This window comes from Streptosporangium subroseum (assembly GCF_900188345.1).
Taxonomy (GTDB): Bacteria; Actinomycetota; Actinomycetes; order Streptosporangiales; family Streptosporangiaceae; genus Streptosporangium; species Streptosporangium subroseum.
In genome coordinates, this window is the sequence record NZ_FZOD01000055.1 from 1 (window position 1) to 57,671 (window position 57,671).

The window sequence follows — 57,671 nt, forward strand, 5'->3', positions numbered from 1 at the left end:
CTCAAGGAGCGCAAGCACCGCATCGAGGACGCCGTTCGCAACGCGAAGGCGGCCGTCGAGGAGGGCATCGTCCCCGGCGGTGGCGTGGCCCTGCTGCAGGCCGGCGCCAAGGCGTTCGACAAGCTCGAGCTCTTCGGCGACGAGGCCACCGGTGCCGCGATCGTGCGCAAGGCGCTCGAGGAGCCGCTGAAGCAGATCGCGATCAACGCCGGTCTCGAAGGCGGCGTCGTGGTGGAGAAGGTGCGCAACCTCACCCCCGGTGAGGGTCTGAACGCCGCCACCGGCGAGTACGTCAACATGTTCGAGTCGGGCATCATCGACCCGGCCAAGGTGACGCGTTCCGCTCTGCAGAACGCGGCGTCCATCGCGGCGCTGTTCCTCACCACCGAGGCCGTCATCGCCGAGAAGCCCGAGAAGGCTGGAGCTGCCCCCGCAATGCCGGGTGGCGGCGACATGGACTTCTAAGTCCAGACGCTTTCACAAAAAGAGGCGACCCCGAAGTGCCGGGGCCGCCTCTTTTTGCGTTCGCCGAACCTCGTGCGATTGGGCGTCGCTCTCTTTCCCATGCTCCGTGATCTGTAGAAGCCCCTAACTCAGCGGCTTGACCCATCGAGCCCATTGGGGTTGAGGGGCGTAGCCGGCTGACCCCCAGGCGTGGTGGGCCAGGACATTCTCGTGGAGCACCATGGCGTCGGCGCGGAACGCTCCCAATTTCGCGAAGCGCTCCTCCGCCGCGCGGATAAGGACACTCCCGATCCCTGGCGCCGGCGGGCGGGATCCACGGCCAGCCGGTAGAGATGGGCGCGCCAGCCGTCCCAGCCGGCGATCAGGGTGCCGGCCATCTCCCCGTCGATCTCGGCGATGAGGACGGCCTCGGGGTCGCGCTCGATGAGCGCGACCACCTTGGCCGGGTCGTCGTGACGGTCGGTTCCCTCGGCGGCCTTGAGCCAGAAGGCCAGTAACGCGCCGACATCTCCCAGCCGTCCGTTCCGGACGCTGATTCCCGTGGGCTTTTCCATGGGACCGGAAATTAGCAGAGCTGCGCGGGAAGCTCTCTGGCGTGGAGGACGGTCAGAGAGGTGACCGCCCGGGTCAGGACCACGTAGAGGCGGGCCAGACCACGCGGCTCGGCGTCCACGATGTCCGCCGGTTCGACCACGATGACGTGGTCGTACTCCAGTCCCTTGGCCAGGCTCGCCGGGATGACCAGGAGGCGATGGTCATCGACCGTGTCCGGGCTGAGCACCCGGTGGTCCAGGTCGGTCAGGACCTTGGACACGGCGGCGACCGAGGCGTCCGGGACGATGACGCCGATCGAGCCCTCACGGGACAGCGCCTCCCGTACGGCCTGCGCCAGGGACGCGGCGAGGTCGGGCGCGGGCCGTACCGACAGGGAGCCCGAGCCCGGCCGCAGCGACTGGGGAGCGGCCAGGTCCGGGGCGATGGAGGGCAGCAGCCTGGCGGCGAAGTCGAGCACCTCGCGGGGAACGCGGAAGCCGAGGGTGAGCTCGGTGACGGCACCGTCCTCGAAGCCCAGGTGGGTGAGGACCTCCGTCCAGGAGCGGGCGGACCAGGGCGTGGTGCCCTGGGCGAGGTCGCCGAGGACGGTGGCCGATCCGGTACGGCACCGCCGGCCGAGGGCACGCAGCTGCATCGCGGACAGGTCCTGGGCCTCGTCCACGACCAGATGGCCCAGGACGGCGGTCCGCTCGATCAGGTCGCCCAGCTCGTCCATCAGCGCGGCGTCGGCCGCCGACCACTTCGCCGAGCGGAAGGACTTGGCCGGCTTGGCCCACAGGAGCAGGGACTGCTCCGCGGCGGTGAGGTCGTCCTTCGCCGCGGCGGCGAGGAATTCGGGGTCGCTGAGCAACCGGTGAAGCACCTGCTGCGGGGTCAGCTTGGGCCAGACCTGGTCCACGAGCTGTTTGACCGGCTTGGACCTGGCCACCGCGTCCTGCACCCGGTCGTCGGGGGACTCGCCGCGCTGCTCCATCCGGACGAGCACCAGATGGGCCAGTCGCTGGGCGAGCGTGGCCCGGCCCGGTCCGTAACGCGTGGTGCCGCGCAGCGCGGCGACGATCTCGCTGGCCTCGTGGTCGGCCACCCGGTAGCGGTTGATCCCCTTGGTGAACAGCACGCCCTCGGTGGGCTTGAGGACGTGCATCCACAGGGCGCGCCTGAGCACCGGGGCGATCCTGGCGTCACCCTTGATCGTGGCGACCGCGGGGTCCTCGGGAGCGAGGTGGTCGCCCAGGATTCCGGCGACCGTGGTCTGGTCGACCTTGACCTCGCCCAGCGCGGGAAGCACCGAGGAGATATAGGAGAGGAAGGCCCGGTTCGGGCCGACGATCATCACGCCGGATCGGGCGAGCTTCTCACGGTGGGTGAACAGCAGGTAGGCGGCCCGGTGCAGGCCGACCGCGGTCTTCCCGGTGCCGGGCGCACCCTGGACGCACACGGTCTGGCCCAGCCCGGAACGGACGATCTCGTCCTGGTCGGGCTGGATGGTCGCGACGATGTCGCGCATCGGGCCGGAGCGCGGGCGCTCGATCTCCTCGGTGAGGAGCCTGCTCTGCTGGAGGTCGCCGCCCTGGTCGAGCCGCTCGTCCTCGTAGGCGGTCAGGTCGCCGCCGTGATAGCCGAACCGGCGGCGGCGGGCGACGTCCATCGGGTCCGCGGGGCTGGCCTGGTAGAACGCCCGGGAGACCGGAGCCCGCCAGTCGATCACCAGGGGTCGGCTGCGGTCGTCGTGGACGTGCCTGCGCCCGACGTAGATGGTGCCGGGCAGGTCGTCGTCCACGGCACGGTCGAGACGGCCGAAGAACAGGGGCGTGCCGGAGTGGTCGGCGAGCGCCTCCACCCGCTGGTCCAGCAGCGCCTGCAGGATCTGCTGGGAGACCCAGTCGCCGGCGGCGTCGGAGGAAAGGGACCGGGCGTGCTCTCGCATCGCGCGCAGCGCGGCCCTGGAGGTGGCTAGGTGTGCGCGTTCGGTGTCGAGGGTCTCGGACGGATCGCCGGTTATGTCGGGGGCCAATTGATGTGCGGGCACGCGGAAGCGCCTCCCATTCGATAAACGGAGGTGGTGGTCATCGGGCAGCGAATCGACCAGCTTACCGGGGACCTTCGTGACGCTCAAAAGGATTTAACGATGGACTGACGTCCGGCCGAGGCGGGTATCTCAATGGCCATGCGGATCTCCCCGATGATACCGACCGTGGCCAATCTCCTCCTGGCCGCGCTCTGGGGGTTTTCCGTGTTCGCGGGCTGGGGGCTGGAGGCCTTCTGCTCCGAGGACGGCTGCGCGGACAGGATGGACGAGGTGGCCAGAGTGTCGTCCCTGTTCGCGACGGTCGCGGCCTGTTGCACGGCGGGTGCCTGGATCGCCCCGTGCGCCCGCGCGACGAGGGTCGTTTCACCGCCCTCATGGTCGCGGCGGTGGCCGCCTGGGTGATCGCGGAGGGCATTCTCTTCATCGGCGGCCTGATCGTTCGGTAATCGCCGTAACACCCTCAGTCATTCTGCTGTGAAATGACGAAAAAGCCGGGCAAAACTGGTGACTCCGACAGATCATGGGGGTATGTCGCCAGTGGCCTTCTAGGCCTAGCGAGGGGGTGGTTTCTTTGTCGAAAGCCTGCGGTATTTCGTGGACCTGACACAAATTGACGACGTGTTCGCCATGTGAGGTTATTCCCCGGCGAGCACGTCGTCCGCGTCGATGATCTGGTACGCGTACCCCTGCTCGGCCAGGAACCGCTGGCGATGCGCGGCGAAATCCTGGTCCACCGTGTCGCGGCTGACCACCGAGTAGAAGCGGGCCCCGCCACCGTCCGCCTTGGGCCGCAGCACGCGGCCGAGCCGCTGGGCCTCCTCCTGCCGTGACCCGAAGGTCCCCGACACCTGGATGGCCACCGCCGCCTCCGGCAGGTCGATGGAGAAGTTCGCCACCTTGGAGACGACCAGGACCTGGATCTCCTTGTCGCGGAACGCCTGGAAGAGCCGCTCGCGCTCCTTGATCTTCGTCTCGCCCTTGATCACCGGCGCGTTCAGGTGCTCGCCGAGCTCGTCGAGCTGGTCGATGTACTGCCCGATGACCAGCACCTGCTCGTCCGGATGCCGCCGTACCAGGGCCTCGGTCACCCGGGACTTGGACGGCGTGGTCGCGCAGAACCGGTAGCGCTCCTCGGCCTCGGCCATCGCGTAGGCGAGCCGTTCCTCGTCGGTCAGCGTCACCCGGACCTCGACGCAGTCGGCCGGGGCGATCCAGCCCTGGTTCTCCATCTCCTTCCACGGAGCGTCGTAGCGCTTGGGACCGATCAGGGAGAACACGTCGCCCTCCCGGCCGTCCTCGCGCACGAGCGTCGCGGTCAGCCCCACCCGCCGCCGGGCCTGCAGGTCGGCGGTCATCCGGAAGATCGGCGCGGGCAGCAGGTGCACCTCGTCGTAGATGACCAGGCCCCAGTCACGGGCGTCGAACAGCTCCAGATGCCGGTAGGCACCCTGCCTGCGGGTCGTCATCACCTGGTAGGTGGCGATGGTGACGGGCCGGATCTCCTTCTTGGTACCGCTGTACTCGCCGATCTCGTCCTCGGTCAGCGAGGTCCGCTTGAGCAGCTCCTGCCTCCACTGGTGCGCCGAGACCGTGTTGGTCACCAGGATCAGGGTCGTCGACTGGGCCTGTGCCATCGCCGCCGCGCCCACGATCGTCTTGCCCGCGCCACAGGGCAGCACGACCACCCCGGAGCCGCCGTGCCAGAACGCCTCGGCGGCCTCTCGCTGATAGGTGCGCAGCTGCCAGCCGTCCTCGGTGAGAGCGATCGGGTGGGCCTCGCCGTCGACGTATCCGGCCAGGTCCTCGGCGGGCCAGCCCAGCTTGAGGAGGTACTGCTTGATATTGCCGCGTTCGCTCGGATGCACGGCCACGCCGTCGGCGCCCAGCCGCTCGCCCAGCAGCGGCTGGATCTTCTTGGAGCGCAGGACCTCCTCCAGCACGGCCCGGTCGGTGCTGGTCAGGGCGAGCCCGTGGACGGGGTGCTTCTCCAGGCGGAGCCTGCCGTACCGCGCCATGGTCTCGGCGATGTCCACCAGCAGGGCGTGTGGCACGGGGTAGCGGCTGTAGGCGATCAGCGCGTCGACGACCTGCTCGGCGTCGTGCCCGGCGGCCCGTGCGTTCCACAGCGCCAGCGGGGTGATGCGGTAGGTGTGCACGTGCTCGGGCGCGCGTTCCAGCTCGGCGAACGGCGCGATCGCCTTGCGGCACTCTCCGGCCATCTCGTGGTCGACTTCAAGCAACAGGGTTTTGTCGGATTGGACGATCAGTGGTCCGTCAGTCACAGACTGCTCCTTGGTTATGGCCGGCGAACTCATGGTCGCACTCGTACGGGGACTCGCCGGTCTGCCGCGCGTCCTTCGCCCTCCGGCTCCCTTATGCAACAGAGCCGGGCGCCCCAACAGTCCCGAGCGGATGATTCCGGACCGATAACCTCGAATTACGGCAGTCTCGAACCGTGGCAGTCGAGTCTCAGTGGAGTCTCGGGGAAGCCTCAGTAGGACCTCAGTAGGAGTCGAAGGCTCCGTTGAGGCCGGCGATGATGAAGGTGGCGACACCCAGGACGATCAGCACGATGTTGATGCCGATGCTGATCCAGGTCCATCTGAGCAGTTTCCTGGCGCCCCTGACGTCGCGGTCGACCTTCCCGAGCGCCAGGCCGGACAGGATGGCTCCGGCGATGCCGCCGAGGCTCACGTAGCAACTCAGGGCGAACACGAGGCTGATGACCAGCGCGACGATCGCGTGGGTTCTGGTGCCGTCGCTGCCCGGCTGCGGCCCGGGACCGTACCCCTGGGCGTACGGCGGCGGATACTGCCCGTAGGGCGGCTGCTGACCGTAACCCTGGCCCTGGCCATAGGACTGACCCTGGGGCTGTCCGTATCCCTGGCCTGGGCCGTAGTCCTGGCCAGGAGTCTGACCGTAGCCCTGGCCTGAGCCGTAGTCCTGGCCCTGGGGCTGTCCGTAGCCCTGGCCCGGGTTCTGGGCGTGGGTCTGGTCCTGGCCGTAGCCCGGCTGATGGCCGGGCCGGCCGTATTCGGGCTGGGGCTCCTGCTGAGGCGGCTCGTAACCGTAAGGCTCGCCGTAGCCGGGAGTCTGGCCGGGGCCTGTGCTGTACGGGCTCTTCCAGTCATCCGGGTTCGTGCTGGGACCTTCGGGGTGACCGCTGCTCACTGTGGATCGTCTCGCTTCTATCGAACTCCGAACATCAACGCGATCACGATATGGGCATGCGCCGTATGTCGCCGAACAATGCTCTCGTCGTGTTCGCGATCGTCCTCCCTCAGTCCGAGGCTATCCGGTGAGACGGGCGCGCAGTGCCTTGCGATCGAGCTTCAACACGCTGGTGACCGGAATGGAGTCGGTGAAATAGATCTCGCGAGGGTATTTCACCCGGCCGACCCGGGCACGGGTCCAGTCGATGAGATCCTCGGCCGTGGCCCTGCCATCCGGACGGAGCTGGACGAAGGCCACGACCTCCTCGCCGTGGATCGGGTCGGGACGGCCGATCACGCCCGACATCAGCACGTCCCGGTGCTCGTTCAGCACGTCCTCGACGTCTCGGGGGAAGACGTTGAACCCGCTCCGGATGATCAGATCTTTTTTACGGTCCACGATGTGCAGGTAGCCGTCGTCGTCCACGCAGCCGATGTCGCCGGTGCGGAGCTCGCCGTCCACCAGCGCGGTGCCGCCGGGAGCGGCTTCGGGGGCGCCCCAGTAGCCCCTCATGAGCGCGTCGCCCCGGACGCAGACCTCGCCCACCTCGCCGATCTCCATCTCCTCGCCCTCGTCGTCGCGGACGGTGATCGTGTAACCGGGCAGGGGCAGCCCGACGCTGCCCACCTTCCTGCGGCCAGGCGGGTTGAAGGTGGTGACCGCGCTGGTCTCGGTCAGGCCGTACCCCTCGAGGATCTGCACGCCGGGCACCCGCCGCTCGAACTCCCTGAGCACCTCCCGGCCCAGCGGCGCCGCCCCGCAGGTCAGGTAGGCCAGGTCGGGAAGTTGGACGCTCTCGAGCGGCTCGGCCAGCAGCCTCTGCAACATGGCGGGGACCACCGCGCCGTACTGGACCCTGTGCTCGGCGGCCAGGCGCAGGAACAGCCCGGCGTCGAACCAGCGCATCAGCACGACCTGCGGAGGCTCGACGGCGTGCATGCCCGCGATCGTGATGATCAGGCCGTAGGCGTGCGAGAGCGGCACCGGCATGATCGCCCGGGTGACGCCCGGCCGGTGGGACATCTCCTGCGCGGCCTTCGAGACGTGCCAGAGCCCGCCGTGGGTCAGCATGACGCCCTTGGCCCGGCCGGTCGTGCCGCCGGTGTACATCAGCGCCGCGAGGTCGGTCGGGTCGCGCCTCACCGCGCCGGTCTCCGCGGCCTCCTCCAGCTGGGCGAACGGCGTCGTACCCGGCGGGGCGTCGCCGACCACGATCACCGGGACCTCCTCGGCGGCGGCTTGCACGGTGCCCAGCAGTTCGGGCGAGGTCACCACCGCGACGGCCCCGCTGTCGACGAGGATGTGCCGCAGCTCCTCCACCCCGACCAGGAACACCACCGGTGTCACCACGGCTCCGGCCGCCCAGAGCGCCTGGTAGGTGATCGACACCTCCGGGCAGGTGGCCATCATGACCACCACCCGGTCGCCGGGCACGATCTCCCGGGCGCCGAACCCACCGGTGACCCGCCGGGCCCGTTCGGCGAGTGCGGCTGCGCGGTGCCAGGTCCCCTCGTAGTACAACGCCTCGAAGTCGCCGAACCTGCTCCAGGACTCCTCAGCGAGCCGGCCCAGTGTTTGGTCAGCACTCATGACCTTCAAACTGGGCCGTACGGGCTGGGCAGTCAAGGCCTCTTCGGGGTCGGGCGAGGTTCAGACGATGTCGGCGATGCCGGTGATGCGGTGCAGGGCGAAGCGGTGCACCGCCGCCCGCGTCTCGTCGTAGGCGGTGAGGTAGCCGCCCTCCATCCGGGCGGGTTCGAGGATCCGGCTGGTGGCGTTGCCCTGGGAGTCGAGGTAGCCGATCCAGACCTGGGAGCCCTGCCGGATGGCGTCGCGCAGGGCGGAGATCGTGGCGGTCGTGGGGGAGCGCGGGACCTGGCCGTCGGGAACGTCCAGGGGAACGCGACGGGCCTGGTGAGCGGCGTCCCCGGCGCGCACGGCACGGATGGCGGCCGCCACCACGTCGGCCTCCAGGCCGTTGAACGTGGCCGAGGAGCGGACGAGGGGCGGGCCCTCGGTCCTGCGGACGTCGATCTGGGTGATGATCACATCGCCGTCCAGGGACTCCGCGGCCGGCGCGTAGCCCATCGCGCGTAACGAGTCGATCAGGGCCGGCCTGGAGGACTTGGAGGCGATCACGGTGGGGGCGAGCCGCCGCAGCCGCAGCGGCATCGAGCGCTTGTCGGCCATCACCTCGTCCAGCAGCGAGGAGTCGTCGCACCGGACGTAGGCGCTCGCCGTACCGATGCGCATGCGGCCGTGGCGGCGGGCCACGTCGGTGACCAGGTAGCTGAGCGGTTGCGGGACGGGCGTGGTCGAATGGCGCTCCAGCAGGGCCAGTATCTCGTCGGCGCCCTGCCCGGCGTCCAGCGCCCGCCGGATCGACCGCTCGTCGAACCGGTAGACCGTCGCGCCGCCGGTGGACTCCACCTCGGCGGACAGTGCCAGCCATCGCCTCAGCTCGCTGGTGAGCGGCCCCGGCGCGACGGCGGTCAGATCGGCCTGGAGGAACACGTGGTCGAGGGGCTCGGGCAGCAGCGGAGCCAGCAACTCGCCGGGGGATCCGACGCGGCTCCCACCCGGAAGCCCGGGGAGCCCGGGAAGCAGGGCGCGGCCGTGCCCCACGAGCATGCCGAGGCCGGTGACCCCGATCTGCTCGGCCTCGCGCACCGTGAACTCCACCAGTTGGTCGCGATGGGCGCCGCGGCGGCGGGGCTGCTCCCAGGCCAGACGCTCGCGCACCGAGTCGAGGGTGGGAGCCATGCCGGGCTCCGCGGCGGCGAGCATGCCGAGGGTGGTGGCCCGGACCTCGGCGGCGGCGGAGCGGCGCAGGTCGGGGTGGAGGGCATTGAGCAGCCGGTCGCGCTCGTCGCGCTCGCCGATCACTCCCGGCACGCGGTCCATGGTGAGCCAGGTCATGGCCAGCATCACCCAGCGGTCTTCGGTGCCCTTCATCCGCCAGGCGTCATAAACGGGGGTGGGCAGCCAGTCGCCGTCCACCGCCCCGCTCGCCGCCACCAGCCCGGCCGCGTGCGCCACCTCGATGATCAGCCCCGCCACCCATTCGGGCAGGTCGAGCAGGGCCGCGATCCTCTTGAGGTCGCGCACGGCCAGGCCGCCGCTGCGGAGCACGCCGGGCGGGTCGGCGCTCCAGCGCTCGCACAGCTCCTCCACCGCGCGGGTGAACGTGAACGCCTGCCCGGCGGCCGTGCGGTCGGCGAGTTTCCGGTCGCGCCTGGCGCCGTCCATCGCGGGAGGGACGGGGGAGAGGTCCTGGTGAATCCGGCCGTCGCGAAGGAAAAGGCCGACCTCGCGGGGCAGTACGACGGTCTCCTCACCGGTGGCGCCCAGCAGCGCGCGGGAGAGAAGCTGCTCGATCGGCGACTGGGCGGTGGTGGCCCGCACCTCGCGGCGCGCGTTGGGCACCCGGCCGCTGGCCGGGCCCCAGGCCAGCTCGTTGAGCGCGGACCGTGCCTGTGGCGAGACGTCCTCGATCAGCCGGCCGACGATTTTCTGGTCGCCCAGCAGGTCGGCGAGGGCCTCTTTCGTGTCGCTCCTGGTGTCGCTCTTGGCGTCGCCGCCCTCACCTGCGATGTCCTCGATCAGCTCGGCCAGCCGCTCCGCGTGGTAGTGCCGGAACACCTCCACGGCCGGGGGGCCGAGGCCCGCGGGCCCGTCAAGGACCTCCCGCACTCCGGGTGCCGGGGCCAGGGCGTTGTCCGGCCCGTAGACCAGGGCCAGAGTCCGCAGCCGCTCGACCGTCTCCTTGAGCGTGCTCCGGAAGACCGGATCGGCCGCGCCCGGCAGCGCTCGGGCCATCTGGGCCCGCAGCGATCCGTAGGAGATCGGCGAGGGGAGCACGGTCAGCGTCTCCACGACCGAGAGCGTGAACCGGTCGAGCCGGTCGAGCACCCGGCCGACCGCGGACGGGCTGCTCGCCCGCCCCGCCAGGCCTTCGAGGTGCGCGGGGACGGGGGTGACGAGCTCGGGGCGCACGGCGGCGAGAGCCCGCAACTGTTCGTCGCTCCGGCTGCGCAGCCACTCGGTGAACTCCGTGCTCATTTCGTCAATGGTAAGAGGCCTTACCGACAAAGCGTGGCACGGGTAAAGTTTGTGATCATGTGAGCGGCCGTGAATGGGGGAAATAGGCCACGGGCGAGGGCATCGGCGAGAGAGGATGGCAGCGTGATCGAGCGTGTCGACCAGCTTGTCCTGGAGTACGTCAGCAGGGCGGCTGATGCCGCCCACGGCGTGCTGCCCCCGAAGCAGCGGATCGATTTTGTCGGAAGGCTGCGTAAGCGGATCGACGCCGAGCGAATGGGGATGGACAGCCCGGCGGCCGTCGAGAAGATTCTGGCCCAGTTCGGCGATCCCGTGGTGCTGGTGCGGCGCGAGGTGCACCGTCTGAACAGTGAGACGAGCCTGGGGGGCCTGGCGGAGACGCTGGAGGAGGCCGAGCGCCCCACCGGTGTCATCGTCCCGGCCCCGGCGTCGGGCCTTCACGATTCCTCCGAGCCGCTCTCCGGCCGTTCGGTCCCCGGGGATTCCGCGGCGCCGGATTCCGCGATGGCAGGCTCCGCGTTCTCGGAGCCGGTTCCGCCCGGGGAAGACGACCTCGGGTCGCCGGGTTCGGGGCGATCGGATATGACGATTTTCGGGGCCTCGACGCCGGACCGGTCGGGAGAAGCCGGTTTCGAATGGGCGGACTCCCGGGAACCGGGTGCCCCCAGGCGCTCGCATCCTTACGGGGACGTGCCGGGTGGCTCTGTCCCCCCGCCTCGCGACTCCGGGACCGGCGCCTCGGAATCCTCGGCCGCGCAAGAGGCCGCTTCCACGGACGCTCACGAGGCCGCGCACGGGGCCGCTTCCGCGGACGTTCCCGAGCCGAGGGGTCGGCCACGGTCCTCGTCGATCGCACCCGGGGGAGACGAACCGGACGACCCCGCGCCCGAGCGCGTCGAGGCGGACGACCCGCCGACCGAGGAGATTCCGCCCGCGCGAGGCGCCGGGGCACAGCCGGAGGCCGAGCCGGGGCCGGCACCGGGATCAGAGCGGGAACCGCTGTCGAGAGCGGAAACGGGGTCGGGATCGGGCCCGGGACCAGAGCTGGGATCAGCCTCGGGATCAGAGCCGGGACCAGAGCTGACATCGGGGCGGGAACCACCGTCGGGATCGGGGCAGGGAGCGAAACCCGGGCCGGGATCGGGAGAGGGAGGTGCGGCGGGGGACGAGAGGCCCCGGGCCGTGATACCGCCCGGAGTGGCCAAGGCCCGACGGGAGGCCGAGGAGCTTCTGGCCAGGAGGCAGGCCAGAAAGCGGCCCAGCCTGCTCCGCCGTCCGAGCCGTGCGCCCCGATCGAGGGAGGACGTCGTCGCCGGGGAGAGCGACGTCAGGACGGTCCTGCTCGGCCACCGGCGCGAGGTGATCGGGATGGCCCTTCTCGGCCTGGCCGGGCTGCTCGTCCCCTTCCCCTTCGCCCCAATCGCGATCTTTCGGATTCCCGTGCTGGTCTGGGCGGTCGCCGTACTGGTCGTGACGGTCTGCGAGGCCTGGGAGGGCGCTGACAAGGTGCGCGGGGCCGCCGCACCGATCCTGAGCTACACCATCGGCGGCTGCCTGGTCGCGCTCATCCGATCCAGGAACGACCTCAGCCTGGTGGTGGACCAGTTCTTCGAGATCAGCGGGCTCATGTTCATGCTGGGAAGCGCGGCGGGTGTCTTCTGGCTGGCCTACCGCCTGTTCAACCCGGTCACCCCGGTCGGCAGGCGTAACAGGTGACTCAGGTCGTCTCGGGAGCGGACGCGACGGGTGACTCGGCCGATCGTTTCGGGAGGGAAGGTAGGGCGGGTGGCTCAGCCGGGTGTCTCGCAGGATAAACGCGGCAGATGACTCAGCCGATCGCCTGGACGGCGGGCCGGGGCAGCAGACCGAGCGCGAGGCGCACCCAGGAGGCGACGAAACGGTCGCGTTCCGCGCGCCCGGGGGGCTCGCCCACCGTCTCCTGGAAGAGCTGGTAGTGGACCACCGCGCCACCGAGCACGGCGCCGATCGCGGGCCAGTCCACGTCGGCCTCGGCATACTCGGGCTGAGCCAGGAACCACGTGGTGATCGCGTCGAACATGGGCTGCAGCAGCCCCTCGCGCACGATCGCCACCAGCTCGGGGAACTGGCTCAGGTCGCGGAAGAAGACGCGCGTCAGCTCGCTCTCCTCGCGGGCCTTGGCCAGCCCGGCCTTGCACAGGTGGGCCAGGCGCGCTTCGACGTCCATCGACATGTCGACGCTGCTCATCTCGGCCAGGGTTTCGACGATCTGCGTCCGGGTCCGGGCGGCGTGTTCGTTCATCGCCGCCGCCAGCACCTCATACTTGGACTTGAAGTGCCGGTAGAGTCCGCCCGCGCCCGGCGACAGCCCGGACGCGGCCTCGATCTCGGCCACGGAGGTTGCCGAATAACCCCGTTCGGCGAACAGGCGCAGGGCTTCGTCGATGATCCGCTCGCGCGTCGATCTGGTCATTTCTCTGCCTATACCTCCACCATGACCATATCCAGTGCCGAACTCCACAGGTCGCAGCACGCCGGGCATGGCGCGTTCGCGCGTTTCACGGGGCACGATGGGAGCGTCCAGCGCTTCACCGGGTATGCCGGGAACGGCCCGGCGGCCCACGGCACGCCACGAACGGTCCAGCGGTCCACGGGCACGTCGCGAAGGATTCACCGGCAGGCCTCAGGAGATTCACCGGGCGGCCTTACGAACGCGTCGTACCGATCATGAGATGGTCCTCCCGCACCTCGACACGGCATCCCCCCTTCCGTCAAGTGAATCCTTTCTCGAAAGGGTTACGTGGCAGGTGGCGTTACGTGCGGTGAGATTGGCTCCGACCTGGGAGATTTAGCATTCTTTGAGGACTTCTCAGAGAATGTCCTCCGACGTTGATAAGGAGCGGTGAGTGATCTGATGAACTCGGTGGGGTTCGACCTTGATATGACGCTCGCGGACACGCGCGTCGGCATCGCCGCCGTCTACGACGCGTTGTCGCGGCACATGGGTGTGTTCATCGACAGTGCCGCCGTGGTGGCCAGACTGGGGCCGCCGCTGGAGTGGGAGCTGGCCAACTGGCTGCCTCCCGAGGAGATCCCCGGGGCCGCCACCGTCTTCAGGTCGCTGTATCCCTCGATCGCCGTCCCGGTCACCAGCCTCATGCCCGGCGCGCGTGAGGCGGTGGAGGCCGTACGGCGCGGCGGCGGCAGGATCGTCGTGGTGACGGGGAAGAACGCCCGTGACGCGGCCAGCACGGTCGAATTCCTCGGCTTGGACGTGGACGAGGTCGCCGGCTCGGTCTTCGGGGCGGCGAAGGGTCCGGCCCTCGCGAGTTTCGGCGCCACGGCCTATGTGGGAGATCACGTCGCCGACATCGAGGCGGCGCGGGCGGGGGGCGTCGTCAGCGTGGCGGTGGCGACGGGTCTCTATCCGGCGGGAGAGCTGCGTGATCACGGAGCGGATGTCGTGCTGGACGATCTGACCGAGTTCACCGAATGGTTCGATGGTTGGCGAACTCCGGCCTCACTCGTGTAATTAGAGGCTGATTAGACGGTCGCCCTCCGCGTCCGCTGGGCATAACCTACATCCATTCCTTTTCACGACAGTCTGAACGAGGTCACCCCTGTGCCGAGTGGCAAAGTCAAGTGGTACGACGCCGACAAGGGTTTCGGCTTCCTCACCCGCGACGACGGCGGTGAGGTCTTCGTGCATTCTTCCGCGCTGCCCAATGGTGTGGACTCCCTCAAGCCAGGCCAGAAGGTCGAGTTCGGTGTGGCCGAGGGGCGTCGCGGCCAGCAGGCGCTCTCGGTCCGGGTAATCGAGCAGCCCCCCACGCTCGCCAAGGCCGCGAAGCCGAAGGGCAAGCGCAAGAAGCCCGATGAGATGGTCGTCATCGTGGAAGACCTGATCAAGCTCCTGGACGCGGTCTCCACGTCGTATCAGAAGAACAAACACCCCGAACCCGTGCATGCCAAGCAGATCGCCGCTGTACTCCGGGCCGTGGCCGACGACCTGGACGACTAACCCCTTCCCGGTGGCTCCGCGTAATTTCCGGTAAAACCTTCGGGGTTTTCTGGGGTTTTCCCAGGAGGGTTTTCCACGGGCCCGTTTCCGCCTCTTCAGGGAGGCTCACACGGGCCCGTTTCCGTTTTCCGGAGGGGTTCGCCGCGGGCCCGTAGAACTCCCGGGTTCCGGCGGGCCCACTTCCGTGCGGCCCTTCCCAAGGCCCGGCTTCCGCGTAGCCCTTTCCCCGGGATCAGCCGTGGGGGTTGGTCAACGGTCTGGTCCGCTTCTCCGCGGGGGGATCGTCCCGCCGCACGATCGCGGTGGTCGTGCCGGCGGGCTCGGGTCTGATCCACTCCTCCGAGTGCCGCTCCCCGCCGGCGGAGGACGGGGCGTCGGGGGCGTCGGGGGCGCGATCGGCCCTGGCGGCCTTCACCTTGGCGTCCCTCGCGTCGCTCCGCCTGCGCCGCCGTGCCAGCAACCAGCCGAGTGAGCCCGCCAGCACCGTGGCCATCACCGCGAGCCCGGTCCGCCCGCCGGCGAACAGCGACAGCAACAGCCCGACCAGGCCGCCGAGCACCCACGCGATCTGCAGGAACGCCTCCACCACCCCGAACGTGGACGAACGCACCTCCTCGCCGATCTCGCGCTGCACGATCGCGTCCAGCGCGAGCTTGCCCAGTCCCTGGGCGAACGCGGCCACCAGCGCGACGGCCACCGCGGTCCAGAGATTGAACATGATCGCCGCCACCACCGTGACCACGGTGGTCAGCGCGAGCGTGGCCAGCACGATGACCTGGGGAGAGTGGTTGCGCACCCAGGAGGCCACGGCCGCTCCGGCCAGACCGCCCGCTCCGGCGGCCACGGCCAGCACGCCGATCGTGACCGGGGGGGCGAGTCCGGGGAGGTTCTTGTCCTGGACGAGGAAGAGCAGGTAGAAGAGCAGGAAACCGGAGTGGAGACGGATGGCCACGTTGGCCCTCATCGCCGCGGCGACCACCGGGCCCACGTTCAGCAGCGTGCGCCAGCGGGGTGGCCGCTTCTCGCCCTCGTCGTCCAGCTCCTCCAGATCGGGGGAGTCGACGTGACGTGGAAGCCGTACGGCCAGCACACCCTGGAGCAGGAAGAGCACCGTCGCCCCGCGCAGCACCCACTCGGCGCCGAGCCAGGTGCTGGCGCCCGCGCCGATCGGGATCGCGACACCGGCCGCGACCAGTGCGAACAGGGCCACCCTCGCGTTGGCGGTGACCAGCGCGATGTCGGCGGGCAGCACGCTCGGCATGATCGCCGCTCGGGAGACGTTGTAGGCCTTGGACAGCACCAGCACGGCCAGCGCCGCGGGGAAGATGGTGAACACGTCGGCGGGGACGATCGCCGCCGCCATGGCGAAGCAGAGCAGTCCTCGACCGAACAGGGTCCCCGCCATCACGAAGCGCCGGCCGGAGCGGAACCGGTCGAGAACCGGCCCGACGAACGGCGCGACCACCACGAAGGGGATCATCGTGATCAGCAGATAGATCGCGACCTGGCCCCGGGCCTCGTTCACCGGGAGTTTGAACAGCGTCCCGGCCAGGGCCGCGGTGACCAGCGCGTCGCCCGCGCTGTGCGCGGCGGTCAGCTCGATCAGCTGCCCCAGGCCCGTACGGCCCGCGCCCTGGGCGTAGGTCATCCTCCTCGCGGCCTTGCCGACCCGCTGCGTCCCGCTCGCCGCGCCACGCCCCGCGCGCAGGGTGGCCCGGCCCGTGCTCTTCCCCGCGCTCACGGTCGCCCGCCCCGCTCCGGCGGCCGTGCGACCGGCCCGGCGGGAGGCCTCACCAATCGTCTTTCGCGCCCGTTCCCACCCAGCTGCCACGTATCAAGTCATACCCGAATGACGGGTGAGTTGGCGGGTGCGATAGACAACTACTCGCTTGATCGGCATCCGGCGGTGCCGTTCGCTCCAGGCATAGGTGAGAATGAACTGTGAGTGAGCGCAGCGAGCGAGCCAGTAGGGACAGCAGCCGCCGGGCTGCCAGGCTGACGGGAGACGATTCGTGAACCGCACTCGATCCCGCGCCGTGGTCCCGGACCAGGCATGCGTCGCCGCCGTCGACTTGGCCCGTTTCGCGATTGAAGAGAATGTCAGGCCCGATGAGGTGGGCGAGCATCTCGGCGTCGAGGGTGAGGGTGACCGTATCGTCACCCACTACTTCGCCAGCCTGGACCGCGCCTATCTGGGGTGGCGCTGGGCCGTCACCGTCGCCAGGGCCTCCCGGGCGCGCAATGTGACGGTCAGCGAGGTCGTGCTCCTGCCCGGCCCGGGTGCGCTGCTGCCGCCCCAGTGGGTGCCGTGGAGTGAGCGGCTGCGCCCCGGTGATCTCGGGGTGGGCGATCTGCTGCCCACCTCCGACGACGATGATCGGCTCGCGCCCGGCTTCACCGAGGTCGACGACGACGTCGACCATCAAATGATCTTCGAGTACGGTCTCGGCCGCGCGCGGGTGCTCTCCCCGATCGGCCGTGACCGCGCCGTGCGGCGCTGGCACTCCGGTGAGTCCGGCCCGCACACCCCGCTCGCACACGCCGCTCCCGCCCAGTGCTCCACCTGTGGCTTCTACTGGCCGCTGGCCGGCGCGCTGCGCACCGGCTTCGGCGTCTGCGCGAACGAGTACGCGCCCGACGACGGCAGGGTGGTCGCCGCCGACCACGGCTGCGGCGCGCATTCCGAGGCCGCCGTACTGCCACACCAGGTCGAGCCGACCTCGCCGATCCTCGACGATCTGACCTATGACACCACCGAGGACCCCTCGGAGGCAGGCCTGGCCGGTTCCGTGGACGTCAACGGCTCCGAGCCGCTGGGGCACTCCTGATCCGACCCTGTTTCCGCAGCTCACCGGATAACTTCTGATCCGACGCTGTTTCCGCAGGCCGCCGGGTCGCCTCTGGCCCGGCCGTCTGCCGTGCGAGGTGACCTGCGGGGCCCCCGACCTATGGGACTCATCGCTGTGACTGACATCTTCGACACCGAACGACTGCGCTCCGCCGTACTCGCCGCCTGGACGGCCTCGCCCGCGCGCTTCCGTGAGGACGCCAACGCCGAGGAGGACTTCGCGCTCGGCGGCTACCGCGACCGGCTGATCGTCGAGCTCGCCCAGAACGCCGCCGACGCCGCTCTCCGCGCCGGGGTTCCCGGACGGCTCCGCCTGTCGCTGCGCGAGGGGGTGCTGTCGGCCGCCAACACCGGCGCCCCGCTGGACTCGGCCGGGATCGAGGGACTGTCCACGCTGCGGGTCTCCGCCAAGCGGGACGATGTCGGCGCGGTCGGCCGGTTCGGCGTCGGTTTCGCGGCCGTGGTGTCGGTCTGCGATGAGCCGGTGATCGGTTCGCTCGGCTCCGGGGTCGTCCGCTGGTCCCGTGACCAGACCGCCGCGCTGGTGGCCGCCGAGCCCGCGCTGGCCAAGGAGCTCGCCGAGCGCGGGGGGCACGTGCCGCTGCTGCGCCTGCCGTTCCCCTCCGGTCCGGTCGAGATCCCCGCGGGGTTCGACACGCTCGTACGGCTGCCGCTGCGTGACGGCGCGGCCGAGGACGCCGTCCGGCGGATGCTGCGGGAGACCAGTCCCGCGCTGCTGCTCGGCCTGCCCGCCCTGGAGTCGATCGAGATCGACGTGGACGGCGAGGTGCGGACCGTCACGCCGGACGGCTGGCAGGTGGTCGCGGCCTCCGGGCAGTTCACCCCGGAGCAGGCGGCCGAGCTGTTCGCCGACCGCCCGACCGAGGAAAGGTCCCGGCCGTACTGGATGGTCCGCTGGGCCGTACCCGTCGCCGGATCCGCGAGCGACGTCTCGGACGGCCCGACGACCGGTTCGCCCACCGGTTCGCAGCCTGGTTCGCCCGCTGGTTCGCAGGCCGGTCCGTTCGGCGGTCGTCCTCAGGGCGATCTTCAGGGCGGTCCGCTCGGCGGCCCTCAGGGCGGGGAGCCCCGGCCTCTGCCCGCGCAGGTGCCGCCGGTGGTGCACGCGCCCACGCCGAGCGACGAGCCGCTGGACCTGCCCGCGTTGCTGATCGCCTCGTTCCCGATGGCCACCGACCGCCGGCACGTGGCCAAGGGCCCGCTGACGGACTTCCTGGTCGAGCGCGCCGCCGACGCCTATCTCGAACTGCTCGCCGGGCTGCCTCGCACGCCCAAGCTGCTCGACCTCGTCCCCGGCCTGATGGGCAAGGGCGAGCTCGACGCGCAGATCCGCCGGGCGATCCTGCGCAGGCTCCCCGACGCGCCGCTGCTCCCCGTGCTCTCCCCGCCCATCGACGGTGAGGGCCAGGGTGTGCCCGGACGAGCCTCCGTGCCCGCCGACGGTGAGGGCCTGGTCGTGCCCGGACGGCGAGCCTCCGTGGTCGTGGCCTCGGGTGAGCTGCTGGAGAAGATCGCCCCCATGGTCCCCGGCCTGCTGCCCGCCGGATGGCCGTCCAGGCACCCCGCGATCAACGCGCTCGGCGTCAAGCGGGTGCAGCTCACCGACGTCGTGGACATGCTCTCCGGCGACGCCGTCAAGGACAGGGATCCGGCCTGGTGGCGGTCGCTGTACGAGGTGCTGCCCGCCGACGACCCCGAGTCCCTCGGAGCGTTGCCGGTCCCGCTCGCCGACGGCCGTCTGGTCCGGGGACCGCGTGGCACGCTGCTGCTGATCGACGGCTCGGCGCTGGACCCGGCCGTGCTCGCTCCGCTCGGGCTGCGCGTGGTCCACCCGGACGCAGCCCACCCGCTCCTGCTCCGGCTCGGCGCGGGTGAGGCGACTCCCCGGACGGTCCTGGAGGACTCGCTGACCCGCTCCGCCGTCTCGGAGTCCATGAACAGCGACGACGCCGGACCGGTGGCCCAGGCGGTGCTCGCGCTGGTGGACGCCGCGGGGCTGACCGCGGGCGAGGAGCCCTGGCTGGCCGACCTGGCGCTGCGCGGCGCGGACGGCGAGCTGTACCCGGCGGGCGAGCTGCTCCTCGCCGAGGGAGCGCTGGCCGGGCTGCTGGACCCGGAGACGCACTTCGGCACGGCGGCGCCCGAGCTGGTGGAACGGTACGGCTCGCGAGTGCTGGCCGCGGCCGGAGTGCTCGACGGCTTCGCCGTGGTGAACGACACCGACGTCATGATCGACCCGGATGACTGCGACCACGACCTGGATCGCGAGGACGAGTGGCTGGAGGCCGTTCTCGACCTGATGCCCGAGATGGACGTTCCGCCGGTCGCCAGGGAGTTCTCCGCGATCCGGGACCTCGAGTACGTCGCGAACTGGCCCGACGCCCTCGCCCTCCTGTCGCGCCCGCCGCTCCGCTCGGTCCTGCATCCGCTGCGGGTCCTCGTGGCGGGTGAGGTCGTGGAGGTGCCCTCCTACACCGCGTGGTGGCTCTCCACCCACCCGGTGCTCGGCGAAAGGCGTCCCACCGAGCTGCGGCTCCCGACCGCCGACCCGCTGCTGTTCGGCCTGTACGGCGACGCTCCGGCCGGAATCGACGAGGCCGCGCTGGCGATGATCGGCGTACGGACCACGCTGACCGACCTGCTCGCCTCGCACGGCGGTCCCGACGAGCTGATCGACCTGCTGGGCGACCCCTCCGTGGAGGTGGACCGGGCCCAGCTCCGCGCTCTGTGGGTGGCTCTCGCCGCCGTCGACCCCGCCCGGGTCGCGCCCCCGCGCGCGGTCCGCGCCATCCTCGGCGGCGAGATCGTCGTCGCCGACGCGGAGGACGGGCGCTCGCTCTCCGTCGAGGGAGAGGGCAGGGACGAGCCGGGTGAGCCGGTCGTGGTCGAGGCGCCGGACCTGCTTCCGCTGGTCGCGGGCCGGCCGTTGATCCTGGCCCCCTTCGACCTGGCCGAGGCCCTGTCGGAACTGCTGGACCTGCCGTTGGCCGGGGAGGAGGCGGCCGGTGAGGTGACCTCCTCGGGCGAGGTCCGTGAGGTTCCGCCCGCCGTACGGTCACTGCTGCCGACCGCGCCCGCGACCTACACGGAGCACGACAGGCTGCTCGTGGACGGCGTCCCCGCCGCCTGGCGGTTCTTCGAGGGCATGGTGCACGCCACGGGGGTGGAGGGGCTGGCCCGCGGGCTCGCCTGGGCGTCGGGTCAGTGGGGAGACCGGCTCGCGGTCGCGGCGCTGCTGCGCGACCCCGAGGCGGTGCCGCTGCTGCTCGCCGAGGCGGACCTGGACAGCTGGACCGCGTCGACCAACTAGCCCCGTCGGCCCGCGCGCATGCGCCGCGGCCCCGCTCCGGCGCATGCGCCTTCCCGCGTATGCGTCGTACGCGGTCCTGGTCGGGCGCATGCGTCTCTTCCCGCATGTCTTCTCGCATGCGCCCTGGTCAGCGCATGCGCGGGGACCACGTGATCGTCCGAGGGGGAGCGCACGCCTCGAACGCGGTCCGGGGGAACCGGCGGCGGGGAGGGACGATCATAAGATCGCGGTCGTGGGCTTGATCGGCTCGTCGGTGGAGGGCGGTGGGCCCCGGCGGTCGCGGCGCCGTACGAACCAGAGGCCGAACAGCCCGCCGCATATGCCCGCCACGCAGGTCCAGATCCACCAGCGGTGCTCGGGGTCCGGCTGCATGATCAGAAGAACGATCAGGGCGATCGCCCACAGGACGGTGCCCGAGAGGATCGCGATCGTGTCGTTGGTCTTCAACGGCTGCAGATCCGGACGGCGAGGCTGGTTCACATCATTCAGCCTAGGTGACGCCGTCTCACTACCCGCAAAGCGGAGTCTGTGAAGGCGCGAATCGATCTCGAAAGCGTCACCATCGTGACCCGGGCCTTCCGATAGGGGACCCTCGCTGTCACTCTGCGTGCGTGAGTGACACTAAAACCCCCTCAATAAGCGGACTTGACCGTTTTTTTCACATCTCTGATCGTGGCTCGTCGGTAGGCCGTGAGGTCCGCGGTGGGCTCGTCACGTTCTTCACGATGGCCTACATCGTCGTGCTCAACCCTCTGATCATCGCGACCGTCAAGGACGTGGACGGCCAGTTCATCGGCGACGGCCTCGTGCCCAACGTGCCGCTGGTCGCCGCCGGTACGGCCCTCGTGGCCGGTCTGCTGAGCATCCTGATGGGGGTCATCGGCAAGGTCCCCTTCGCTATGGCCGCGGGCCTCGGCCTGAACGCCTTCGTCACCTACGGCATCGCCTCGCAGATGTCGTGGGAGTCGGCCATGGGACTGGTGTTCCTGGAAGGCGTGATCATCGCCCTCCTGGTGCTGACCGGATTTCGCACGGCGGTGTTCAACGCCATCCCGCCCCAGCTCAAGACCGCGATCAGCGTCGGCATAGGCCTGTTCATCGCCCTGATCGGCTTCGTGGACGCCGGTTTCGTCCGCCGCGTGGCGGTCGGCCCGCCGCTGGAGCTCGGAATCCGCGGCAACCTGACCAGCTGGCCGATCTTCGTGTTCGTGGTGGGCCTGCTGCTGATGATCCTGCTGGTGGCGAGGCAGGTGAAGGGTGCCATCCTGATCGGCATCGTCACCACCACCGTCCTCGCGATCGTCGTGGAGGCCATCGCCAAGGTCGGTCCCGCGACGGTGCCCGGCAAGGAGCCGAACCCGGCGGGCTGGCAACTCGTCGATCCCAAGGCACCCGCGAATATTTTCGGGTTCGAGAATCCCCTGGTCCTGTTCAGGGAGTTCGACCCGTTCGGCGCCTTCAGTTCCATCTCGGTCATCCTGGTCGTGCTGCTCGTTTTCACCCTCCTGCTCACCGACTTCTTCGACACGATGGGCACGATCGTGGGCGTCGGACGTCAGGCCGAGCTGATCAAGGAGGACGGCACCCTGCCCAGGACCCGTGAGATCCTCCTGGTCGACTCCATCGGCGCGGCGGTCGGCGGGGCCGGCTCGGTCTCCTCCAACACGACCTACATCGAGTCGGCCGCGGGCGTCGGCGAGGGCGCGCGCACGGGCCTGGCCAGCGTCGTCACCGGCGTGCTGTTCCTGCTGGCCATCTTCGTCTCGCCGCTGGTCGACGTCGTCCCCTACGAGGCCGCCGCGCCCGCACTCGTCATGGTCGGCTTCCTGATGATGACCGCGATCCGCGACATCGACTTCACCGACTACGAGATCGCGATCCCGGCCTTCCTCACGATCGTGCTCATGCCGTTCAGCTACTCGATCGCCACCGGCATCGGTGCGGGCTTCATCACCTTCGTGCTGATCAAGGTCGTCAAGGGCAAGGCCCGCGAGGTCCACACGCTCATGTGGGTGGTCGCCGCCCTGTTCGTCGTCTACTTCGCCCTGGGCCCGATCAAGCTCCTGCTCAACCTAGGCTGAGAACCGAGCCGAAGGTCGTCGTGGCGGTCCATACGGGTGATCGCCACGACGGGCGTCGACCACTGCCGGGTCGAGGGTGTTCGCTCAGCATTCGCCCGAGATCCTTTAGGGCGTATTTGAGAGGTGATGTTCGCCGATCAGGGCTTTGCGGGACGGCTCTAGAAGCGGGGTGGTGACACGTCCCCGGGGCCCAGGAAGACGCCTCGCATCTCGCTCAGCCAGTCCTCGATCGGGCGAGCGTCCTCACCGGTCGTCTGGCGCACCTCGTCGGTCACCGTGTCGCAACCGCCGTTCCGGATCCATTCGAACAGCTCGATTACTCCGTCCGCCTGCCACGCGGGCAGGCCGTCCGCCAGCATCGTCTCCCGCGCCCGGTCCGGCGGCACGTCTTCGTAGCCGACTTGTCGCGCGAATACGGCGGATATCCGGTCGGCCACGTCCGTGTAGCTCAACGCCTCGGGGCCGGTGAGGACGTGGATGCCGTCCTGCTCGCCGATGCCGGTGAGCGCGCGGGCGGCGACCGCGGCCACGTCGCCGGCGGCGACGAAGCCGATCCGCCCGTCTCCTGCCGGGGCGAAGATCGTGCCCTGGTTTCGGATGGTGTCGGCCGACGACAGGAGGTTCTCCATGAAGGAATTCGGGGCGAGATAGGTGACCGGCAGGCCCGTGGCGTCCAGATGTGCCGCGATCAGCCGGTGGTTGCGCATGAAGCGCACCTCGCAGTCCGGCTCCTGGAACCCGTCCACGGCGACCTTCACGACGTGCGGGCCGTGGCCGGCGGCGACGAGCGCGTCGACGAAGGACACCTCAAGCTCGGCCTGTCCCTCGTGAACGGGGGAGAGCAGGAAGACACGTTCGAATGTCTGCAGCACCTCAGCCGGTGGTGGTGCGTCGAGGGTTGCCACGACATGCCCCACTCCCGTCGGAAGGTCCTCCGCCTTCGCCTCCACGCGCACCATCGCCGTAGCCGACGCCTGTGCGTCAGCCAACTGCTCCAGCAGGCGGAATCCCACCCGGCCAGTTGCCCCAGTCACCAGAATCATGGGTCGTACCCACCCCCGCACGGCTGTGACGCCGCCTTTTCCGTGGCCCGCACACGAGCCCCACCACCACACGAGCCTTCCCGCCGTCACGGTCGGTCACTCGGTAATGACGGATCGAATTCGTTGTCAGCGGCTCCGACGGGTCGGTCATATGCGGCAGGGAACGGACGAGATCATCGTCGTTCGTCGTCTGCTTCGCCCTCGGCCGGTCAAGCTCCTCCTCAACCTCTGAGAACGAGGTACGGCCGCCACGGCGGACCGTGAGAGACGATCACCATGGCGGCCGGCTCTTGGCCGAGTAGCCGAGGGTCTCTTACCCGAGGGCTTAGACCATCGCGGAGAGGCCGCCGTCGACGGTGAAGACGGCTCCGCTCGTGTAGCCGGAGCGGTCGGAGGCGAGGAAAACAATCAGATCAGCGATCTCGCGTGGAGTCGCCGGTCGGCCGAGCGGATACTGGGAGGTCAGTTCTGAGTATCGGCCTTCGTCTCCGAACCGGCTGTGCGCGCGGCTTTTCAGAAAATTAAGAATTCGATCTGTCGCCACAGGACCGGGATTGACGCCGACGACGCGGATGCCGTCTTCCAGGCTCCGACCTCCCAGTGCCCTGGTGAAGGCCATCAGGGCGGCGTTTCCGGTGCTGCCGGTAATGTATTTGCTGTCTACTCGCTCGCCGGCGTTGCCGATGTTATTGACGATCACGCCGCGTTGCCGAGACTTCATCCTTGCATAGACCAGCCGGGTGAGGTTGATATAGCCGAAGACCTTGAGCTCCCAGGCATGCCGCCAGGTTTCTTCGTCAACCATTTCGATCGTGCCGCCCGGGATGTCACCGGCATTGTTGACCAGGATATCTATGTCGGAGACGGCGCCGGCGAGGGCGGTCAGATCCTCCTGCTGCCGTAGATCAACGGGATGGGTGCGCACGTCGACGCCGTATACGGTGCGGAGGCGACCGGCGAGACTTTCCAATGCGGACACGTTGCGGGCGGCCAGGTGAAGGGCGCAGCCCTCCTCCGCCAGCACCTCGGCCGTTGCCGCGCCGATGCCCCGTGAAGCGCCGGTGACAAGCGCGCTCCTGCCACGCAGATTCAGATCCATTGCATTCCCCCGAGAAAAATTCCACCGAATATGATGCGCGGTGAAATATGCAAACCTCGCGGCGTCGCATGACATGGTTTATGGAATTCATTGTGAAGATAATTGAATGTTCAGTGACGCGGAGATCGCATTCCTGGCGCCGCACATGACCCGTTTCGCGGCGTGACGTCATCGGCGCGACTCGTTACGCGGCCTGCAACGACTGCGTGTGGCGAAACGCGCCGGATCCCGTCATTCGGCGAGCAGCATGCCGAACGCGATGGCGAAAGAAAAGGGGGCGAAGGCGTCCGCGGAGCGGGCTTCGACGAGTGTACCTTCCCAGGTGTTGAGAAGGACGAGAGGCCTTCGTCTCGGGGGGCGCTCCTCGAAATAAGGGCCCAGGAGGCGAGAGGCGAAGGTGGTTGTGCCCGGATGGAGTCGCCCGTCTCGATGAGATCCCGCTTCGGGACGGCGATCAGGTTGTCACCGCCTCTGACGGATCCGCCACCATCGTGTCGGCGTGCCGGTGTGCGGAGACGTCACCAGGGCAGGGACTGCGCGGCGAGGGTGGCGGTGCGCCGCAGTTCGGCGTTTGTCGCTCCGCTCGCAGCTCGGACCGCGATCCCGTACATGACGGTCGTGACGTAGGCCGCGAGGTCGGCCGGGTCGACCTCGGGCGGCAGATCGCCCTCCGACCGCGCGCGCTCGAACCGTCCCTGGATGTCGGCCTGAGCGGCCGAGCGCCAGTCCGAGAGCAGGTATCGGATCCGGTCGCTCTCCACGCTCGCGGCCAGCGCGCCCTGTACGCCCATGCACCCTTGGGGGCAGCCCTCGCGGGTCGTGGCGTCCGCGGCCCCGAGCATCAGGCGCTCGGCCACCCCTCGGGCGGTGGGTTCTTTGAACGCCTCCTGCACGTACGAGGTGACCGTGGCGGTGTAGCGGTCGAGTGCCTTGCGAAACAGTGCTTCCTTGTTGCCGAACGCGGCGTACAGGCTCGGGCGGTTGATGCCCAGGGTCTCGGCGAGGTCGGAGATCGCCGTGCCTTCGTAGCCCTGGCGCCAGAAGATCTGGACTGCCTGGTCAAGTGCCGTGTCGATGTCGAACTCGCGTGGCCTGCCGCTCACCGTGGTCACCACCTTTATTTACTCGTCGTTACATTACCCCTTCGACGAGACGTTCCGGCAAGTCCTCTCCACGGGCTCGCGCGGGCCTGAGCACGCCGTTCCGATATTTCATGTATTTCCTATTGATTTTGAGGGGAATTCGTCGCAGGATCGAAAATGTGAACAGCAGCGAGCTTCTGGTGGCTCGCCTTCACGTCGATCTCAGGCGGCAGGCGAGCGCGCTCTGTGCCATGCGGTGACCTGAGGGTCCCGCTGCCCCGATTCCAGGCGCATGCCGTCCTTAGGCCGGCGCCATCCCCCTGCGCCGGGTGATGCCCCATGCCCCGGCGGTACCAGAACCCATGGAGGCCCACGTCATGTCATCCACCACCATCCTTGACGTCCGGCGCGTCGCCGGGCACATCGGCGCGGAGATCAGAGGCGTCGACATCTCCCATCCGCTCGACCCGTCCACGGTTGCGGAGATCCGGCAGACCCTGCTCGCGCACAAGGTCGTGTTCTTCCGCGGCCAGACCCTCGATCACGCCACGCAGATCGCCTTCGCCCGGCAGTTCGGCGAGCTCACCCATGCACACCCGCACGAGGACGCGCCGCCGGAGGAGTTTCCGCAGATCCTCACCATCGACCCGCACCGTTACGAGGAGCGGTACGGCAAGGACTATCGGGAGCTCTACCGCAAGCGGCGATACTCCTACTACTCCGGGTGGCACACCGACGTCACCGCCGCCGTCAACCCGCCCACGGCCTCGATCCTGCGGGCGGAGACCGTTCCCGCCTTCGGCGGCGACACCCAGTGGACCAACCTGGTGGCCGCGTACGAGGGACTGTCCTCGCCGCTCCGTGCCTTCGTCGACGGGCTTCGCGCCGAGCATCGCTTCCTCGCGGGTTACCAGACGGCCTCGGAGGACGAGAAGCTGCTGAAGCGGATCAACGACAACCTGTTGATCTCCGTTCACCCGGTTGTCCGCGTCCACCCCGAGACCGGGGAGCGGGCCCTGTTCGTCAACCCCGGCTTCACCGACCGCATCGTCGGCGTCTCCTCCCAGGAGAGTCGTCGCATCCTGGACCTGCTCTACGAGCAGATCACCCGTCCCGAGTACACCGTCCGCTTCCGCTGGGAGCCGGGCAGCGTCGCCTTCTGGGACAACCGGGCGACCGCCCACCTGGCACCCACAGACCTCGACCACCTCGATGTCGAGCGGACCCTGCACCGCGTCACCCTGATCGGCGATCGTCCCGTGGGTCCCGACGGGTTCGTCTCCGAGATCGTCGCGGGCCGCGAGTTCAAGGCCGAATCCCTCGTCGTCGCCTGACGTCTCATCCCATGAACGTGGGCGGGGGCCCGGGGGGGTGTCCCCGCCCATTCGACAAGGCCGCATCCCCGCTGAATGAGTCCAAGACGGGAAACTCTCGGCAGGCTCGCACCCTACGGAGGCCGACCGGTAACCGGGTTCAGCCGCCGGGACCCACCTCGTTGTTCGGCGCGCCGTCGCCGCTGGTCGGCAGGTCACCACGCTCGATCGGACCGGGCGGGCGATTGCCGGGTGAGGAGGTGGCGCCATCTCTTGTCGCGTGCCGGGCTCCGGCCACGGCCGCCTTCAGCGCGGCCCGATCCACCTCCCCCAGGCGGCCGTTCAGCCGGATGAGGTGGTCGGCCCGGACCGCGGTGTACTCGTGGCGGCCTCCGCCCGAGCGGTACCAGCCCACCTCGTCGCGCTCGCACGTCACCGGCGCCGTAGGCGGCTCGGCCTTGTTGATCGGTGTGTCGGCGCAGAGGCCGTCGCTGAACGTGCCACGGTCGACTGTCAATCCCACGTGCCTATCGCCCTGCGCGACGTAGGAGACTCCGAAGCCCTCCTCCCCGATGCCGCCGACCGACTGTTCGACCAGCTCGTACCCTTCAAGCTCGACCGCGTAGATCAGATCCGGCGCCACTCCGTAAAAGCGAGCCTGATCCAGCACGGCCTGGCTGAGCAGTGTTTCCGAGCCGCAGCAGGACAGGAAGAAAAGCCCGAGAATCACGGGCGGAACAAGGCGGCGCATCACATGATCACTCTGTGCTTATCGGAGACCGCCGTCAATGATTTGATCGCAGGTTTCAGCGGGATGAGGAGGGAGAACTCAGTCGCGTCGCGGGGTCCTGCGTTTGATCCCGAGGTGCCGGGCTTCATCTTTTACCAGGCTCTCCACCGCCTGGCAGGCGTCATGCAGAGGATCCACCCGGTCGGCGTAGACGGCCACGCGCTTCAGAAGCTCCTTGAAGGCGGGCTCCTCGCTTCCGAGGATCGAAAGGATATGGGCTTCGGCATGGGCGAGGGCGTTTCGCCGATCCTGCCAGAGAGCCCGCCCGGCCTCCGTGGCGACGACCTTGCGGCTGCGTCGATCGGCCGGGTCGGGTTGCCGTGACACCAGCCCCGCGGCTTCCAGATCGTCGATCAGATAGGTGAAGACCGTCCGGTCGATACCGAGCTGCGAGGCCATGACGCCCTGGTTGCCGGCGAGGTTCTGGCTGGCGGAGGCGATGACCTGGTAGCCCCGCGGACCGCCCGGAATGTCGTTGACGGCCTCCTCCACGCCGCGCATGTACGCCCGCAGGATGACGCTCAGCGACCAGCCGAAGTCGTCCTTGAGGACATCGGCGGCGGACTGCTCCACCACGTCTGCGGTCGGAGAGGGGCGCGGTACGGGAACCGGGGCACTGGCCATGGCCCCCATGCTAGCCAACCAACCACTTGTGTGGTATCACCGATGATAGGTTTTACAACAGAGTTGCTTGACGGAACGTCTGTAATCAATATGATTGCGGCAACAACTACACCAAGGAGCTCGAAATGAGCCTGTTCCGTCTTGACGCCAGCATTCGGGGAGACCAGTCGGTCAGCCGCGCGGTCGCCGACACCGCCGAAGCGGCCTGGATTCGCACCCACCCGTCCGGTGTCGTAACCCGGCGAGACCTGGTCGCCTCTCCCGTTCCCACGGACGCGTGGTCGTCGGCCGTCATGGGTTCGTTCACGCCCGAGGACCAGCGCACGGAAGATCAGCGTCGAGTCCTGGCCCTCGCGAAGCAGCTCGCGGACGAGCTCGTCGCCGCGGAGGCATACCTGTTCGCCGTTCCGCTCTACAACTACGGCGTCTCGCAGCACGTGAAGACCTGGATCGACCTGCTCCTGACGGATTCTCGTCTGGCCCCCGGGCAGGAGCCGCTGCTGGCGGGGCGTCCGGCGGCGCTCGTCGTCACCCGCGGCGGCGGCTACGGCCCCGGCACTCCCCGTGACGGCTGGGACCACGCGACGCCGTACTATCGCCGGTTCTTCGGAGACATGCTCGGGCTGCAGCTGCATGTGAGCGAGGTCGAGCTGACCTTGGCGGAGAACACCCCCGCGATGGAATCCCTGCGGGATCTGGCGCGCCAGTCGCTCGACGCCGGTCATGCCTCCGCCGACGCGCACGGTGAGCTGCTGGCGAAGCACGCCCTCACCACGGGCGCCGTACGCTGACGCGAGGTTGAGGCGTGTTTCGGGCCTCAACGGAGAGATACGGAACGACCGCCGTCGTCACCGGTGGAGTCGCGAGGCGACAGGTCAGGCCCGGTGATGCGTCCGGAGTCGCGAGGCGACAGGACCGGCCGGATGATGCGCCTGGAGCGCGGGGCCATGGGCCCGGATGGGTGACGCACCCGTGGCGGGGCCATGGGCCCGGCCGTTTGTCGCAGGCGGACGGCTATGTCATCCGGTGGCGGAACGCCCCGGGGCGTCGGCCCGCACCGCGGTTGCTCTCAGGAGACGAGGGCGCCGATCACCACGAGAAGCACGAGTAGTGCGAGCACCATGGGCAGCAGCCAGCGACGGGGACGATCCACCTCTGGAGCCTAGCTCTGCCCATGGGAGGCTCGCGCCGCGAGGTGCCACCGGGCGATCGTCTCGTAGCGGACCTCGGCGCCGAGGTGGCTCCTCACCAGGTGCACCGTGTCGGCTTCCCACTCGGTGCCGGCGAACGGCTCGAAGGCCTCGACCAGGGGACGCAGGTCGGCGTCGACACGGCACCTGGCCAGGCTCAGGTGCGGCCTGAGCCGCCGGTGATCGGTCTGTACGGCTCCCGCACGCCGCGCCCCCGCGCCCAGGGAGTCGGCCAGGCGGAACAGCCCGGCACCGCCCCCTCGCACGCCGGCCAGGAAGATCCGAGCCCGGCGAGCCGAGGGGAACGCGCCCGCACCCGCCAACGACAGCGTCATCGACGCGTGCCGTGACGTGGCGCGGGCGAGCCGCGTCTCCAGCTCGGGCAGGACCCGGTCCGGCACCTCGCCCAGAAACGCCAGCGTCACGTGCCAGCCGGCCGGATTCAGCCAGCGGAGCTGGGGCCATCCCTCGCGATGGGGCTCGAGAGCGCGGACGAGCTCATCGCGCACCGGCTGCGGCGGCAGCAACCCCACGAACAGCCGCATCCGACCTCCTGGTGAGTGCCCTGGTCAGCATCGTCGCCGCGCCCACGCCGACCACGGTGAGCACGCCGCCGATCATAACTCCGGTCCGGGGGCCGCCCATCTCGGAAACCCAGCCGAGCAGCGGCGCGCCGAGCGGGGCACCGGCGGTCAGCACCAGCACGTAGAGGCCCATCACCCGGCCGCGCATCTCCGGCGAGGAGGCCAGCTGCACACTGGCGTTGGCGGCCGTGTTGACCGAGATCAGCGCGACGCCTGCGGGGATGAGGAAGAGCAGGTAGAGCGGATACCACGGGGCCAGGCCGCAGACGATCTGGAACACGCCGAAGGAGAGCGCGCCGGCGATCAGCAGCTTCCTGCTGGGCCGTGCCCGCCGTGCCGCCAGGAGCGCACCGCCCAGGGCGCCCACCGCGAACACGCTGGAGGCCACACCGAAGGAGGACGCGTCCGCGCCGAAGACCTGGCGGGCCATCAGCGCGATGGAGATCGTGAACGACTGCGTGAACAGCGACACGAAGGCGACCAGCAGGATCGGCATGAGCAGAGCCGGCTCGGCCAGTACATAGCGCAGTCCCTCGCGGAGCTGCCCCTTGGCCCTGGGCACCGGCTCCGGAGTGGTCAGTTCCGAGGTGCGCATCAGGATCAGGCCGGAGAGCACGGCGATGAACGACAGCCCGTTGACCAGGAACATCGGACCCGTGCCGCCGAGCATGGAGATCAGCACGCCCGCGACGGCCGGACCGACCACGCGGGCCAGGTTGAAGCTGGAGGCGTTCAGCGCGATGGCGTTCGACAGGTCCCTGCGGCCGACCATCTCCACGACGAAGGACTGCCGGGTCGGCACCTCGACACAGGAGATGAGCCCGAGCGAGAACGCCATCACGTAGACGTGCCAGACCTGCGCGTTGCCGGTGATGACGAGCGCGCCCATGGTGAGCGCCAGCAGACCCATGAGCGACTGGGCGATGAGCAGCAGCGAACGCTTGGGATAGCGGTCGGCGAGCATGCCGCCCCAGAGCCCGAACAGCACCAGCGGCAGGAACTGCAGCGCGGTGGTCAGGCCCAGCGCGACGGCGCTGCCGCTGCTGGAGGGGTCGTTGGGGTTGCGCGTCAGATCCAGCACCAGCCAGTCCTGCGCGGTGCGCTGCATCCACCCGCCGACGTTGGAGATCACTCCGCCGGTCAGGAACAGCCGGTAGTTGTGGTTGCGCAGCGCCCGGAACATCCCGTCCCGAGCCTCCGGAACGGCCTGTGTGGTTCCGGTCGCGACGGCCTGCGACTCGCCGGCGGTCGCGGCCTGCACGGCCCGGGCGTCCCGCCGCGCACGCAGCCTTGCCCGCACTCCGGGCTTCCCGCCGGGTACGGCGCGCGTTAGACGGCCCCGTCGTCCCGCTCGTACTCCGGACTTCGTGCCGGGTACGGCATGGGTGAGGCGACCCCGCCGTAGCGCCGCTCCCACTCCGGGTACGGCGCGTGTGAAGCGGCCTCGCAGTCCTGCCCGCACCTCCGGCTCTCCGTCCGGCAGTGCGTGCGCCTCGGCGTCCTGCGGGATCGCCGAGGCCCCGGGTTCCTCGGGTTCGGCTAGATCCGGCTGAGCTTCTCCAGAATGGGAGCCGCCTGCCGGAGCGTCGCCCTCTCCTCGGGGGTCAGCTCCTTCAACCGCTGCGTCAGCCACGCCTCCTTGAGACGGCGCTCCTCCTTCAGCAGCGTTGAACCCTGCTCGGTCACGCTCACGGTCACCTGGCGGCGGTCGGTCGGGTGCGGCATACGCGACACCAGCCCCCGATCGGCCAGTGCGGCGATCACGCGTGTCATCGAGGGTGGCTGTACCTTCTCCAGCTCGGCCAATTCGCCGGGGGTTATCCCGGAATGCCGTTCCACGGCGACGAGCGTCGCGAGTTGGGTGGGGGTCAGCGAGTGCACTGCTGCCTGCCTGCGCAGGCGTCTGGTCAGGCGTGCCAGTGACACCCTCAGCGCTGAAGCGAGACCAGCGTCGCTGCGCAGGCTTGCGACGTGGTCCTTCCTGGGTTGGTCGTTCGTTAGCATAAGTCATTACCTTCGCTAACTATATACGATCGCATGTGATTCCCTCCAGGCGTTTTCTTCTCGGCGCGGGCCGTACAGCGTGCCAGACAGGGAAAAGGTCGCCAATTTTCGGTACGGGCTCCACGACGCGAAGCCCGAGCGGCAGGTGTTGGATTCACCGAGCCCGACTGGATGATCTACTCGGTCTCGAGGCCTGCGGTCTTCGCGACAACCGCCTTGTCCTGGTCATAGTGAAGCACCCCGAGCCGGTGACGGCGGACCACGATGGTGACCGGGAGGCCGACGTCCTCCCGCCCGGCGCGTCCGGCGGTCACGACCTCCCCGGAGGTGCGCCGCTTCTTCGGGAAAACGCCGGACCCCGCCGACCACCCCGTCTTCATCCTCGGCCCAGCCGACTGACCAATCCCGTCGGCCGGGGCGGTCCACAGGAGCCGAGACACCCCACGGATGTGATCAGGCTTCGTAGCCATGCCCAGATAGCATCGGAACACGCTGAACCACCTGCTGTCCGCTCTCGATGAGATCAAACGGACATCTGTCATCACCGAAGGGAAGGCATGACTCCCATGCGATCTCGGGTCGCCGTCACCGGCGGGAGCGGCAAGCTCGGCCGGGCTGTCATCGCCGAACTGCTGGCCCATGGATGGGACGTGGTCAACCTCGACCTGGCCGTCCCCGCGCAGCCGCTCTGCCCGTTCACCCGGGTCGACCTCACCGACTACGGCCAGGCCGTGGAGGCGCTGACGGGAGTCGACGATCGCCATCGGGGCGTGGACGCGCTGGTGCACCTGGCGGCGATCCCCGGCCCCGGCATGGTGACAAACGCGGCCACCTTCGCCAACAACATGACCGCGACGTACAACGTGTTCTCGGCGGCGAGGCTGGCCGGGATCCGCAACGTGGTGTGGGCGTCGAGTGAGACCCTGCTGGGCCTTCCGTTCGACGTCCCGCCTCCGTACGTGCCCGTCGACGAGGAGTATCCGGCCCGGCCGGAGACCGCGTACTCGCTGGCCAAGCACCTCGAAGAGCAGATGGCCGCCCAGTTCTGCCGCTGGGAACCGGAGATGAAGATGATCGGGCTGCGGTTCTCCAACGTCATGGAGCCCGGCGACTACGACGGCTTTCCGGCCTTCGACGCCGATCCGCTGCTGCGCAGCTGGAATCTGTGGGGCTACATCGACGCCCGCGACGGCGCCCAGGCCGTGCGCCGCGCGCTGGAGCACCAGGCCACCGGCCTGGACATCTTCATCATCGCCAACGCCGACACCGTGATGTCCCGTACGAGCAGTGATCTCATCTCCGAGGTGCACCCCGACGTCCCCGTCCGGCGTGAGCTCGGACCGCACGAGACGCTGCTCTCCATCGACAAGGCCCGCCGCGTCCTGGGGTACGAACCCGCACACAGCTGGCGCGACCACATCAAGGATTGACGTCCGTCCGGCGTGGATCACCGGGCGCGGAGACCCACGCCGTCAGGCGCCCCGGTGACCTTGCAGCCGGGGCGTCGGGTGATGCGGTGATCTCGCGGCCAGGCCGCCCGGTGACAAGAAGATCTCGTCGCCGGGCGGCCTGTGAAGCGTCAGGCGTCCCGTGCCGTACAGCGGAACCCCGAGAGGTGTCACGTGAGCGGCACGGTCGCTCTCCGGCCCTTCAGGCCGGAGGGTGAATCACCAGGCGTAGTGCTCGGGAGCGGTCTTGAACCCGGGGAAGATCTCGTCGAGACGGGCCAGTGCCTTCTCCTCCAGCTTGATCTCCAGCACCCGGGTGGTGCCGTCGAGCTGGTCGAGCGTGCGCGGCCCGATGATCGGCGCGGTGACGACCTTCTGGTGGAGCAGCCAGGCCAGGCCGACGTTGGCCGGGTCCTCGCCGAGCTCATCGCAGAACGCCTCGTACTGCTCGATCTTGTCGCGGTGCTTCTCCAGCTCCGCGACCATGCGCTCGGCTGCCGAGCGACCCTTGTCGATCTTCCGGAGAATGCCGCCGAGCAGGCCGCCCGCCAGCGGGCTCCACGGGATCAGGCCCAGGCCGTAGTCCTCGCACGCGGGGATGACTTCCAGCTCGGGGGCCCGGACGAGCAGGTTGTAGTGGGACTGCTCGGAGACCAGGCCGAGGCTGTTACGGCGCCGGGCGGTCTCCTGAGCCTTCGTGATGTGCCAGCCCGCGAAGTTGGACGACCCCACATACAGGATCTTGCCCTGCTGCTTGAGGATGTCCATGGCCTCCCAGAACTCATCGAACGGGGTGTTCCGGTCGATGTGGTGGGCCTGGTAGATGTCGATGTAGTCGGTCTGCATGCGCTTCAGCGACGCGTCGGCGGCCCGGCGGATGTTGAGCGCGGACAGACGGTTCTCATTGGGCCAGTCACCCATGTCGCCATTGAGCTTCGTGGCGATGACCGTCCTCTCACGGCGGCCGTCGCCCTTGGCGAACCATCGCCCGATGATCTGCTCGGTGATGCCCTCGCCCTTCTTCCAGCCATAGACATTGGCCGTGTCAAAGAAGTTGATGCCCAGCTCATGGGCGCGATCCATGATCGCGAAGGAGTCTTCCTCCGTGGTCACGGGACCGAAGTTCATCGTGCCCAGGCAGAGGCGGCTGACCTTAAGGCCGGTACGGCCAAGCTGCGTGTAGTCCATGCTTTTACATTAGGCACCTGGAGTGCACTCCAGGCGAACCCGACCTGTCATGAGCCCCCCGCTCCGTCAGGATTCCGAGGCTTTTGGATGAGCCTCCAGCCCCGTGAGCACGGGGCCTGTTACGGGCTCGCGGCCAGTCGGAAGTCGTCCGATGGTCTCGACGGGGCATGATGGCGCCATGGGAGACGTCCTGATTCGCACGCTCGTGGTGGCCGCCCTGACCGGTGTGACGGTGTTCGCGGGGCAGGGGGCCTGGGCGGACGACGGGGAGGACGAGGTCCTCTTTCACTTCAAGGACAAGCGGATCACCGAGTCGAGCGGGCTGGCGGTCTCGCCGACGCGTAAGGACATCTACTACACCCACAACGACAGCTCCGCCGGGCCGGTCTTCTTCGCGGTGGGACCCGACGGACGGACCCGTGCGACCTTCACCCTGCAGGGAGCCGTGGCCCGCGACTGGGAGGCCATGGCGACGTCCAAGGACCCGAAGACCGGGCAGGGGATCCTCTGGTTCGCCGACATCGGTGACAACTTCGACGGAGCCTGGCCCGACATCTCCGTTTACAAGGTGGCGGAGCCCACCTCGATGCGCGACGCCGTCATCCCCGCCGTGCGCTACCGGTTCCACTACGAGGACGGCGGGCACAACGCCGAGAGCGTCATGGTGGACCCCCGGACCGGGCGCCTCTACATCGTGACCAAGCAGTTCTCCGGCGCGATCTACCGGGCCCCGAAACAGCTGCGCACCGACAGGATCAACGTGCTCCGCAAGGTCGGCGACGCGCCCATCATGGCCACCGACGCCGCCTACGCCCCCGACGGGTCGAGCTTCGTGGTCCGCACCTACTTCTCCGCCACGGTCTACCGCGCGCCGGGGAAGGAGATCGCGCGGGTGTCGATGCCCTCGCTGGACCAGGCCGAGTCGATCGCTTACACGGCGGACGGCAAGGCCCTGCTGGTCGGCAGCGAGGGGAAAAACAGCCCGGTCTACCGGGTGCCGCTGCCCGGCACGGTCCTCCAGCAGGCCGCCCCGAAGCCCAGCCGCACCCCCCTGAGGGTGGGCGGTCCCGAGCCCCTGCCCACCGGCACCGCCGGTGACGTCGGCTCCGGCGGCACGACGGCCGCCGACGCGGAGGCGGACGGACAGGACGACGCGGGGGTGCCCGCGTCGGTCGTGGCCTTATGGCTGATGGTCGCGGTGGGCGCCACCGGAGTGATCACCTTCATCGCCCGCCGTACCCAGTAGCTTCGTCGCCCGCTGTACTCAGATCGCCCGCCGTATCCAGATCGCCCGCCGTACCCGATGGCTTCGTCGCCCGCCGTGCCCAGATCGCCCGCCGTATCCAGTGGTCTCATCGCCTGCCGTATCCGGTGGGAGGTACTCAGTCGCGACTGAGTAGTTCATCGCAAGCGAACAGTGATCTGAATCCGCCACTCTTCGTGTTATGCACGATAAAAGCTCACCCCCCGGACCACGCCGTTCCCCGGCGGAGGTGAGCTGTCCGGAATGCGGCGCCCTTTTCAACGGGACACAGACCCGCTGCCCGCGCTGCGCACTGCCCCTGCGAGGGCCGGTGGCGGCGGAGCTGTGGCAGGTCGACGGGGCACTGGCCGGGCTGCGGGCGCAGGAGACGGTCCTGCTGTCACGGCGGGGTGAGCTGCTGGACCTGCTCAGGGCCGAACGGAGCCGCTCGGGCAAGGATGATCAGGAAGTCCGGCAGGCGGCAGCGGGACGTCCCGTACCGGCGATGCCGCGGGCGAGCGACCCGGGCACGTTCTCCAGGTCGTCGGCGGCGGCGGAGGGCAGCGGGTCCTCTGTCGTTCCGACGGGCTTCGACGGCCCCAGCGGATCTGGCGGCCCCAGCGGCCCCAGCGGATCTGGCGGACCCGCTGGTCCCGGCCGGTCTGGCGGGCCGACCGGATCCGGCGAACCCGGCAGGTCCGGTGGTCCCGGCCGATCTGATGGATCCGGCGGACCCGGTGGTCTCCCGGGTACGGCTGTGCCGCGGCGGGACTTCTCGCCAAAGGCCGTACAGAACCTGCTGCTCGGACTCGGCGGCCTGCTGCTGGTCGTCGCGGCCATCGTGTTCACGGTGGTCAGCTGGGGACACATCGGCATCGGTGGGAGGGCGGCCATCCTCGCCGGGGTCACCGCGCTGACCTTCGCCGTGCCGAAGCTCCTGGTGAGGCGGGGCCTCACCACCACGGCCGAGACAATCGCGATGCTCGGTGTCGCGCTGCTCTTCCTGGACGGCTACGCGGCCCGGCGGGTCGGTCTGGCGGGAGTCGACAAGCTCGGCGGACTCGACTACACAGCCCTGCTGTTCGCCCTGGTCGCGCTCGTCCTGGTGGGGTATGCGCGATCGCTCCCGCTGAGGCTGCCGCTGCCGGTGGCGATCGTCCTCGCCCAGTTCCCGCTCCCGCTGCTGGCTTTCGGCGAGACGATTCCCTGGGTCACCGCCGCCCTCGCGGCGACGGCCGCGGCCGATGCCGCCTTCCTGAGGTTCGGCGCCAGGACTACCGAGCCCGTAGCGGTGACGGGCGGTTCGGACGGGGACGTTTCCGCGGCAGCGGATGGCCCCGGCGGAGGCGCGTCTGCGGCAGGGGACGGTTCCAGCGGGGACGTGTCCTTGACGGTGGGTTCCGGTGGGGATTCTTCTGTGGCGGAAAGCGGTTCTGCAGGGGACGCGCCCATGGCGGGGAGCGGTGCAGGTGGGGGCGTGCCCGTGGCGGGGAGCGGCCTCGGTGAGGGTGGGTCCACGGCGGTGCCCGGTGGTGCGCGGCCGGCGAGGCGTTCCGGTGTGTGGACGACCGTGGCGGTCTGTTTCGGCGCGGTGTGGGCGCTGGGTGTGGGCTCCGGGGTCCTGGACTCCTCGCTGAGGTTGATGAGTTCCCTCTTCGCCGGTGACCTGGGGGCCGACTCGGTCAGGGGAGCATTGCTGGTCGTGCTGGCCGTGATCGGGCTGGGAATCGCGGATCGGGTGGAGCACACGGGCCGGCTCGTGGAGCTCACGACCGGTTCGATGATCGCGCTGACGGTCGGCCTGGCGGTGCCCTTCTGGCCGCTGCTCCCGTACGGCGGCTGGTGGGTCGTCCCGCACACCGCGGCCGCCCTGGTCGCCGCCGCGGTCGTGCTGTACCTTCCGGGGTTGAACGACCCCAGGGTCCGTTCCGCCGGTGCCGTCTCGGCGGGAGTGCTGGCGGTGCTCACCGCGATCCCGTCGGTGCCCCTGGTCGTCCTGGTGCTGCTCAACCCGTTCGGCCGGCTGGATGACGTCTGGTCGGGGACGGGCGGCTGGGAGTTCATGCCGTTCCCCGCGATCCCGGTCGTGTTCGGCCTGCTGGCCGTCGCCTCGGTGTTGGCGGCAGGCCGGGGACGGGCCCGGGCAGGGTTCGCCGCACTGGCCACGGGCACGGTCGCGGTGGCCATCGTCCCCGTCGCCTACCGCTGGAACCACGTGACGAACCTCACGATCCTGCTGGTCCTGGCCGTCGTGTGTGTCATCGGTCTGACCCTGGCCAGGCGACCGCGGTGGGCGGGGGCCTTCACGGTCGCGGCAGGAGCGATGTCGGCGGTGGCCACGGCCACGGCGCTCACCGAGCGGACGACCACGTACGCGGCATTAGCGACCTTGCTCGCCGCGTGGGGCGCGGCGGCGTTCGCGGCCCGGGTGCCACGGGCGGCGGCGTTCGCCCTGGCCGTAGGTGTGCTGTCGGCCACCGGCCTGATCTGGGCCGTCGCCGTGGGGACGGGCTGGCTGCGGAGCGGCTCGGGGCTCTCCCTGGCGTTGGCGATCGGCGCGGTGACGGCAGGACTCCTCGCCCTCCGCGGGCGGCCCGCCGCACGCTCCGGGGACGCGCGTCCGTCTGAGGGAGCCGCCGCACGGTCCGGAGGCGCACTCCCGTCTGGCGGAGCCACCGTACGGCCCGAAGGCGCACTCTCGTCTGAGGGAGCCGCGGCAGGGTCCGGAGGGGAACTCCCGGCTGGCGGAATCGCCGTACGGCCCGGAGGTGTACGTCCCGGTGGAATCGCCGGTCCCTGGCAGCCGACCGGCCTGGTGCTGGGCGCCGTACTCGCCGCGTTCGCGTTGCTCGTCGCGCGTGCCGCCGTCGCCGAGATCTTCACGTTCTACGGCCCGCTCGCACGGCCGTGGACGCCCCTGGGCGGCTCTCACGGCCCCTACCCGCTTCTGATCGTGATCCTGGGTCTCGTCGCCGTCGCGGCGGTGCTGATCTCCTGGCAGCTCGCCGGGCGCAAGGGCGCGCTCAGGACCGGTCTCGTGGCCTGGCCTTTGCTGCCGGCGATCCTGCCGATCTCGTTCGCCCTGCCGTACGGGCTGGAGGTGGGCCTGTTCGTCGCAGGCCTCTGCCCGACGGCCTGGATAGCCGCGCGGAGCCGTACGAACTGGGGGTTCGGCGGAGCGGCGGCGCTGTTGACGGCGTCGATGGCGGTCTCCTGGGCGCTCATGAGCAGGCCCGCCACGTTGATCGTGCTTCCGATCGCGGCGGTGGTCGCGGGAGCGGTGGCCTTCCGGGGACGGGCGCGGGCGGTCACGGTCGGCGGGGCTGGGCTGGCGACGCTGCTGGTCGGCGGGGAGGTGCTGGCGGCCGGGCTGGCGATGGACTGGCCGGTACGGCACGCCGCGTTCGGTGCGCTCGCCGTGGCCTGCGCGGCGGCGGCCGTGGCGGGCCGGTTCAGGAGTTCGGCGTTCGCGATCGGCGTCGAGACGGCGGGGTACGCCCTTGCCACGGCAGGACTGCTGCTCGGTGTCGCCGATCTGCCACTGGCCGGCCTGGCCTGCGCGGTCGTCGGTGTGCTGATGGCCGGTACGGCGCTGCGGCCCGACAGGCAGTGGGCCGGATACGTGGGGACCGGGTTCCTGCTGACGGCCTCCTGGCTGCGGTTGCTCGCCTCCGACATCACCGTGATCGAGGCGTACACGGTGCCGTTCTCCCTGGTCCTGCTGGCGTTCGGCTGGTGGAAATCACGGAACCGGCAGGTCTCCTCCTGGATCGCCTACGGTTCCGGGCTCGCCTCCAGCCTGGCGCCCAGCATGATCGCGATGCTGGCGGGCGGGGGCTGGCTCCGGCCGCTGGCGCTGGGCACGGTCTCGCTGGCCGTACTGCTGTCAGGGGCGCGGTTCCGGCTCCAGGCCCCGGCGTTGCTCGGCGGATTCACCCTGGCGGTCGTCGCCCTGCACGAGCTGGCTCCGTGGATCGCGCAGGCTGTGGTGGCGGTGCCGCGGTGGGTGCCGATGGCGTTCGGCGGGTTGCTGCTCGTGGTCGTCGGCGCGACCTACGAAGCGCGACTGGGGGACGTACGCCGCCTGCGGGCGGCCGTCGGCCGGATGCGCTGACCATCGGACCGCCGCGCTGCCGGTCCCGGACCACCGGGCTCATGCGAGGCGGTGCGACGCTTTTCCGGACGTGCCGGTTGCTCGGCCCCGGACCGTCGGGCTCACGTGAGGCGGTGCGACGGTGTTCCAGACGTGCCTTGGCCTCTGGACCACCGGGCTCATGCGAGGCGGTGCGACGCCGTGCCGGACGTGCCGGTTACTCCGGTCGCTCCGGAGGCCGGAGGTCTGCCTCGGAGGGGTGATCGAGGGAGTCGGTCACGTCGGCGTCCATGGGAAACCGGTCGTAGAGGTCGGTCATGCGCAGGAGTCGTTCGAGATGACCCCGTACTCCGGCCAGACGCAGCCAGCCGCCCGCCTCGGAGGTCGTGCGCGCTCCGCTGAGGAGCGCGCGCAGCCCCGTGGAGTCGCAGAAGGTGATTCCCCCGACGTCGACGACCAGTCGTGTGCGGTGGACGGAGACCAGCTCCTGGATGGTGTCTCGGAGCAGCGGACTGGAATTTCGGTCTATGTCGCCGCCGACCGTGACCACGGTGCAACCAGGACGCTCATGGTGGTCGACATCGATGGACAGCTCTCTACTCATTGCCTCGCATCTTCCACACCGGTGACGCGGCCTGTTTCGGCCGCCGTCCGGCCTGATCAAGGTATACCCCTCCGCGCGGGCAGGGAGGACGACGGTCGGGAGACATGTGCATAACGGCTGGGCGCCGCGGATGATCGGTTCCCGGCCGGGACGGGGCGGCCGGGCGTGCCCGCACCCCGGCGGACCTGGAACGCGAGGTTGTTTCCACGATGAATGACCGCATCACCATTTTCTGCCTTGACATATTTACATATTCCCAGATCGGGGTGGCCGGGGCCTGCGGATATAGGCGCGATCAAAAACAGTGACGATTATTCCCTTCTCTTGAGGAGATGGCGCCGCTAACTTTCGAGGATGCGCGTTCTGGTAACCGGAGCATCCGGTTTCATCGGCTCACACGCGGTTGCCGCGCTTCTCGCCGACGGGCATAAGCCGCTTCTTCTGGTACGTAATCCAGAGAAAACGCGGAGAGTTCTGGCCAATCTCGGAGTCGTCGAGCCTGTTTCCCTGCACGAGGCCGATATTCGCGACACGGTAGCCGTGCGATCCGGGCTCGAACAGTGTGACGCGGTCATTCACGCCGCCGCCGAGATCGGGGTCATCAGCCAGGCCGGTGACTCGGCCGGGACGAACGTGGCCGGGCTCAAGAACGTTCTCGGGCAGGCCGTCGAGCTCGGTCTCGACCCGATCGTTCACATTTCCACGATCGGCGTCTTCGTGCCGCCGGCCGGGCCGGTGATCACCACTGAGAGCCCGCTGTCCGCGCCCAGAAACGACTACGGCAGGACCAAGGTCCTGGGCGAGCGATATGCCAGGCAGCTCCAGGACCAGGGGATGCCGATAACCATTGTCTACCCGGCCGGGGTCATCGGGCCGTACCAGCCCTCGCTCGACACCCTCATGGAGGGGCTGCGCGCCGGGCTGAAACAGGGCTGGCCGATCACCTCGGGCGGTGCCGGCGTCGTCGACGTTCGCGACCTGGCCGTCGTGCTCGCCCGCTGTGTCGAGCCGGGGCGGGGGCCGCGCCGGTTCATGCTCGGCGGACACTATCTCACCTGGGCACAGCTCGCCGACGTCTGCGACGAGGTGACCGGGGGGCGTTGCCGCAGGTTCAGGGTGCCGCGTGCGGTGCTGCGCGGCGCGGCGGCCGCACTCGACGCCGTGAAGCTGATCAAAAAGATCGACTACCCGCTGACCAGGGACGCGGTCGAGATGATGGTCACGATGGTGCGAACCTACGACACCCCCACCCTTGAGGCGCTCGGCGTGGAACTGCGACCGGTCCAGGAGACCATCGCCGACTCGCTGCGCTGGTTGGCACAAGAAGGACATCTTCCCCCTGTGAAGGTCGGCAGGCTGGCGGGTAAGGTCACGCCGTGAACATTGGGATCGTCGGCGCCGGAATCGTTGGCTTGGCGGTGGCCAGGGAGCTGGCGCGGACCCGCGGCGTCAAGGTGACCGTCCTCGACAAGGAAGATCACGTCGGAGCCCACCAGACCGGGCACAACAGCGGGGTCGTCCACGCGGGGATCTACTATCAGCCGGGCTCGCTCAAGGCGAAGCTCTGCCGGGAGGGCGTGGCCCTGCTCCGGCAGTACTGCGCGGAGCACCGGATCCCCTACGACGAGGTCGGCAAGCTCGTCGTCGCCTCCACGGCGGCGGAGCGGCCGGGGCTGCGGAAGATCGCCGAGCGTGCCCGGGAGAACGGGGTTCCCGACATCGCGGAGCTGGACGCGCTGGCCCTGCGGGAGGTCGAACCGCACACCGTCGGGGTGGCCGCCGTACACTCCCCGCACACCGCGATCGCCGATTTCCCCGCCGTCGCCCGCCGTCTGGCCGTGGACGTGGAGGAGATGGGTGGTTCGGTGCTGCTGTCGCACCCGGTCCGCGCGCTGCGGGAGACCGCGAGCGGGGTGAACGTCCAGGCGGGAGAGCGGAGGCTGAGCTTCGACCGGCTGATCGTCTGCGCCGGGCTCGGCACCGACACCGTCGCACGGATGGCCGGGGCGGCCGGTGACGTGCGGATCATCCCCTTCCGCGGCGAGTACTACGCGCTGGCCGGGGCGTCGAAGGACCTGGTGCGCGGGCTTATCTACCCGGTGCCCGATCCTCGCTACCCGTTCCTCGGCGTGCACCTGACCCGCAGGATCGACGGCGAGGTGCTGGTGGGCCCCAACGCGGTCATGGCGCTGGCGCTGGAGGGCTACTCCTGGGGGGACGTCAACCTCACCGACCTGCGCAGGATCCTGGCCTGGGGAGGCACCCGGCGGCTGGCCACCAAGCACTGGCGGACCGGGGTGAGAGAGGTGCTCGGCTCGATGTCCAAGAAATCGTTCCTGACCGCCGCCCGCCGCTATGTCCCCGCGCTCACCGGGGCCGACCTCGTCAGGACCACGGGTGGTGTCCGGGCGCAGGCTGTGGCCAGGGACGGAAGCATGTTGGATGATTTTGCGATTGACGTGCACGGTCGCGTTACTCTCGTGAGAAACGCCCCCTCACCGGCGGCGACCTCCAGTTTGGCGATTGCCAGGCATATTGTGGGGTTAGCCTCTGTGTTGACCAGTTAACTGCTTTCTCATGTGGGCCGGTGAAAATATATCTGTGACCGACTCACCCGAAGCCCGCCTGCTGATCGTCGAGGATGAACCCAACATCCTCGAGCTCCTGGCCGCGAGCCTGCGGTTCGCCGGGTTTGGGGTGAACACTGCTGGTAATGGCACGGACGCCGTCGCCGCCGTTCAGCGGCACCGTCCTGACCTCATCGTGCTCGACGTCATGCTCCCCGACATGGACGGATTCGACGTCGTGCGGCGGCTGCGCGGCGGCGGCAGCGACACGCCCGTGGTCTTCCTCACCGCGCGCGACGCCACCGAGGACAAGATCCGGGGGCTGACCGCGGGCGGGGACGACTACGTGACGAAGCCGTTCAGCCTGGAGGAGGTCGTGGCCCGGATCCGGGCCGTGCTCCGCCGTACCGGCGCCGGAGACCTGCTCGCCCGGATGCCCCGGCTCGTCTTCGCCGACATCGAGCTCGACGAGGAGAGCCACGAGGTGTGGCGCAAGGGCAAGGCCGTGGCGCTGTCGCCGACCGAGTTCAAACTGCTGCGCTACTTCATGGCGAACGCGGGACGTGTGCTGTCCAAGGCGCAGATCCTCGACCACGTGTGGGACTACGATTTCCGGGGTGACGTCGGGATCGTGGAGTCCTACGTCTCCGTGCTCCGCCGCAAGATCGACAACAGCGATCCCCGGCTGATCCACACCCTGCGCGGAGTCGGCTACGTACTGCGTCTGCCGCCGGTTCCGTGATGCTCCATCGGCTGCGTGGTGTGTCCGCGAGGAGTTCCGTGATGCTCGGTCCCCTACGCGGTGTGTCCGCGAGGGGTTCCGTGATGCTCAGCGGGACCCCGCTACGGGTGAAGCTGATCGCGGTCATCCTGATCCTGCTGACGATCGCGCTCACGCTCATCGGCATCGGCAGCGTTTCGATCATGCACGGTTACCTGATCGCCCGCGTCGACAGCCAGATCGACATAACCGTCGACACCGCGCTGCGCCGCCTGAGCCGGGGCTCCGAGACCCTGATCGGCAAGCCGCTGCCACCCGACGCCAGGCTGGAGCTCCGCGACCGGGACGGCAAGGTCGTCGTTCTGCTCAGCGGTGTCGACGTGGAGGGCAGGCCGGGGCCCAGCCTCCCCTCGGGGGTGCACACCCGGTCGTTCAACGTCGACGAGTGGCGGGTTCGCGCGATCCCGCTGCAGGACGGCGGAAGCCTCGTCGTGGCGGTGGACACGGCGGAGGTCCGGCAGATCGTCGGCCAGCTCGCCCTGGTGGAACTGCTCGGCGGAGGCGGGCTGATGCTGGTGCTCGCCGGAGTGGGCGTGGTGATCATTCGGAGGAGCCTGCGCCCGCTGGGGGAGATCGAGCGCACCGCCCAGGCCATCGCCGCCGGAGATCTGAGCCGCCGCGTCCCCGACACCGACCCGCGCACCGAGGTCGGTCGCCTCGGCCAGTCGCTGAACGGCATGCTCACCCAGATCGAGACCGCCTTCCGTGCCAGGTCGGAGTCCGAGTCCTCGGCCCGCCGGTCGGAGGAGCGCATGCGCAGGTTCGTCGCGGACGCCTCGCACGAGCTCCGCACGCCGCTGACCTCGATTCGCGGCTTCGCCGAGTTCTACCGGCAGGCGCCCGGCATCGACGCCGCACCGCTGATGCGCCGGGTGGAGTCGGAGGCGGTCCGGATGGGTCTGCTGGTCGACGACCTGCTGATGCTCGCCCGGATGGACCAGCAGCGGCCGATGGCCATGCGACCGGTCGACCTGCTCGCCATCGCCGCCGACGCCGTCCACGACGCCCGCATCCTCGCCCCCGAGCGCGAGGTCACGCTCTCGGTGGACGGTTCCGCGCTCATCGTCTCCGGCGACGAGGTACGGCTCCGCCAGGTCGTGGGCAACCTGATGACAAACGCGCTCACCCACACCCCGCCGTGCACTCCCGTACGGCTGACGCTCCTGGCCCAGGACGACATGGCCGTCATCGAGCTGGCCGACGAGGGTCCGGGTCTCACCACCGAGCAGCGTGAGCGGGTCTTCGAGCGGTTCTATCGCGTCGACTCCGCCCGCGGCCGCCGCACCACCGACGACGGTGGCAGTGGGCTCGGCCTGTCCATCGTGGCGGCCATGGTCGAGGCTCACGGCGGCACCGTCGCCGTGGAGTCAGACCTGGGCAAGGGCTCGACGTTCCGCGTGGTCCTCCCGCTCGCCCCCGAACTGGACTGACCCGGGAACCTTCTGCTCACTCCGGTCAGGTTGACCTGACGGTCCTCCCACCTGGCCCGGGGTACCTCCCGCTTGTTCGCGGGTGGACCGACCTGGGACATGTCCCGCTCGTTCCCGGACCGATCTGGCGACTCTCCTACTCGCTCCGGGCCGGACCGGCCCGGAGCACATGCCGCTCGCCCCGGGCCTTTCGACCCGGGGCGTGTTTCACGAGGTGCTCGGAGCGGACCCAGGCCAACTGCTGTCCGGGAACTCCCCGGTGGCCGCGCCGCCGGGAAGCACCACCCGGTCGTTCTCGGAGAGCCCGGAGGTGATCTCGACGTACTGGTCGCTGCGGACCCCCATCTCGACGACGCGTTCGGCACCGCCCTGGACAGTGACCTGGGAGGTTCCGTCCTTGGTCCGTACGGCGCGGGCCGGGACGTAGAGCGCCCCTTCCGACTCGGCGACGGTGACCGTGACCGTCGCGGTCTGGCTCACCATGAGGTTGGCCGGAGCCTTGTCGAAGGCGACCGTGACGCCGTACCTCACGAGCTGGTCGGTGTTGGTCGCGGTGGGCGCGATGTGGGTCACCGTACCGGTGTACTTCTCGCCCTCCCGAGTGGCCAGCGTGATCGCGGCCCGCTGTCCCAGCTTCAGTTTGCCGATGTCCGACTCGGTGAACAGCGCCTCCACCTGGAGCTCGTTGAGGTCTCCAAGGGTGATGAACGAGCCGGTGTCCGCAGCGTCACCGACGGCCCCGGCCACGGACATGACGGTCCCATCCGCGGGAGCGATGATCCGCACCCCCTTCAGTTCCTCCGTGGCGTCGGTGAGGTCGGCCCGTGCCTGCTTCACGCGGGCCTCGGCCTGGTCCACGGTGAGTGCTCCGCCCTGCCCGCCTCCGGCTCCCTGACCATCTCCGGAGCTCCGGCTGCCGCCGGCGTTCGCCTGAGCGTTGGCGCTGGTCTGACCCGCTCCCTGGCCTGCGCCCTGTGCCGGGTTCTGTCCCGCACCTTGGGCTGCGCCCTGCCCTGCGCCTTGCGCCGGGTTCTGCCCTGCGCCTTGGCCGGAACAGGCGCCGGTCGGCTTCGGGTTGGTGCTGGGCTTGGCGGTCGTGGCCGGCTTGGTCGGCGTACCTGGCCCCGTGCCCCCACCCGGTCCGGACGTCGGATTGGAGGTGGGTTTCCCGGTGCCCGTGCCTGTGCCCGGCGGCGTCGCGGTCACGGTGACCGTGGCGGTAGCCGTCACCGTCACCGTGGGGGTCGCCGTCACGGTGACGGTGACCGTCGGTGTGGGACGGGGTGAGCCCCCGCTGGGCGTCGGGGTCGGGGTTGGTGTCGGCGTAGGGGTCGGGGTTGGCGTTGGCGTTGGCGTTGGCGTTGGGGTTTTCGTATGCGTTCGCGTTTGCGTGGAGGTTGTGGTCGAGGTCCGCGTGGGCGTCGGAGTCGGCGACCACTTGGTCTCGGCCTGGGTTTGGGCCTGCGCCCGGGACTGGGGCTTGGCCTGGCTGGGGGCCTTGACCTGAGCCTTGATCGTGGCCGTTGCCGTGGGGGTCGGCGTCGGCGTCGAGGTCGGCCTGAAGAAGTAACCGGCGGGTGCGATGCCACCGGCTTGAACCACCGTCGTAGGCCATTGCGAACCGGCCGGCGCGGGTGCGCCGCTCGGTGCGGCGGTGGGGGTGGGCCTGGGCGCCCCGGTCGGGGCAGCCGTACCACCCGGACGGGACGCAGTCGTGGGGGCGGAACCGGGGATCCCGGTCTGGGCGGCCGTGCCGCCCGGACGAGGAGTGGGAGTGGCACCGGCCGGCGCGGTCGGTGGGCAGCTCGCCTGCGGAGTCGCGCCGGATCTCGACCCGCCCTGTCCTGCACCTGCACCTTGACCTGCGCCCTGCGCCGCGCCCTGGCCCTGCCCTCCCTGGGCCTGGCTTTGGGCCGGAGCCGTCGTCGGCGTACTTCCGGCCCCGTCCAGCGCCTCCTGAGCCGCCGCGAGCTGTGCCTTCGCCGCGTCGTAGCGCTCGCGGGCGGGTGCCGAGCCGATCCTGGCGAGTACGTCGCCCTTGTCGACCTTGTCGCCGGCCTTGACGTAGACCTTCGTGACCGTGCCCGCCCCGCCGAAGCCCAGCTCCCTGGTGCCGTCGTCCACGGTGTTGCCCGCGGCGGACACCGCGGCGATCACCGTTCCGCGCTTGGCGGCGGCGAGTTCCACCTGGGGGGCCTGGCTCGAGCCGTCGTCAAGCGTGTAAATCACGCCCGCGCTTACGAGGACGAGGGCGGCCAGGGCAAGTCCTCCCGTACGCAGGGGCTTCGGGAGCTTGGTCGGTCTCATGTCGAACCATCCTGGCCTGCCCGATTCACTGCATCCTCACAAATGGCTGAAGGTTTCCTGTGCATCAGAGGTTTAAAACCTGCTTATGCAGCAAATCTTCAGCTACAGCCGGGGTAAGCCCAAGCCTGGTAGGCCAGGGTCGGACGCTGTGAAGTTGTCCACCAAGCGCAGAGCGCTGATCATGAACGGGGCCCTCGGTGTCCTGTTGCTGGGCGGCGCGGGTATCGCCTACTCCTCTCTCGGAGTCGGAGGGGGAACCTCCACGGCCGACGCGGCGGTGCGGACCGTACCGGTGACCCGCGGAACGGTGTCCGCCTCGGTGTCCGCCTCCGGAACCGTGGCCAGCGCGAAGGCGCGGTCACTCAACTTCGGCTCGAGCGGCACGGTAGAGAAGGTCTACGTCGCGGTCGGGGACAAGGTCACCGCCGGGCAGATCCTCGCCCGCCTGGATGACGCCTCCGCGTCGGAGAGCCTGGACGCGGCCGCCGCCGCTCTCGACTCCGCGGACGACGACACCTCGACCGCCGCCGCCTACGCCCAGTACGTCACCGCCAGGAACACCTACCGGGAGGCGCAGCGCACGGTGGCGGGCACCGTCATCAAGGCGCCGTTCGCCGGTACGGTCACGGCGGTCAACGGCGCGGCCGGGGACTCGTCCGGCTCATCCGGTTCGTCCGCGAAGGCATCCACTTCCAGCGCCACCGGAGCCTCCGGTGGCGCCAGTGGCGCCAGCAGTGCGGCAAGCGGCTCCACCGGTTTCATCGAACTCGCCGACACCAAGAAGCTCCAGCTCGTCGGCAACTTCACCGAGTCCGACATCACCAGGCTCAAGGTCGGCCAGGCCGCCTCGATCGGGTTCGACGCGCTGACCGGTGTCACCGCGGAAGGCAAGGTGACCCAGATCCAGCCGGTCGCCGCCACCAACAACAACGTGGTCCAGTATCCGGTGACGATCTCCTTCACCAAGGTGCCGAAGGAGGTCCGGCTCGGTCAGACCGCTACGGTCAAGATCATCGTTGAGGAGGCCGAGGACGTGCTCGCCGTCTCCTCCACGATGATCTCCACCGTGGGCGGCCGGAGCACCGTGACCGCCCTTCAGGACGGCAAGAAGGTGCCCGTACAGGTCGAGCTCGGGATCAAGGGCGACGCGCTCACCGAGATCAAGTCCGGGCTCCAGGAGGGCGACCAGCTCATCCGCCCGGCGGCCACCGGGTCCACCCAGCAGGGTGGTTTCCCCGGTATCGGCGGCGCTGGTCTCGGCGGCGCTGGAGGCGGTGGCGGCCGTGGCGGGGGCGGGTTCGGCGGCGGCGGTGCCGGCGGCGGCGCGGGCGGACTCGGCCGGTGACCGCCCCGGTCCTCTCCGTCCAGGACATCGTCAAGGTGTACGGCCAGGGAGACGCGGAGGTCCGCGCCCTGCGCGGGATATCCCTCACCGTCGAACGTGGCGACTACGTGGCCATCATGGGCGCCTCCGGCTCCGGCAAGTCCACGCTCATGAACATTCTGGGCTGCCTGGACGTGCCGTCCTCGGGTCGTTACCTCATCGACGGCACCGATGTCGGGGCGCTGGACGAGCACCAGCTCGCCGTCCTGCGTAACCGGAAGATCGGGTTCGTCTTCCAGTCGTTCAACCTCATTCCCCGGATGAGCGCGCTCGCCAACGTCGAACTGCCCATGGCGTACGGCGGGGTCGGGGCGGCCGAGCGGCGGGCCCGTGCGCTGGCGGCCCTGGAGCAGGTCGGCCTGACCGACAGGATCCACCACGAGCCGAACGAGCTCTCCGGCGGCCAGCAGCAGCGGGTGGCCGTGGCCAGGGCACTGGTCACCTCGCCCGCGCTCCTGCTCGCCGACGAGCCGACCGGCAACCTCGACACCAAGTCCACCGGGGACGTGCTGGCGATCCTCGACGAGCTGAGCGGGTCGGGCAGAACAATTGTGATCATCACCCATGAGGACGACGTGGCCACGCACGCCAAGCGGGTCATCCGCCTGGTGGACGGGCGGATCGTCGAGGACCGCCGCCAGGCCCCGGCCGACGGTCTCCCGCCGCGCATGCTGGAGGTCACCTCGTGAGCCGGCTTGAGATCCTGCGGTTCGCGCTCCGCGGCGTGTCCGCCAACAAGCTGCGCAGCTTTCTGACCACGCTCGGCATCCTCATCGGGGTGGCGGCGGTGATCCTGCTGGTCGCCTTCGGCGAGGGAGCCTCGCAGACCATCCAGAAGAGCATCCAGCGGCTCGGCGCCAACACCCTCACCATCTCCGCGTCCTTCACCGGGGGCGGCGGGGGCGGGGGCGGGGGCGGCGGCCGTGGCGGGGGCGGTGCCGGGCAGAACACGGGGCCGCGCACGCAGGCCAAGCAGCTCACCCTGGACGACGCCAAGGCCCTGGCCGACCACGAGCAGGTGCCGTCGGTCAGGAGCGTGTCCCCGGTGGTGACCTCGTCCTCGGCCACGGCCGTCTACGAGGGCGTCAGCCATGCGATTCCCCAGCTCGTGGGCACCTACCCGAGCTATTTCGAGGCGACGAACAAGTCCGTCGGAACCGGCGCCTACTTCGTCAACGACGACGTGCTCGCCGCCAGGAAGGTCATGGTGATCGGGCAGACCGTGGCCGATGAGCTGTTCGGCACGGCGAGCCCGATCGGCAAGCAGATCGCCGTCTCCGGGGTGCCGTTCACGGTGGTCGGGGTGCTCAAGGAGTCGGGTTCGGCGGGCGCGCAGGACGCCGACGACGTGGCCATCGTGCCGCTGCCCGCCGTACAGCAGAGCCTGACCGGGTTCGGCCCGCTGGGGTCGATCGTCGTGCAGGCGACCGGCTCCGACACGACCGATTCGGCCCAGGCCGAGGTGACCGCGGTCCTCGACCAGCGGCACGGCATCACCCCCACGAGCACCGCGGACTACCGGATCCTGAACCAGGCCACCCTGCAGGAGACGGTCAGCTCGACCGTCGGCATCTTCACCGCCCTGCTCGGCGCGGTCGCCGGTATATCCCTGCTGGTGGGCGGGATCGGCATCACCAACATCATGCTGGTCACCGTCACCGAGCGGACCAGGGAGATCGGCATCAGGAAGGCCATCGGCGCGCCCAGGAGCGCCATCCTCGGCCAGTTCCTGCTGGAGGCGACGGTGCTGAGCCTGGTGGGCGGCCTGTCGGGCGTCGTGATCGCGTTTGTCGGCACCCGGTTCTCGATCGCCGGCATCGAACCCGTGCTCGTGCCCTCCTCGATCGCGCTGGCCCTCGGCGTATCCGTAGGCATCGGCCTGTTCTTCGGTGGTTACCCGGCCAACCGGGCGGCCAAGCTCCGGCCCATCGAGGCCCTGCGTCACGAGTAGCGGCCCGTACGGCTTACACAACGCGAGTGCCTGTACGGCTTAGGCAAGGAGAAGGACATGGGCGACAATCAGGACGATACGGTCTCGAATGGGAAGCTGCTGGAGACCTCCCCGTTCACGGGTGACCTGGAGAACGAGCTGGCGGCCCGGCCGCGGCGCCGTTTCTCCACGCTCACGGTGGTTCTCGCAGCCGGGGTGATGCTCGTCGCCGGGGTGATCGTGGGAATCCAGGCGCAGAAGGCACTGGGCGGCTCGGACGCGCCCGGTGGTGCGGGCACCGCGCTGCGGCAGGGGGGCGGAGCCGGCGGCGGTGGTTTCGCAGGCGGCCAGGGCGGCCAGGGCGCTCAGGGCGCTCAGGGCGCTCAGGGCCAGGGTGGCGGCAGCCAGGGCAGGCAGGGCGGCCAGGGCGGTTTCGGGGGCCGGCAGGGCGGTTTCGGCGGGCTGACGGTCGGCACCGTACAGAAGGTGGACGGCGAGAAGGTCTACGTCCAGACCACGGACGGGTCCATCGTCATCGTGAAGACCACCGGTGATACGGCCGTGCGGCTCGCGAAGGAGGGCAAGGTCACCGATCTCAAGCCCGGTGGCACGGTGACCGTCCAGGGCGCCAAGGCCGACGACGGTTCGGTCACCGCGACCATGATCAATGAGGGAGGCGGTCGTCGGTGAACCCCCGACTCGGAGAGAGATGGTCGCCGGTGAACCCCCGCTCGATGAGGGAGATGGTCGCCGGTGAGTACCCGGCTCCCTGAAGACTTTTTTCGGGAAACGTTTTCCCAGGAAACGTTCAGCCATGGCTGAGCTACGTTCCAGCGGGGTGAGCGAGTCTCAGGGGGTGCTGGACAGAGTTGAGGCCCGATTGCTGGTTGTGGACGACGAACCGAATATCAGGGAGTTACTCTCGGCCAGTCTCCGTATGTCCGGGTTCGAGGTGGTGACTGCGGCGGACGGCCGGGAGGCCGTGCACTTCGCCGAGCGGATCCGTCCCGACCTGGTCGTGCTGGACGTGATGCTGCCCGACATGGATGGGTTCGCCGTGGCGGGGCGGTTGCGGGAGATGAGCGAGCAGATGCCCGTGGTCTTCCTGACCGCCAGAGACGGAACCGACGACAAGGTCGCCGGCCTGCGCCTGGCCGACGACTACGTGACCAAGCCGTTCAGTTTGGAAGAGGTCCTAGCCCGGATCCGGGCTGTGCTCCGCCGTACCAGGGGAGATCTCGACCTTCCCACCCGCCTGCAGGTCGGCGACCTGGAGTTGGACGAGGAGGCGCACCAGGTGTGGCGGTCGGGCGTCGCGGTGCGGCTGTCGCCCACCGAGTTCAAGCTGCTGCACTATTTCATGGTCAACACCGGCAGGGTGCTGTCCAAGGCGCAGATCCTGGACCACGTCTGGAACTACGACTTCGGCGGCGACGCCGGGGTGGTGGAGTCCTACGTCTCCTACCTCCGCAGGAAAGTCGACACGGCTGAGCCGCGACTTATCCACACCCTCCGTGGAGTGGGATATGTCCTGCGACAGCCGCATAGTGATTGAATTTTCAGCTGATATTCAGGTTCGCCGGATGTGACGCTGAGTTTCAGATGTTCCAATGGGCTTCGCATAACCCCCGATCACCCCGGATCCGCGAGGTGGGTTCGGGCTCGCCTCCAGCTGCGGGGGAGACGAGTCCGGTATAGCCCCACGTGAGAGCCGGGGGCGCGCCCCACCGCTTTACCGAGTTCGCCCCCGTAACCCGGTCGAGCGGTGGGGCCATTTCACGTATAGGGGGCTTCCGGGCGGGCAGGATCGATCCTATGAGTGGGAACGATGGTTTGCTTGGGGCGCTGCGGGAGTTGCGACAGCACCTCGACCGTGATCTGTTCCCTCTCGCGATCGGCAATGTCGAGACCGACCGGCGGGCGCTGCGCGAGCTGACCGGCCAGCTCGACGACTATCTGATCCCTCGTCTGAGCGTCATCGACGCGCCGCTGCTGGCCGTCGTCGGCGGCTCCACCGGGGCGGGCAAGTCCACGCTGGTGAACTCCCTGGTCGACGAGGACGTCTCGGAGCCCGGCGTCCTGCGGCCCACCACCCTGGCCCCCACCCTGGTCACCAACCTCGCCGACCGCGAATGGTTCGCCGCCCAGCACGTCCTGCCCGGCCTGCCGCGCGTGACGGGGAGCGCCAGGGGCGAGCCGGGCACGCTCCGGGTGGTCACCTCCTCGATCCTGCCGCCGGGGCTGGCCCTGCTCGACGCGCCGGACATCGACTCGGTCGTCACCGCCAACCGCGAGCTGGCGGCCCAGTTGCTCGCCGCCGCGGATCTCTGGCTGTTCACCACCACCGCCGCCCGTTACGCGGACGAGGTTCCGTGGGGCTTCCTCCGTCTGGCCAGGGAGCGGAGTACGGCTCTGGCCGTCATCCTGTCCCGGGTTCCGCCGGAGGCCCTGGGCGTGGTGAAGAAGGACCTGGCCCGGTTGCTGGAGGCCAACGGGCTGGGCGGGACAGAGCTGTTCGAGGTGCCCGAGCTGGTGCTGCCCGAGGAGAACGCCCGGCTGCCGCGTTCGGCGGTCCAGCCGGTCGTCGACTGGCTGACCGCCATCGCCGCCGACGCCCAGTCCCGCGCCGACGTGGTGCGGCAGACCCTGTCGGGCGCCCTGGGAAGCCTCGCCATCCGGGTTCCCGCGCTCGCCGACGCGGTGGACCGTCAGCACGCCGGGGCGAAGGAGCTCCGCTCGATGGCGGACGCCTCCTACGCCGTGGGGCTGAGCTCCTTCGACGAGGGCATGCTGGACGGGTCGCTGCTGCGGGGAGAGGTGCTGGCCCGCTGGCAGGACTTCATCGGCACCGGCGACCTGATGCGTTCGCTGGAGAGCCGGGTGGGCCGGCTCAGGGATCGCGTCGTGGCGCTGTTCACCGGGCGGCCCGCACCCGAGAGCGAGCTGCGGGTCGCGCTGGAGAGCGGGGTCGAGGCGCTGATCAGGTCCTCGGCCGACAGCGCCGCCGAACGCCTGCTGGACTCGTGGTCGTCGCACCCGTCGGGGCGCGCCCTGCTCGGGGAGGCGGGGGTCGCCACGGTCGGACGGCTCGGCCGGGCCTCGGCCGAGCTGCGCGTGAAGGCGGAGGCGGCGGTCAGGGACTGGCAGGGATACGTGCTCGAACTGGTCAGGGAGGAGGGTGCGGAGAAACGCACCACCGCCCGGGTCACCTCGTTCGGGGTCAACGGCGCGGGGCTGCTGTTGATGCTCGCCGTGTTCGCCTCGACCGGCGGCCTGACCGGGATCGAGGTCGGCATCGCCGGAGGCACCAGCGTGCTGAGCCAGAAACTCCTGGAGGCCGTCTTCGGCGACCAGGCCGTACGGACCCTCACCGTCAAGGCCCGCGTCGACCTGCGGGCCCGTGTCGCCGCGCTCCTCGGCGCGGAGGCGACTCGCTTCACCGTCCTCCTCGACGCCGTGGAGCCCCCCGAGGGCGCGGCCGCGGCCCTCCGCGCCACCGCGCGTGCCGTACAGGATCATCTGCGTGAGCTTCCGGTCGGAGAACGCCAGGGCGCGCTCCCCGAGGGCGGACGCCAGGACGCGCTTCCGGAGGGTGGGCGCCAGGGCGCGCTCCCCGAAGGACGCCGGGCCGCGCTTCCGGAGGGTGGGCGTCAGGGCACGCTCCCCGAAGGACGTCGGGCTGCGCCTCCCGGGGAGGGACGCCAAGGCACGGTTCCCGAAGGGCATCAGGCCACGCCTCCCGAGGAGGGCCGTCAGGGCACGATCCCCGAGGGGGTCGAGTTTCCTCCGGCGCGGCCCATACTCCCGGACGACGATCCGCAGGCCGTACGAGAGCGCGGCCGGACCCCCGATGCCGTTCGCCGCATGACCGGTGGAGAGGCGGACGAGGCGTGAAGCTGTTGCGTCGCAAGAAGTCGGTGTCGCTGGACGACAGGCTGGCGGGGCTGGAACAGGCCGCGGACCTGGCCGACGGGCGGCTGGGGGCCGAAGCGGTCTCCGAAGCGCGTTCGGTGGTCTCCCGCGCCGGGGTACGGCGGAGCCTGTCGGTCGACCACACCGCGGTCGCGCTGGCCGGGGCCACGGGCAGCGGCAAGTCCTCGCTGTTCAACCTGCTGTCCGGCACCTCACTCGCCACGGTCGGGGTCACCCGCCCGACCACCTCGATCGCGCAGGCCGCGCTCTGGGAGGGGACGGGGGCGGGGTCGTTGCTCGACTGGCTGGAGATCCCCCGCCGCCACGAGGTGTCGGACGTCCCTCCCGCGATCGCGCCGCGGACCCGGAACGGCGGGCAGGCGGGGATCGCGTCCCGTTCGGCGATCGGGGAAACGGGAATCGCGTCTCGTCCGGCGGCCGGGGAGATGGTTGGCGCGATCGATCCGTCGGACGGGGAGGCGGCCGGGCTGATCCTGCTGGACCTGCCCGACCACGACTCGATCGAGCTGTCGCACCGCCTGGAGGTGGACAGGCTCGTCGAGCTGGTCGATCTTCTGGTGTGGGTGCTCGACCCTCAGAAATACGCCGACGGGGTCGTGCACGAGCGGTACCTCCGGCCGCTGGCCCGGCACCGGGACGTGATGGTCGTCGTGCTCAACCAGATCGACCGGCTCTCCCCGGCCGCCGTGGAGCGGTGCCTGAAGGACCTGCGGAGACTGCTCGACGACGACGGGCTGACCGGGGTGCCCGTGGTCGGGGTCTCCACGCGCACCGGGGCCGGTGTCTCCGAGCTGCGTTCCCTTCTTACCTCCCGGGTCTCCGACCGGCGGTCCTGGGCCACCCGCCTGGCCGCCGACGTCGGCACGGCCGCGGACACGCTCGTCAGGGCGTCCATCGGCATGGGCACTGCCGATGAGCCGTCGCAGGAGATCACCGGTGAACCGGCCGGCTCCGTCGCTGTCTCCGGCTCCGGCCACGGTGGCGGTCGTGGTTCCGGCTCCGATGCCGGAGCTGATCGCGGTTCCGGTCGGGGTTCCGGGTCTGGAGCCGGTCGAGGTTCCGGTTCGGACGCGGAGATGCCGGTGAACCCGCCGGAGGTGTCCGTGGACCGCCTGGCCAGGCCGCTGACCGACGCGCTGTCGGAGGCGGCAGGGGTGCGGGTTGTCGTCGAGGCCGTGGCCAAGGCCCATCGCCATCGTTCGGTCGCGGCCACCGGCTGGCCGATCACCCGGTGGATCCGCCGGTTCCGCCCCGACCCGCTCCGCCGCCTCCACCTGGGCACCTCCCCGAATCCGCGCTCCGGCGACGCTGTGGGACGCAGCTCCATGCCCGCCACGACCGTCGTCCAGCGTTCCCGTATGGACACCGCGATCCGGGAGGCCGCCGGGGTCGCCTCGGCGGGACTGCCCAGGCCGTGGGCGGTGGCCGTACGGCAGGCTGCGCGGTCACACGGAGACGAGCTGGAGGACGGTCTGGACCGGGCCGTGGCCGCCACCACGCTCGGAGTCTCCAGGCGGCCCAGATGGTGGCGGGCGGTCGGGCTGGCGCAGTGGCTGGTGCTCGCGGCCATGATCGCGGGCGGGGTATGGCTGCTCGGCCTGGTCGGAATGGACTATCTACGGCTTCCGCAGCCGTTCCTGCCGACCGTGGGCGATCTGCCCTGGCCCACCTTCCTGCTGATCGGCGGCGTCCTCCTCGGGCTGGTGATCGCGTTGCTCTCCCGGGTGGCCGCCTGGCTCGGCGGCCGGCGCCGCGCGCGCAGAGCGGCCAAGGCGCTCCGCGCGAGTGTGGATCAGGTCGCCCGCAAGCTCGTGCTGGAACCCGTGGACGGGGAGCTGTCCAGATATCGCCGGTTCGTCGAGGCGATCACGGTGGCCCGGGACGGGGGCTGAGGGGCGGGCGCACGGCCTGGTTTCCCGGCTTCCCGCCGCCGGGCCCGCGGTACTGGATCCGTCATCTCCGGGCGGTGTCAGGTCTGACGAAGACGATGTTCGGCCCGTCGGCGAGATCTCCGATGTGACGGGAACGGGCGGTTCCTTTCGCGTCCAGTGCTCTTGACGGCGTCTCCGACCTGGTCGTCCAGGACTCACGTGTATCTGGTGACACGCCCGTATCTGGTGACACGCATCGGCTTCGGCATCTCAAGGCGATATCGAGCTTTCCGAGGCCCCGTACCCACCTGCCAAAGGTAAAAGATTTGTTCATCAAAGGCCTACGCCGCAAGGGATTTCGTTGGGTCGGCATGACGATGCCTTGCATCATTCAACCCTCATCGCTTACCTTCGGGATCTCGGGCATACGTATATCCAGCCAAGTTATGGCCTCAGCCAAATTGTGGCGCGGATAGTGCTCTGATCATTACCGAGACCGTGGTCTCGTCCCGCAGAGATTTCCGTCGCGGGATGAGCGCGGCTGCCGAGTCCGTGCGTTCACGGAGCCGGGGACCCAAT

45 protein-coding genes and 1 riboswitch (1 of these 46 running past the window's edge) are annotated in these 57,671 nt (G+C 69.6%); of the genes, 24 read left to right on the forward strand and 21 right to left on the reverse strand.

The genetic code is table 11. From position 1 onward, the window contains the following. Positions 1 to 465: TCP-1/cpn60 chaperonin family protein (locus CHC08_RS36080; protein WP_275937230.1), on the forward strand; the 465-nt coding region annotated here is incomplete at its 5' end. Positions 466 to 593: 128 nt separating this feature from the next. Here CHC08_RS36080 and CHC08_RS36085 read toward each other — a convergent pair. The 6 genes from CHC08_RS36085 to CHC08_RS36115 form a co-directional block, all read right to left on the reverse strand. Next, the gene (locus CHC08_RS36085) at positions 594 to 1,019 is read right to left on the reverse strand and encodes a GNAT family N-acetyltransferase (protein ID WP_218825653.1); all 426 of its coding nucleotides are present in this window, start codon (positions 1,017 to 1,019) and stop codon (positions 594 to 596) included. An 11-nt stretch (positions 1,020 to 1,030) separates the two neighbouring features. Then, positions 1,031 to 3,049, reverse strand: a complete 2,019-nt coding sequence (locus CHC08_RS36090; protein WP_089211877.1) for a HelD family protein — start codon at positions 3,047 to 3,049, stop codon at positions 1,031 to 1,033. Between the two features lie 635 nt (positions 3,050 to 3,684). Next, a complete protein-coding gene (locus tag CHC08_RS36100) occupies positions 3,685 to 5,364 on the reverse strand; it encodes a DNA repair helicase XPB (RefSeq protein WP_089211879.1) in 1,680 nt (559 codons plus the stop codon). Between the two features lie 187 nt (positions 5,365 to 5,551). After that, positions 5,552 to 6,220 carry an EI24 domain-containing protein gene (locus tag CHC08_RS49970; protein WP_179282407.1) on the reverse strand — a complete coding sequence of 223 codons (669 nt, stop codon included), beginning with the start codon at positions 6,218 to 6,220 and terminating at the stop codon, positions 5,552 to 5,554. A gap of 120 nt (positions 6,221 to 6,340) precedes the next feature. Next, positions 6,341 to 7,852, reverse strand: a complete 1,512-nt coding sequence (locus tag CHC08_RS36110; RefSeq protein WP_089211880.1) for an AMP-binding protein — start codon at positions 7,850 to 7,852, stop codon at positions 6,341 to 6,343. Between the two features lie 60 nt (positions 7,853 to 7,912). Beyond that, positions 7,913 to 10,324 (reverse strand): helicase-associated domain-containing protein, encoded by a 2,412-nt coding sequence (locus tag CHC08_RS36115; protein WP_089211881.1) that lies wholly within the window; start codon positions 10,322 to 10,324, stop codon positions 7,913 to 7,915. Positions 10,325 to 10,447: 123 nt separating this feature from the next. Here CHC08_RS36115 and CHC08_RS36120 point away from each other — a divergent pair, with 123 nt between their 5' ends. Beyond that, positions 10,448 to 12,040, forward strand: a complete 1,593-nt coding sequence (locus CHC08_RS36120) for a hypothetical protein (RefSeq protein WP_089211882.1) — start codon at positions 10,448 to 10,450, stop codon at positions 12,038 to 12,040. A 112-nt stretch (positions 12,041 to 12,152) separates the two neighbouring features. Here CHC08_RS36120 and CHC08_RS36125 read toward each other — a convergent pair whose 3' ends face one another. Then, positions 12,153 to 12,776, reverse strand: a complete 624-nt coding sequence (locus CHC08_RS36125; RefSeq protein ID WP_089211883.1) for a TetR/AcrR family transcriptional regulator — start codon at positions 12,774 to 12,776, stop codon at positions 12,153 to 12,155. 429 nt (positions 12,777 to 13,205) lie between these two features. Here CHC08_RS36125 and CHC08_RS36130 point away from each other — a divergent pair, with 429 nt between their 5' ends. Beyond that, complete coding sequence (locus tag CHC08_RS36130) at positions 13,206 to 13,835, forward strand: HAD family hydrolase (RefSeq protein WP_245878774.1); 630 nt, start codon at positions 13,206 to 13,208, stop codon at positions 13,833 to 13,835. A gap of 90 nt (positions 13,836 to 13,925) precedes the next feature. Further along, complete coding sequence (locus tag CHC08_RS36135; RefSeq protein WP_089211885.1) at positions 13,926 to 14,324, forward strand: cold-shock protein; 399 nt, start codon at positions 13,926 to 13,928, stop codon at positions 14,322 to 14,324. Between the two features lie 232 nt (positions 14,325 to 14,556). Here the strand turns inward: CHC08_RS36135 and CHC08_RS36140 are convergent, their stop codons facing one another. Then, a complete protein-coding gene (locus CHC08_RS36140) occupies positions 14,557 to 16,155 on the reverse strand; it encodes an MFS transporter (protein WP_245878775.1) in 1,599 nt (532 codons plus the stop codon). A gap of 181 nt (positions 16,156 to 16,336) precedes the next feature. Between CHC08_RS36140 and CHC08_RS36145 the strand changes: the two genes are divergently transcribed. Next, positions 16,337 to 17,152 (forward strand): DUF3027 domain-containing protein, encoded by an 816-nt coding sequence (locus CHC08_RS36145; protein ID WP_089211887.1) that lies wholly within the window; start codon positions 16,337 to 16,339, stop codon positions 17,150 to 17,152. Between the two features lie 120 nt (positions 17,153 to 17,272). Next, positions 17,273 to 20,503, forward strand: coding sequence for a sacsin N-terminal ATP-binding-like domain-containing protein (locus CHC08_RS36150; protein ID WP_420823599.1), 3,231 nt, complete (start codon positions 17,273 to 17,275; stop codon positions 20,501 to 20,503). 216 nt (positions 20,504 to 20,719) lie between these two features. Here CHC08_RS36150 and CHC08_RS36155 read toward each other — a convergent pair whose 3' ends face one another. After that, positions 20,720 to 20,983 (reverse strand): DUF2530 domain-containing protein, encoded by a 264-nt coding sequence (locus CHC08_RS36155; protein ID WP_179282408.1) that lies wholly within the window; start codon positions 20,981 to 20,983, stop codon positions 20,720 to 20,722. Positions 20,984 to 21,114: 131 nt separating this feature from the next. On the opposite strand from CHC08_RS36155, the gene CHC08_RS36160 reads away from it, so the two are divergent. Continuing rightward, positions 21,115 to 22,584, forward strand: a complete 1,470-nt coding sequence (locus CHC08_RS36160) for an NCS2 family permease (RefSeq protein ID WP_089211889.1) — start codon at positions 21,115 to 21,117, stop codon at positions 22,582 to 22,584. A gap of 158 nt (positions 22,585 to 22,742) precedes the next feature. Here CHC08_RS36160 and CHC08_RS36165 read toward each other — a convergent pair whose 3' ends face one another. The 3 genes from CHC08_RS36165 to CHC08_RS36175 all read right to left on the reverse strand — a co-directional run bounded on the left by CHC08_RS36165 (position 22,743) and on the right by CHC08_RS36175 (position 25,829). After that, positions 22,743 to 23,618, reverse strand: a complete 876-nt coding sequence (locus CHC08_RS36165; protein ID WP_179282409.1) for an NmrA family NAD(P)-binding protein — start codon at positions 23,616 to 23,618, stop codon at positions 22,743 to 22,745. Between the two features lie 334 nt (positions 23,619 to 23,952). After that, on the reverse strand, positions 23,953 to 24,726 hold the full coding sequence (locus CHC08_RS36170; RefSeq protein WP_089211891.1) for an SDR family oxidoreductase: 774 nt from the start codon (positions 24,724 to 24,726) through the stop codon (positions 23,953 to 23,955). A 518-nt stretch (positions 24,727 to 25,244) separates the two neighbouring features. After that, complete coding sequence (locus CHC08_RS36175) at positions 25,245 to 25,829, reverse strand: TetR/AcrR family transcriptional regulator (protein ID WP_089211925.1); 585 nt, start codon at positions 25,827 to 25,829, stop codon at positions 25,245 to 25,247. 110 nt (positions 25,830 to 25,939) lie between these two features. Here CHC08_RS36175 and CHC08_RS53050 point away from each other — a divergent pair, with 110 nt between their 5' ends. Both CHC08_RS53050 and CHC08_RS36180 read left to right on the forward strand, forming a co-directional pair. Then, a complete protein-coding gene (locus CHC08_RS53050; protein ID WP_420823600.1) occupies positions 25,940 to 26,068 on the forward strand; it encodes a putative leader peptide in 129 nt (42 codons plus the stop codon). A gap of 117 nt (positions 26,069 to 26,185) precedes the next feature. After that, positions 26,186 to 27,142, forward strand: coding sequence for a TauD/TfdA dioxygenase family protein (locus CHC08_RS36180; protein ID WP_089211926.1), 957 nt, complete (start codon positions 26,186 to 26,188; stop codon positions 27,140 to 27,142). Between the two features lie 139 nt (positions 27,143 to 27,281). Here CHC08_RS36180 and CHC08_RS36185 read toward each other — a convergent pair whose 3' ends face one another. Next, a complete protein-coding gene (locus CHC08_RS36185; RefSeq protein ID WP_143653480.1) occupies positions 27,282 to 27,851 on the reverse strand; it encodes a hypothetical protein in 570 nt (189 codons plus the stop codon). Between the two features lie 99 nt (positions 27,852 to 27,950). Beyond that, positions 27,951 to 28,535 (reverse strand): MarR family winged helix-turn-helix transcriptional regulator, encoded by a 585-nt coding sequence (locus CHC08_RS36190; protein WP_089211927.1) that lies wholly within the window; start codon positions 28,533 to 28,535, stop codon positions 27,951 to 27,953. A gap of 125 nt (positions 28,536 to 28,660) precedes the next feature. On the opposite strand from CHC08_RS36190, the gene CHC08_RS36195 reads away from it, so the two are divergent. Next, complete coding sequence (locus CHC08_RS36195; protein ID WP_089211893.1) at positions 28,661 to 29,326, forward strand: FMN-dependent NADH-azoreductase; 666 nt, start codon at positions 28,661 to 28,663, stop codon at positions 29,324 to 29,326. 371 nt (positions 29,327 to 29,697) lie between these two features. Here the strand turns inward: CHC08_RS36195 and thpR are convergent, their stop codons facing one another. The 4 genes from thpR to CHC08_RS49975 form a co-directional block, all read right to left on the reverse strand. Next, positions 29,698 to 30,270: an RNA 2',3'-cyclic phosphodiesterase gene (gene thpR, locus CHC08_RS36200; RefSeq protein ID WP_089211894.1), complete on the reverse strand. Its 573-nt coding sequence runs from the start codon at positions 30,268 to 30,270 to the stop codon at positions 29,698 to 29,700. Continuing rightward, positions 30,224 to 31,609: an MFS transporter gene (locus tag CHC08_RS36205; protein WP_245878777.1), complete on the reverse strand. Its 1,386-nt coding sequence runs from the start codon at positions 31,607 to 31,609 to the stop codon at positions 30,224 to 30,226. The genes thpR and CHC08_RS36205 overlap by 47 nt, the downstream gene beginning before the upstream one ends. 239 nt (positions 31,610 to 31,848) lie before the next feature. Further along, the gene (locus tag CHC08_RS36210) at positions 31,849 to 32,313 is read right to left on the reverse strand and encodes a MarR family winged helix-turn-helix transcriptional regulator (RefSeq protein ID WP_089211895.1); all 465 of its coding nucleotides are present in this window, start codon (positions 32,311 to 32,313) and stop codon (positions 31,849 to 31,851) included. 176 nt (positions 32,314 to 32,489) lie between these two features. Next, on the reverse strand, positions 32,490 to 32,627 hold the full coding sequence (locus CHC08_RS49975) for a hypothetical protein (protein ID WP_179282410.1): 138 nt from the start codon (positions 32,625 to 32,627) through the stop codon (positions 32,490 to 32,492). 252 nt (positions 32,628 to 32,879) lie between these two features. Between CHC08_RS49975 and CHC08_RS36220 the strand changes: the two genes are divergently transcribed. Further along, positions 32,880 to 33,743: an NAD-dependent epimerase/dehydratase family protein gene (locus CHC08_RS36220; protein WP_089211897.1), complete on the forward strand. Its 864-nt coding sequence runs from the start codon at positions 32,880 to 32,882 to the stop codon at positions 33,741 to 33,743. A gap of 237 nt (positions 33,744 to 33,980) precedes the next feature. Here CHC08_RS36220 and CHC08_RS36225 read toward each other — a convergent pair whose 3' ends face one another. Next, positions 33,981 to 34,949, reverse strand: coding sequence for an aldo/keto reductase (locus tag CHC08_RS36225; RefSeq protein WP_089211898.1), 969 nt, complete (start codon positions 34,947 to 34,949; stop codon positions 33,981 to 33,983). 178 nt (positions 34,950 to 35,127) lie between these two features. On the opposite strand from CHC08_RS36225, the gene CHC08_RS36230 reads away from it, so the two are divergent. Together CHC08_RS36230 and CHC08_RS49980 are read left to right on the forward strand one after the other, a co-directional pair. Beyond that, positions 35,128 to 36,195: a hypothetical protein gene (locus CHC08_RS36230; RefSeq protein ID WP_179282411.1), complete on the forward strand. Its 1,068-nt coding sequence runs from the start codon at positions 35,128 to 35,130 to the stop codon at positions 36,193 to 36,195. Between the two features lie 247 nt (positions 36,196 to 36,442). Then, entirely contained in the window at positions 36,443 to 40,306 is a 3,864-nt protein-coding gene (locus CHC08_RS49980) for an SCO7613 C-terminal domain-containing membrane protein (protein WP_179282412.1), read from the forward strand. 196 nt (positions 40,307 to 40,502) lie between these two features. On the opposite strand, the gene CHC08_RS36240 is transcribed toward CHC08_RS49980, so the two are convergent. Next, positions 40,503 to 40,889: an STAS domain-containing protein gene (locus tag CHC08_RS36240; RefSeq protein ID WP_089211900.1), complete on the reverse strand. Its 387-nt coding sequence runs from the start codon at positions 40,887 to 40,889 to the stop codon at positions 40,503 to 40,505. A gap of 354 nt (positions 40,890 to 41,243) precedes the next feature. Between CHC08_RS36240 and CHC08_RS36245 the strand changes: the two genes are divergently transcribed. The 4 genes from CHC08_RS36245 to CHC08_RS36260 are packed head-to-tail and all read left to right on the forward strand — an operon-like array spanning position 41,244 to position 45,667. Continuing rightward, positions 41,244 to 42,269: an NAD-dependent epimerase/dehydratase family protein gene (locus CHC08_RS36245; protein ID WP_089211901.1), complete on the forward strand. Its 1,026-nt coding sequence runs from the start codon at positions 41,244 to 41,246 to the stop codon at positions 42,267 to 42,269. Continuing rightward, positions 42,266 to 43,456, forward strand: a complete 1,191-nt coding sequence (lhgO, locus tag CHC08_RS36250; protein ID WP_089211902.1) for an L-2-hydroxyglutarate oxidase — start codon at positions 42,266 to 42,268, stop codon at positions 43,454 to 43,456. The genes CHC08_RS36245 and lhgO overlap by 4 nt, the downstream gene beginning before the upstream one ends. Before the next feature lie 10 nt (positions 43,457 to 43,466). Beyond that, the gene (locus CHC08_RS36255) at positions 43,467 to 44,198 is read left to right on the forward strand and encodes a response regulator transcription factor (protein WP_089211903.1); all 732 of its coding nucleotides are present in this window, start codon (positions 43,467 to 43,469) and stop codon (positions 44,196 to 44,198) included. Between the two features lie 41 nt (positions 44,199 to 44,239). Then, positions 44,240 to 45,667 (forward strand): HAMP domain-containing sensor histidine kinase, encoded by a 1,428-nt coding sequence (locus CHC08_RS36260; protein ID WP_245878778.1) that lies wholly within the window; start codon positions 44,240 to 44,242, stop codon positions 45,665 to 45,667. A gap of 207 nt (positions 45,668 to 45,874) precedes the next feature. Here CHC08_RS36260 and CHC08_RS52575 read toward each other — a convergent pair whose 3' ends face one another. Then, complete coding sequence (locus CHC08_RS52575) at positions 45,875 to 47,974, reverse strand: efflux RND transporter periplasmic adaptor subunit (RefSeq protein ID WP_089211904.1); 2,100 nt, start codon at positions 47,972 to 47,974, stop codon at positions 45,875 to 45,877. A gap of 148 nt (positions 47,975 to 48,122) precedes the next feature. Between CHC08_RS52575 and CHC08_RS36270 the strand changes: the two genes are divergently transcribed. From CHC08_RS36270 to CHC08_RS51935, 7 genes are all read left to right on the forward strand, one after another. Further along, positions 48,123 to 49,319 (forward strand): efflux RND transporter periplasmic adaptor subunit, encoded by a 1,197-nt coding sequence (locus CHC08_RS36270; protein WP_089211905.1) that lies wholly within the window; start codon positions 48,123 to 48,125, stop codon positions 49,317 to 49,319. Next, the gene (locus CHC08_RS36275) at positions 49,316 to 50,047 is read left to right on the forward strand and encodes an ABC transporter ATP-binding protein (protein ID WP_089211906.1); all 732 of its coding nucleotides are present in this window, start codon (positions 49,316 to 49,318) and stop codon (positions 50,045 to 50,047) included. The genes CHC08_RS36270 and CHC08_RS36275 overlap by 4 nt, the downstream gene beginning before the upstream one ends. Further along, positions 50,044 to 51,309 (forward strand): ABC transporter permease, encoded by a 1,266-nt coding sequence (locus CHC08_RS36280; protein ID WP_089211907.1) that lies wholly within the window; start codon positions 50,044 to 50,046, stop codon positions 51,307 to 51,309. Before CHC08_RS36275 ends, CHC08_RS36280 begins: the two co-directional genes overlap by 4 nt. A gap of 57 nt (positions 51,310 to 51,366) precedes the next feature. Continuing rightward, entirely contained in the window at positions 51,367 to 51,978 is a 612-nt protein-coding gene (locus tag CHC08_RS48735; protein WP_179282413.1) for a hypothetical protein, read from the forward strand. 124 nt (positions 51,979 to 52,102) lie between these two features. Then, positions 52,103 to 52,843 (forward strand): response regulator transcription factor, encoded by a 741-nt coding sequence (locus CHC08_RS36295; RefSeq protein ID WP_089211909.1) that lies wholly within the window; start codon positions 52,103 to 52,105, stop codon positions 52,841 to 52,843. 260 nt (positions 52,844 to 53,103) lie between these two features. Beyond that, positions 53,104 to 55,182 (forward strand): ABC transporter, encoded by a 2,079-nt coding sequence (locus CHC08_RS36300; protein WP_245878779.1) that lies wholly within the window; start codon positions 53,104 to 53,106, stop codon positions 55,180 to 55,182. After that, on the forward strand, positions 55,179 to 57,113 hold the full coding sequence (locus CHC08_RS51935; protein ID WP_245878780.1) for a GTPase family protein: 1,935 nt from the start codon (positions 55,179 to 55,181) through the stop codon (positions 57,111 to 57,113). The genes CHC08_RS36300 and CHC08_RS51935 overlap by 4 nt, the downstream gene beginning before the upstream one ends. A gap of 511 nt (positions 57,114 to 57,624) precedes the next feature. Next, positions 57,625 to 57,671, forward strand: a riboswitch (cyclic di-AMP (ydaO/yuaA leader) (it continues 99 nt past the right edge of the window).

Coding starts and splice junctions, on each gene's coding strand:
- CHC08_RS36085 (WP_218825653.1), bottom strand. CDS start 1,019: ATGGAAAAGCCCACGGGAATCAGCGTCCGGAACGGACGGCTGGGAGAT.
- CHC08_RS36100 (WP_089211879.1), bottom strand. CDS start 5,364: ATGAGTTCGCCGGCCATAACCAAGGAGCAGTCTGTGACTGACGGACCA.
- CHC08_RS36110 (WP_089211880.1), bottom strand. CDS start 7,852: ATGAGTGCTGACCAAACACTGGGCCGGCTCGCTGAGGAGTCCTGGAGC.
- CHC08_RS36115 (WP_089211881.1), bottom strand. CDS start 10,324: ATGAGCACGGAGTTCACCGAGTGGCTGCGCAGCCGGAGCGACGAACAG.
- CHC08_RS36125 (WP_089211883.1), bottom strand. CDS start 12,776: ATGACCAGATCGACGCGCGAGCGGATCATCGACGAAGCCCTGCGCCTG.
- CHC08_RS36150 (WP_420823599.1), top strand. CDS start 17,273: ATGGGACTCATCGCTGTGACTGACATCTTCGACACCGAACGACTGCGC.
- CHC08_RS36170 (WP_089211891.1), bottom strand. CDS start 24,726: ATGGATCTGAATCTGCGTGGCAGGAGCGCGCTTGTCACCGGCGCTTCA.
- CHC08_RS53050 (WP_420823600.1), top strand. CDS start 25,940: ATGTATTTCCTATTGATTTTGAGGGGAATTCGTCGCAGGATCGAAAAT.
- CHC08_RS36180 (WP_089211926.1), top strand. CDS start 26,186: ATGTCATCCACCACCATCCTTGACGTCCGGCGCGTCGCCGGGCACATC.
- CHC08_RS36190 (WP_089211927.1), bottom strand. CDS start 28,535: ATGGCCAGTGCCCCGGTTCCCGTACCGCGCCCCTCTCCGACCGCAGAC.
- CHC08_RS36195 (WP_089211893.1), top strand. CDS start 28,661: ATGAGCCTGTTCCGTCTTGACGCCAGCATTCGGGGAGACCAGTCGGTC.
- thpR (WP_089211894.1), bottom strand. CDS start 30,270: ATGCGGCTGTTCGTGGGGTTGCTGCCGCCGCAGCCGGTGCGCGATGAG.
- CHC08_RS36210 (WP_089211895.1), bottom strand. CDS start 32,313: ATGCTAACGAACGACCAACCCAGGAAGGACCACGTCGCAAGCCTGCGC.
- CHC08_RS36220 (WP_089211897.1), top strand. CDS start 32,880: ATGCGATCTCGGGTCGCCGTCACCGGCGGGAGCGGCAAGCTCGGCCGG.
- CHC08_RS36225 (WP_089211898.1), bottom strand. CDS start 34,949: ATGGACTACACGCAGCTTGGCCGTACCGGCCTTAAGGTCAGCCGCCTC.
- CHC08_RS36230 (WP_179282411.1), top strand. CDS start 35,128: ATGGGAGACGTCCTGATTCGCACGCTCGTGGTGGCCGCCCTGACCGGT.
- CHC08_RS36240 (WP_089211900.1), bottom strand. CDS start 40,889: ATGAGTAGAGAGCTGTCCATCGATGTCGACCACCATGAGCGTCCTGGT.
- CHC08_RS36245 (WP_089211901.1), top strand. CDS start 41,244: ATGCGCGTTCTGGTAACCGGAGCATCCGGTTTCATCGGCTCACACGCG.
- CHC08_RS36255 (WP_089211903.1), top strand. CDS start 43,467: ATGTGGGCCGGTGAAAATATATCTGTGACCGACTCACCCGAAGCCCGC.
- CHC08_RS36260 (WP_245878778.1), top strand. CDS start 44,240: ATGCTCGGTCCCCTACGCGGTGTGTCCGCGAGGGGTTCCGTGATGCTC.
- CHC08_RS52575 (WP_089211904.1), bottom strand. CDS start 47,974: ATGAGACCGACCAAGCTCCCGAAGCCCCTGCGTACGGGAGGACTTGCC.
- CHC08_RS48735 (WP_179282413.1), top strand. CDS start 51,367: ATGGGCGACAATCAGGACGATACGGTCTCGAATGGGAAGCTGCTGGAG.
- CHC08_RS36295 (WP_089211909.1), top strand. CDS start 52,103: ATGGCTGAGCTACGTTCCAGCGGGGTGAGCGAGTCTCAGGGGGTGCTG.
- CHC08_RS36300 (WP_245878779.1), top strand. CDS start 53,104: ATGAGTGGGAACGATGGTTTGCTTGGGGCGCTGCGGGAGTTGCGACAG.